Source organism: Pseudomonas sp. Fl4BN1 (genome assembly GCF_009908285.1).
Lineage (GTDB): Bacteria > Pseudomonadota > Gammaproteobacteria > Pseudomonadales > Pseudomonadaceae > Aquipseudomonas.
This window is the reverse complement of sequence record NZ_JAAARM010000015.1, coordinates 115,344-160,640: the sequence shown is the minus strand read 5'-3', so window position 1 is coordinate 160,640 and position 45,297 is coordinate 115,344. Positions and strand designations below refer to the sequence as shown.

The 45,297-nt window shown below is 62.2% G+C and carries 42 protein-coding genes and 2 pseudogenes (1 of these 44 cut by a window edge); 27 read left to right on the top strand and 17 right to left on the bottom strand.

The genetic code is table 11. From position 1 onward, the window contains the following. Positions 1-1,211 (bottom strand): annotated as a pseudogene (locus GV818_RS18480) (acetyl-CoA C-acetyltransferase); the annotation flags it as partial. A gap of 132 nt (positions 1,212-1,343) precedes the next feature. Between GV818_RS18480 and GV818_RS18475 the strand changes: the two are divergent. Beyond that, on the top strand, positions 1,344-2,696 hold the full coding sequence (locus GV818_RS18475; RefSeq protein ID WP_161777166.1) for a 3-oxoacyl-ACP reductase: 1,353 nt from the start codon (positions 1,344-1,346) through the stop codon (positions 2,694-2,696). A 2-nt stretch (positions 2,697-2,698) separates the two neighbouring features. Beyond that, positions 2,699-3,553, top strand: coding sequence for a MaoC family dehydratase (locus GV818_RS18470; RefSeq protein WP_161777165.1), 855 nt, complete (start codon positions 2,699-2,701; stop codon positions 3,551-3,553). Positions 3,554-3,560: 7 nt separating this feature from the next. Here GV818_RS18470 and GV818_RS18465 read toward each other — a convergent pair whose 3' ends face one another. Further along, on the bottom strand, positions 3,561-4,010 hold the full coding sequence (locus GV818_RS18465; protein WP_161758688.1) for a DMT family transporter: 450 nt from the start codon (positions 4,008-4,010) through the stop codon (positions 3,561-3,563). A gap of 645 nt (positions 4,011-4,655) precedes the next feature. On the opposite strand from GV818_RS18465, the gene GV818_RS18460 reads away from it, so the two are divergent. Both GV818_RS18460 and GV818_RS18455 read left to right on the top strand, forming a co-directional pair. Beyond that, on the top strand, positions 4,656-5,891 hold the full coding sequence (locus tag GV818_RS18460; protein WP_368668937.1) for a collagen-like triple helix repeat-containing protein: 1,236 nt from the start codon (positions 4,656-4,658) through the stop codon (positions 5,889-5,891). A gap of 191 nt (positions 5,892-6,082) precedes the next feature. Beyond that, positions 6,083-7,759 carry a ShlB/FhaC/HecB family hemolysin secretion/activation protein gene (locus GV818_RS18455; RefSeq protein ID WP_161758690.1) on the top strand — a complete coding sequence of 559 codons (1,677 nt, stop codon included), beginning with the start codon at positions 6,083-6,085 and terminating at the stop codon, positions 7,757-7,759. Between the two features lie 145 nt (positions 7,760-7,904). On the opposite strand, the gene GV818_RS18450 is transcribed toward GV818_RS18455, so the two are convergent. Genes GV818_RS18450 through GV818_RS18440 form a run of 3 tightly spaced genes read right to left on the bottom strand, consistent with a single transcriptional unit; the run spans position 7,905 to position 8,843 of the window. Further along, positions 7,905-8,318 (bottom strand): response regulator, encoded by a 414-nt coding sequence (locus GV818_RS18450; protein WP_161758691.1) that lies wholly within the window; start codon positions 8,316-8,318, stop codon positions 7,905-7,907. A gap of 56 nt (positions 8,319-8,374) precedes the next feature. Further along, positions 8,375-8,581: a Flp family type IVb pilin gene (locus GV818_RS18445; RefSeq protein ID WP_161758692.1), complete on the bottom strand. Its 207-nt coding sequence runs from the start codon at positions 8,579-8,581 to the stop codon at positions 8,375-8,377. A 55-nt stretch (positions 8,582-8,636) separates the two neighbouring features. Next, positions 8,637-8,843 (bottom strand): Flp family type IVb pilin, encoded by a 207-nt coding sequence (locus GV818_RS18440; RefSeq protein ID WP_161758693.1) that lies wholly within the window; start codon positions 8,841-8,843, stop codon positions 8,637-8,639. Between the two features lie 329 nt (positions 8,844-9,172). Here GV818_RS18440 and cpaB point away from each other — a divergent pair, with 329 nt between their 5' ends. From cpaB to GV818_RS18400, 8 genes are read left to right on the top strand one after another with little or no spacing between them, the layout of a single operon-like run. Next, positions 9,173-10,108, top strand: a complete 936-nt coding sequence (cpaB, locus tag GV818_RS18435; RefSeq protein ID WP_161777164.1) for a Flp pilus assembly protein CpaB — start codon at positions 9,173-9,175, stop codon at positions 10,106-10,108. A gap of 19 nt (positions 10,109-10,127) precedes the next feature. Continuing rightward, positions 10,128-11,381 (top strand): type II and III secretion system protein family protein, encoded by a 1,254-nt coding sequence (locus GV818_RS18430; RefSeq protein WP_161758695.1) that lies wholly within the window; start codon positions 10,128-10,130, stop codon positions 11,379-11,381. Continuing rightward, entirely contained in the window at positions 11,378-12,565 is a 1,188-nt protein-coding gene (locus tag GV818_RS18425; RefSeq protein WP_161758696.1) for an AAA family ATPase, read from the top strand. The genes GV818_RS18430 and GV818_RS18425 overlap by 4 nt, the downstream gene beginning before the upstream one ends. After that, entirely contained in the window at positions 12,562-13,836 is a 1,275-nt protein-coding gene (locus GV818_RS18420; RefSeq protein WP_161758697.1) for a CpaF family protein, read from the top strand. Before GV818_RS18425 ends, GV818_RS18420 begins: the two co-directional genes overlap by 4 nt. A 16-nt stretch (positions 13,837-13,852) precedes the next feature. Then, positions 13,853-14,734 carry a type II secretion system F family protein gene (locus GV818_RS18415; RefSeq protein ID WP_161777163.1) on the top strand — a complete coding sequence of 294 codons (882 nt, stop codon included), beginning with the start codon at positions 13,853-13,855 and terminating at the stop codon, positions 14,732-14,734. A 2-nt stretch (positions 14,735-14,736) separates the two neighbouring features. Further along, positions 14,737-15,621 (top strand): type II secretion system F family protein, encoded by an 885-nt coding sequence (locus tag GV818_RS18410; RefSeq protein WP_161777162.1) that lies wholly within the window; start codon positions 14,737-14,739, stop codon positions 15,619-15,621. A gap of 10 nt (positions 15,622-15,631) precedes the next feature. Then, positions 15,632-16,366, top strand: a complete 735-nt coding sequence (locus GV818_RS18405) for a tetratricopeptide repeat protein (RefSeq protein WP_161758700.1) — start codon at positions 15,632-15,634, stop codon at positions 16,364-16,366. After that, a complete protein-coding gene (locus GV818_RS18400) occupies positions 16,366-16,635 on the top strand; it encodes a DUF3613 domain-containing protein (RefSeq protein WP_161758701.1) in 270 nt (89 codons plus the stop codon). Before GV818_RS18405 ends, GV818_RS18400 begins: the two co-directional genes overlap by 1 nt. Positions 16,636-16,687: 52 nt before the next feature. Here GV818_RS18400 and GV818_RS18395 read toward each other — a convergent pair whose 3' ends face one another. Both GV818_RS18395 and GV818_RS18390 read right to left on the bottom strand, forming a co-directional pair. Beyond that, positions 16,688-17,479: a response regulator gene (locus GV818_RS18395; protein ID WP_161758702.1), complete on the bottom strand. Its 792-nt coding sequence runs from the start codon at positions 17,477-17,479 to the stop codon at positions 16,688-16,690. 126 nt (positions 17,480-17,605) lie between these two features. Continuing rightward, positions 17,606-18,076 (bottom strand): prepilin peptidase, encoded by a 471-nt coding sequence (locus GV818_RS18390; RefSeq protein ID WP_161777161.1) that lies wholly within the window; start codon positions 18,074-18,076, stop codon positions 17,606-17,608. A gap of 74 nt (positions 18,077-18,150) precedes the next feature. Between GV818_RS18390 and GV818_RS18385 the strand changes: the two genes are divergently transcribed. Then, the gene (locus tag GV818_RS18385; protein ID WP_161758704.1) at positions 18,151-18,588 is read left to right on the top strand and encodes a TadE/TadG family type IV pilus assembly protein; all 438 of its coding nucleotides are present in this window, start codon (positions 18,151-18,153) and stop codon (positions 18,586-18,588) included. Next, on the top strand, positions 18,585-21,359 hold the full coding sequence (locus GV818_RS18380; RefSeq protein ID WP_161777160.1) for a PAS domain-containing sensor histidine kinase: 2,775 nt from the start codon (positions 18,585-18,587) through the stop codon (positions 21,357-21,359). Before GV818_RS18385 ends, GV818_RS18380 begins: the two co-directional genes overlap by 4 nt. Here GV818_RS18380 and GV818_RS18375 read toward each other — a convergent pair. The 5 genes from GV818_RS18375 to GV818_RS18355 all read right to left on the bottom strand — a co-directional run bounded on the left by GV818_RS18375 (position 21,344) and on the right by GV818_RS18355 (position 25,793). Further along, a complete protein-coding gene (locus GV818_RS18375) occupies positions 21,344-23,341 on the bottom strand; it encodes a pilus assembly protein TadG-related protein (RefSeq protein WP_161777159.1) in 1,998 nt (665 codons plus the stop codon). The genes GV818_RS18380 and GV818_RS18375 overlap by 16 nt on opposite strands. A gap of 177 nt (positions 23,342-23,518) precedes the next feature. Continuing rightward, a complete protein-coding gene (locus tag GV818_RS18370) occupies positions 23,519-24,076 on the bottom strand; it encodes a DUF4136 domain-containing protein (RefSeq protein WP_161758707.1) in 558 nt (185 codons plus the stop codon). Positions 24,077-24,121: 45 nt separating this feature from the next. Then, on the bottom strand, positions 24,122-24,730 hold the full coding sequence (locus GV818_RS18365) for a DUF4136 domain-containing protein (RefSeq protein ID WP_161758708.1): 609 nt from the start codon (positions 24,728-24,730) through the stop codon (positions 24,122-24,124). An 11-nt stretch (positions 24,731-24,741) separates the two neighbouring features. After that, the gene (locus tag GV818_RS18360) at positions 24,742-25,491 is read right to left on the bottom strand and encodes a methyltransferase domain-containing protein (RefSeq protein WP_161758709.1); all 750 of its coding nucleotides are present in this window, start codon (positions 25,489-25,491) and stop codon (positions 24,742-24,744) included. Next, complete coding sequence (locus GV818_RS18355) at positions 25,488-25,793, bottom strand: MazG-like family protein (protein WP_161758710.1); 306 nt, start codon at positions 25,791-25,793, stop codon at positions 25,488-25,490. Before GV818_RS18355 ends, GV818_RS18360 begins: the two co-directional genes overlap by 4 nt. A gap of 190 nt (positions 25,794-25,983) precedes the next feature. Between GV818_RS18355 and GV818_RS18350 the strand changes: the two genes are divergently transcribed. The 3 genes from GV818_RS18350 to GV818_RS18340 all read left to right on the top strand — a co-directional run bounded on the left by GV818_RS18350 (position 25,984) and on the right by GV818_RS18340 (position 28,763). After that, on the top strand, positions 25,984-26,277 hold the full coding sequence (locus GV818_RS18350) for a hypothetical protein (RefSeq protein WP_161758711.1): 294 nt from the start codon (positions 25,984-25,986) through the stop codon (positions 26,275-26,277). An 86-nt stretch (positions 26,278-26,363) separates the two neighbouring features. Continuing rightward, positions 26,364-27,710, top strand: a complete 1,347-nt coding sequence (locus GV818_RS18345; RefSeq protein WP_161777158.1) for an MATE family efflux transporter — start codon at positions 26,364-26,366, stop codon at positions 27,708-27,710. A 243-nt stretch (positions 27,711-27,953) separates the two neighbouring features. Continuing rightward, positions 27,954-28,763, top strand: coding sequence for a DUF7822 domain-containing protein (locus tag GV818_RS18340; RefSeq protein WP_161777157.1), 810 nt, complete (start codon positions 27,954-27,956; stop codon positions 28,761-28,763). 48 nt (positions 28,764-28,811) lie between these two features. Here GV818_RS18340 and GV818_RS18335 read toward each other — a convergent pair whose 3' ends face one another. The 5 genes from GV818_RS18335 to GV818_RS18315 all read right to left on the bottom strand — a co-directional run bounded on the left by GV818_RS18335 (position 28,812) and on the right by GV818_RS18315 (position 34,177). Next, positions 28,812-29,687: an alpha/beta hydrolase gene (locus GV818_RS18335; RefSeq protein ID WP_161777156.1), complete on the bottom strand. Its 876-nt coding sequence runs from the start codon at positions 29,685-29,687 to the stop codon at positions 28,812-28,814. Positions 29,688-29,861: 174 nt separating this feature from the next. Further along, positions 29,862-31,775 carry an arginine decarboxylase gene (gene speA / locus GV818_RS18330; protein ID WP_161758715.1) on the bottom strand — a complete coding sequence of 638 codons (1,914 nt, stop codon included), beginning with the start codon at positions 31,773-31,775 and terminating at the stop codon, positions 29,862-29,864. A 223-nt stretch (positions 31,776-31,998) separates the two neighbouring features. After that, positions 31,999-32,370, bottom strand: a complete 372-nt coding sequence (locus tag GV818_RS18325) for a translation initiation factor Sui1 (protein WP_161758716.1) — start codon at positions 32,368-32,370, stop codon at positions 31,999-32,001. A 199-nt stretch (positions 32,371-32,569) separates the two neighbouring features. Beyond that, complete coding sequence (locus tag GV818_RS18320) at positions 32,570-33,106, bottom strand: NUDIX hydrolase (protein WP_161758717.1); 537 nt, start codon at positions 33,104-33,106, stop codon at positions 32,570-32,572. 3 nt (positions 33,107-33,109) lie between these two features. Then, complete coding sequence (locus GV818_RS18315; protein WP_161758718.1) at positions 33,110-34,177, bottom strand: DUF2333 family protein; 1,068 nt, start codon at positions 34,175-34,177, stop codon at positions 33,110-33,112. 288 nt (positions 34,178-34,465) lie between these two features. Between GV818_RS18315 and GV818_RS18310 the strand changes: the two genes are divergently transcribed. The 10 genes and pseudogenes from GV818_RS18310 to purH form a co-directional block, all read left to right on the top strand. Next, positions 34,466-36,136, top strand: coding sequence for a response regulator (locus GV818_RS18310; protein WP_161777155.1), 1,671 nt, complete (start codon positions 34,466-34,468; stop codon positions 36,134-36,136). Between the two features lie 1,498 nt (positions 36,137-37,634). After that, positions 37,635-38,150: pseudogene (locus GV818_RS35050) on the top strand (methyl-accepting chemotaxis protein); the annotation flags it as partial. 237 nt (positions 38,151-38,387) lie between these two features. Then, positions 38,388-38,843 (top strand): type II 3-dehydroquinate dehydratase, encoded by a 456-nt coding sequence (gene aroQ / locus GV818_RS18300; RefSeq protein WP_161777153.1) that lies wholly within the window; start codon positions 38,388-38,390, stop codon positions 38,841-38,843. Between the two features lie 24 nt (positions 38,844-38,867). Continuing rightward, complete coding sequence (gene accB, locus GV818_RS18295) at positions 38,868-39,323, top strand: acetyl-CoA carboxylase biotin carboxyl carrier protein (RefSeq protein ID WP_161758721.1); 456 nt, start codon at positions 38,868-38,870, stop codon at positions 39,321-39,323. 17 nt (positions 39,324-39,340) lie between these two features. Further along, on the top strand, positions 39,341-40,696 hold the full coding sequence (accC, locus tag GV818_RS18290; RefSeq protein WP_161758722.1) for an acetyl-CoA carboxylase biotin carboxylase subunit: 1,356 nt from the start codon (positions 39,341-39,343) through the stop codon (positions 40,694-40,696). Between the two features lie 246 nt (positions 40,697-40,942). Beyond that, entirely contained in the window at positions 40,943-41,821 is an 879-nt protein-coding gene (prmA, locus tag GV818_RS18285) for a 50S ribosomal protein L11 methyltransferase (RefSeq protein WP_161758723.1), read from the top strand. A gap of 30 nt (positions 41,822-41,851) precedes the next feature. Beyond that, on the top strand, positions 41,852-43,171 hold the full coding sequence (locus tag GV818_RS18280; protein ID WP_161777152.1) for a DUF3426 domain-containing protein: 1,320 nt from the start codon (positions 41,852-41,854) through the stop codon (positions 43,169-43,171). 196 nt (positions 43,172-43,367) lie between these two features. After that, complete coding sequence (gene dusB / locus GV818_RS18275) at positions 43,368-44,381, top strand: tRNA dihydrouridine synthase DusB (protein WP_161758725.1); 1,014 nt, start codon at positions 43,368-43,370, stop codon at positions 44,379-44,381. After that, positions 44,378-44,698 carry a DNA-binding transcriptional regulator Fis gene (fis, locus tag GV818_RS18270; protein WP_003186237.1) on the top strand — a complete coding sequence of 107 codons (321 nt, stop codon included), beginning with the start codon at positions 44,378-44,380 and terminating at the stop codon, positions 44,696-44,698. The genes dusB and fis overlap by 4 nt, the downstream gene beginning before the upstream one ends. A gap of 82 nt (positions 44,699-44,780) precedes the next feature. After that, positions 44,781-45,297, top strand: the start of a protein-coding gene (gene purH / locus GV818_RS18265; RefSeq protein ID WP_161758726.1) for a bifunctional phosphoribosylaminoimidazolecarboxamide formyltransferase/IMP cyclohydrolase. The gene runs 1,091 nt beyond the window's last position; only the first 517 of its 1,608 coding nucleotides appear in the window; its start codon is at positions 44,781-44,783; its stop codon lies beyond the right edge, outside the window.

Below are 45,297 nucleotides of genomic sequence, written 5' to 3'. Positions count from 1 at the left end.
CTGCCCCGCCACACTCAGCAACTTCGCCAGGTTGGCAACAATCCGTCCGCCCGTGGCGGCAAAGGGATGGCCCGCCGCCAGGGAGCTGCCTTTGACGTTGAGCCGTGCACGATCGATGCTGCCCAAGGGGGCGTCGAGGCCTAGCCGGCTCTTGCAGTATTGCGGGTCCTCCCACGCCTTGAGGGTACACAGCACCTGGGCGGCAAAGGCTTCGTGGATCTCGTAATAGTCGAAGTCCTGCAGGCTCAGCCCATTACGTGCGAGCAATCGTGGTACCGCGTATACCGGGGCCATCAGCAGTCCCTCGGCAGCGTTGACGAAGTCCACCGCAGCGGCCTCGCCATCGCGCAAATAGGCAAGGATCGGCAGACCGCGTTCCTTGGCCCATTGCTCACTGCCCAACAATACCAATGAGGCACCATCGGTCAGCGGCGTCGAGTTGCCGGCGGTGAGGCTACCCTGGGCACTGCGATCGAATGCCGGCTTGAGGCTGGCGAGCTTCTCCAGGGTCAGGTCCGGGCGCAGGTTGTTGTCTCGGGTCAAGCCAAGGAAGGGCGTGAGCAGATCGTCGTGCCAGCCTTCGGCATAGGCAGCAGCCATTTTCTGGTGGCTTTCCAGGGCTAGCTGATCCTGTTCGGCACGTGGAATGTCCCAGGTCTTGGCCATCTGCTCGCAGTGCTCGCCCATGGACAAGCCGGTGCGCGGTTCGCTGTTGCGCGGCAATTGCGGCTTGACGTGATGGGGCCGCAGTTGCAGCAGGATCTTGAGCTTGTCGGCGGTGCTCTTGGCCCGGTTGGCCTGCAACAGGATCTTGCGCAACCCTTCGTTGACCCCGATCGGTGCATCCGAGGTGGTATCGACACCACCGGCAATACCGCAGTCGATCTGCCCCAGGGCAATCTTGTTAGCCACCAGCAATGCCGCTTCCAAGCCAGTGCCGCAGGCTTGCTGGATGTCGTAGGCCGGGGTAGTGGGCGACAGGCGCGAACCCAGCACGCATTCCCGGGCCAGGTTGAAATCCCGGGAATGCTTGAGCACCGCCCCGCCGCCACCTCCCCCATACGCAGGCCATGCAGGTTGTAGCGCTCGATCAGGCCTTCGAGCGCCGCGGTGAGCATCGCCTGGTTGCTGGCGGTGGCGTAAGGACCATTGGAGCGGGCAAAGGGGATACGGTTACCGCCGATAATCGCTACGCGACGCAGCTGTGTCATGGAAAGCTCCCTGTTCTGTGAATGCGACTTCGGTAAGTACCTCCCCACTAGCTTAGGAGGCTTCTCACTGATCGAACGACTGCATGCCATTCATGGTCCACACTTTGAACCCCAGCCTGCGGAGTGCGTTCCATGTCCGACCGTTATATCGACTTCGCCAATTCGTCCATCGGCCAGCGTCTGGTCGGGGCCCTTGGCCTGCCGTCGCCGGTACGTCTGGAGCGCTGGCAGGCAGGCCGCCTGCGGCCCATCGAGGGCGCGCTGCTGATTGGCGGCGGCGCCCTGGCGCAGCAGGTCAGCGCCCTGGCACCGCGCCTGACCGATGCAATCTACAGCTACGGCACCGATCCGGGCCTGGCCACCCCCTGGATTCCCGGCCACGGACCCAGGCTCAAGGCTGTGGTGTTCGATGCCAGCGAGCTGCTGCAGACCGATCAACTCAAGCAATTGCGCGAGTTCTTCCAGCCATTGCTGCGAAGCCTTGAACCCAGCGCCCACCTGGTGCTCCTCGGACGTGCCCCGGAAACCCTCGAAGACCCCTTCGCCGCCAGCGCCCAGCGTGCCCTGGAAGGCTTCAGCCGTTCCCTGGCCAAGGAACTGCGCAACGGTGCCACCCTGCAATTGCTGTACGTGGGGGCCGGTGCGGAAGAGCAACTGGAAGGTGCGCTGCGCTTCTTTCTCTCACCCAAGAGTGCCTTTGTCTCCGGGCAAGTGATCCGCTTGCAGCCCTGCGCCACCCAGGTCCAGGACTGGAGCCGCCCGCTGGTCGGACGCAAGGCCCTGATCACCGGCGCAGCGCGGGGCATTGGCGCGGCTATTGCCGAAACCCTTGCCCGAGATGGCGCCCAAGTGCTGCTACTGGATGTGCCCCAGGCCAAGGCCGAGCTGGAAGCCTTGGCCGCCCGACTCGGCGCACGCGCCATCAGCCTGGATATCTGCGCCGAGGACGCGCCGGCACAGTTGATCGAGCAACTGCCGGACGGCATCGACATCCTGGTGCATAACGCCGGCATCACCCGGGACAAGACCTTGGCCAACATGACCGCGGAATTCTGGGATGCGGTGCTGGCGGTGAACCTCAACGCGCCACAGGTACTGACCCAGGCCCTGCTGGACCACGGTCGCCTGCACGACCATGGGCGGGTGATCCTGCTGGCGTCCATCAGTGGCATCGCCGGCAACCGTGGCCAGACCAACTACGCCGCAAGCAAGGCCGGGCTGATTGGCCTGGCCCAGGCCTGGGCACCGTTGCTGCACGCACAGGGCATCAGCATCAACGCCGTCGCGCCTGGTTTCATCGAGACTCAAATGACCGCCAAGGTGCCTTTCGCACTGCGCGAAGCCGGGCGCCGCATGAGCTCCCTGGGCCAGGGCGGCCTGCCCCAGGATGTCGCCGAAGCGGTGGCCTGGCTTGGCCAGCCGGGCAGCGGCGCGGTCAGCGGACAGGCCTTGCGGGTCTGCGGTCAAAGTGTCCTGGGAGCTTGAAAATGACGGCGCACTGGCACGAACTGAACATCCCCTCGTCCTTGCCTGCGCTGTTCCTCAAGGCTGCGCTGCGCCGGCGAATCAACGGCACGCAGTTGCCCGAGCAGGGCCTGCGTTGCTGGGTCAGCCTGCAACCCAAACAGCTGGAGGCCTATCGCAAGGTCTGCGGCTTTGTCGATAACGGCCTGCTCCCTGCCACCTATCCCCATGTATTGGCGTTCCCCTTGCAGATGCAACTGCTGACAGCCCGGGATTTTCCTTTTCCACTGCTGGGGCTGATTCACCTGGCCAACCGGATTCGTGTATGGCGGCCCATGGGTAACGTCAGCAGCGTGCGGGTCGGGGTCCAGGTACGCAACCTGCAACCCCATGCCAAGGGCGCGGTGTTCGATCTGGTGACCACACTGGACGATCTGCTGGGACCGCTTTGGGAAGCCGAAAGCCGGATGCTCTGCCGCGGCGTCAAACTGCTGGGAGAACCTGCGGGGCAGATCCAGCCCTCTGGCGAGTGCCTGAATGAAGTCAATCGCTGGCAGGCCGAGAGTGATATCGGCCGGCGCTATGCCAGGGTTTCCGGCGACTACAACCCTATCCACCTGAGTGCCTGGAGTGCCCGCCTATTCGGGTTTCCCCAGGCCATTGCCCACGGCCTGTGGAACAAGGCACGGACCCTGGCGGCGCTGAACGAGCACTTGCCGGCGGCGAACCTGGAAGTCACGGTGCAATTCATAAAACCCGTGCTGCTGCCTGCAGAGGTCAGGCTGTTGGCCAGTGCGGCCGGTCCAAGCGGTGAATTGCAGTTGTTGGGCAACGGCGATCTGCAACACATGCAGGGTGGCTGGCAGCCGATCGCCTGAACGGCCTTCAACCGCGACGGATCAACACGACACCAGCGACGATCAGCAACAACCCGGCAATCTTGCCAAGGCTGACCGGTGCCTCGCGAAACCCCACCCAGCCAAAGTGATCCAGAGCCAGGGCCATGCTCAATTGACCGGCCAGCACCAGCGCCATGAACAGCAAGGCACCGATCCGCGGCCCGGCGAAGGCGGCAGTGGTGATGAAAAACACCCCCAGCAGGCCACCGCACAAATGCCACCAGGTCAGTCCCTTGAGGGCCCCCAGCGAAGGCATCTCGCGCTGCATCAGCACCAGGATCAGCAACGCCGCGGTGCCGACAAAAAATGAGACCAATGCCGCAGCCAGCACACTGCCAAGCTGCTTGGCCAACTGGCCGTTGATCCCGGCTTGCAGGGCGAGAAAGGCACCCGCAAAAAACGGCAGGCACAACAACCACCAGACTGGGGACACCATCACAAGCTCCTGAAAAGTTTCGGTCGCGCAGTATAGGCTGGAGCCTGGTTCAAGACCCTCCCCCAAACTAATGACGGCAAGGGCAATTGCAGACCCTGCTCAAGCCAGGACCAGAGCTTATTAATTGTGTGTATATAACTTTAGTTTAACGCGAACTGAGCTCAGCTCATTACATTTTATATGTCGTTGTTTTAAATGAGATTTTTATAAAAATACTTTCAAAACGATACTTTAATACTAGTTACTTTTGAGTAAATAAATCCTATGAAAATAAATCATTAATACCAAGATCATAATTGTTCAAAGTCCCCTGCAAGCCTTTTATGTAGACAACGGACGAAGGCATCTCCAGCACCAGAACTGGAGGGCTATCGAAAATAACGAACGTTGTTACAGGTGCAAGGGATAACTCTAATGAACACTCAATTTGGATGGAAAGCGTGTACGGCACTGGCCATGATCCTGACCCTCAGCCTGACAGGCTGCAGCGGCGGCGGCGGTCATAAGAGCGGCGGTAGCGACTCATCTACTAACAGCGCCAGCGGTGGCACCACCGGAGGAACTGGCGGCACAGGTGGTGGTACAGGAGGTGGTACAGGCGGTGGCACAGGTGGTGGTACTGGTGGTGGTACTGGTGGCGGTACAGTGACCACCAGCAGCCTGGTGTCCGATCTTGGCACCACCGTCAGCGGTCTCGGCACTGGCGTCAGCGGTCTGGGTGATTCCCTCGCCGCAGTTCCGGTGGTCGGCGGTGTCGTGCAGAGCGCTGTCAACACCACGGGCAATGTCGTAGACACCGTGGGCGAAGGCTTGACCAATGGCCTGGGCCAACTGGGTACCAATCCCAAGGCTCTGAGCACAACCACAGCAACCGTTGGCAATGTGGCCAGCGATGTGGGCACCGGAGTCACCGACCTCAGCGGCAAGCTGGCCGCCACGACCCAGAGCGTTCCGGTGGTCGGTGGTGTAGTCACACAAGTGGCGCCTGTGCTCGGCGGTGTCGGCACCCAGGTGACCATGCTCGGCAATACCCTGAGTACCGTCACCAGCAGCGGCCCCGTAGGCACACTGAGCGATGGCGTGGGCGACAAGGTACTGGTCCCCGTGGTGAGCCTGGCGGAAGGCGTGACCGGCAAGGTCGGCAGCGCTACCGGCCTTGGCGCGCCGGTCAATGGGCTGCTCAATGGCGTGGCCGACGCGGTCGATAACACCGGCAACAAGGTCAGCGATACCGGCAACGGCACCCCTGGAACCGATCTGCTGGGCAATGCCCTGAGTAATACAAGTAGCGCCGTAGGCACTGCGGGCGGTTACCTGGGCGGTTCTGGCAGCGGCACCGGTAGCGGCGGCACTGGTGGTAACAACGGCCTGCTGGAAACCGTCGGCGGCGCCGTGGCGAACCTGAGTAACGGCCTCAACACTGGCAGTAGCAATGGCACCGTCAGCGCCGGCGGTGTCACCGGTGGCGCGGTAGGCGGCCTGATCGCCTCGGTAGGCGGCGCCCTCGGCGGCAGCGGCACCCCCAATCTGCTGGTCACCGCGCCTCTGGCCAGCGTCGGCGTGAACCTGGGCTCGGCATTGAACCCTGTCACCAGTTCGGTCTCCGGCCTGACCCAGCAAGTGGGCGCAAACAGCGGCCTTGGCGGCCCCGTCAGTGGTCTGCTGGGCCAGGTGGGCGGCGCGGTCAGCAACACTGGTAGCAACGGCGCCGGAGGCACCGGCGGTAATCCGGTCGGTAGCGCCCTGGGCGGCACCCTCGGTGCAGCGGGCGGTACTGTGGCCTCGGTAGGAGGGTTGGTCGGCGGCAGTACAGCCCCTAGTGGCGGCCTGGGTGGTGTGCTGGGTGGTTTGACCGGCGCCCTGGGTGGTACCAAAAAATAATTTGCACCTGGCCGATTCGACGGCCTCCCCTACAGCGCCTACGCTTGGTTGAGGGCGAGAGATTCAGCTGGATCTCTCGCCTTTTGTTTATCCAGAGCATCATATCCCGGCACCAGATCAAGGCCCTGACCCTGAACGACGCTTGGCATGAGGATTTTTAGCACCGCCGCAGTTTGACCATGGAGTGTCCTATGCGCACATTGGCCAGTTTGTTGTTACTTGGATGCTGCACTTCCGCTTACGCCGACTCCCTTCCCCGCTTTCTCAACAGCAACGACAGCATCAACAACCTGCCGATACCCAACCTGCCGGTAGATGCCTACCGCCCGGTGACTCCAAAACCGCAGTTACCCGAACAGCCCGTTCCCCCTCAAGGGCAGCAGCCGTTGATGATGGGCACCAAGGTCACGGTGCGCCAGGTTCAAATCGAAGGCGGTACCATCTACCCCCTGCAAGAGCTGGCAGCGATCTACCAGCCCCTGATCGGTCATGAGGCCAGCTTTGGCCAACTGATCGAAGCCACACGTAGCATCACCCGGCGCTACCAGGACGACGGCTACCTGCTGTCCTATGCCTTCATGCCACAACAGAAACTCGACCAGGGCACCCTGCGGGTGGTGCTGGTGGAAGGCTATATCAGGGACTACCAGCTGCAGGGCGACATCGGCCCGGTGTCCGCCTACCTGGACAAACTGGTGAGCAAACTCAAGGCTGAGCGCCCACTGACCCGCAAGACCTTCGAGCGCTACACCACATTGATGAGCCGAGTGCCCGGAGTGACACTACAAGCCGTAGTGCCACCACCGGGAACCACCGATGGCGCAACCAGATTGGTCGCCGTAGCCAGTCGCAAATCCATCACCACCAGCCTCAACAGCACCGACGACAACCGCAACGGCCTGCAGGCTCTGGTAGGCGTCAGCAGCAACTCACAAACCGCCTGGGGCGAGCAGCTCAGCCTCAGCGGGCTGTTCCCACCGGGCAAGGACAAGGAGCACTACTACCGCCTGGACTACAGTCAGCTGCTGGGGTCGGAAGGAACGCAACTGAACCTGTATGGCGCACGTTATCGCAGCGATCCGCGTACCAATGTACAACTGGATAACGGACTTGAGCTGGAGCCCCATCGCGAAAACGACCGCTTCTCCATCGGCGTCAGCCACCCGTTTATCGCCTCGCCCAATGAAATGCTCACCGCAGGCACACGCCTGTACGCGGTGAACGACAAGACCCGCTACCAGGTCACCAACAACCCGCTGACCCTGGAAGAGAAAACAGACATCCGCGCCCTGGCGCTGGAAGGCGACTGGAGCAAATCCGACCCGCGCCAGTTGCGGATCCTCAGTGCCGGCCTGTATCGCGGGCTAGACAGTATGGGGGCCAACACCAACAACAGCCTCTACGACCTGGACTTCTTCCGTCTGCGCCTGGCTGGGGTGCAAAGCAACCGCTTCTTCGATAACTGGCAGGGCGTGCTGTCCGGCGCCCTGTACTGGAGCCAGGACAACCTTCCCGACAGCGAACGGGCGAGTTTCGGCGGCCAGAACTTCGCTCGCGGCTACCCCGATGACCAGGCCACCGGCGACAAAGGCTGGGGCGTGGCCTATGAGGTGAACTACAGTTTCAACCGCGAAGGACCCTGGGTCCGGGTGTTGCAACCCTATGTGGTGCTGGACCGCTCGAAAACCTGGTTCAACCAGTTGCCGGTCAAGGGCAGCAGCCTGTCATCGGCCGCCGTTGGCCTGCGCTTCGGAGACTCCAAGCACTACAACATTGCCCTGGAAGCCGCCAAGCCGATGTCCGACGAAGCCCTGGACACCTACAATCGCCAGCCGCGCTACACCCTGAGTTTCAGCTATCAACTCTGATCCATTAGGTGACTAGACCCGCCCATCGGCGGGTCTTTTTTACCCGCGGGCCAAAGGCTCGGTTGGTGTGAGGAGCTACCGCTGAATCGAAGAAAGGCAGGTACCTCGGCCAGTGCCGGGACGGGGCCCGGACCGGAGCTGGAAATCAGGGACCAACTATATGCAGGCGAGGTTGGGGAAACAGATTGTTGAGGGTTTCCAGCAGGCGCACGTGATAGATCGGCTTGCGGAACAGATCCAGTACCTGCAGGCGCAGCAGGTCGCTGACGTCGTCCATATCGGCGTGGCCCGACATGACAATGACCGGTAGATGCTGACGCGAGGTGTGTTCGCGCAGGCGCTTGATCAACGACAGGCCACTCTCCTCTGGCATGCGCAGATCAGTGATGACCAGGGCAATGTCGGGATGGCGGGTGAGGTGCTGCAAAGCCAGCTTCACCGAGGTCGCGGTAAAGCAACAGAAGCCCTCACCTTCCAGCAACTCGGCGAGTTCCATCAGCGCGTCCTCTTCATCATCCACAAGAAGAAGTTGCTGGCGTGGGGTGGAGGGTGTGTTCATCAACATTACCTTGAGCGGACTGTCCGGCGACCTTTACTGCAAGTGCGATAGCAGCCTCAAGGTAGGGATCGCGTTACCGTCGCACCTCCCAGATCCGTGAGGATATTGTTGAAGATCGCCAGGACCCGGTCACCCATTGGCGTGACGAACGCCACCACGATCACGGCCACCATGGCGATCACAATCGCGTATTCAATGGCCGAGGCGCCATCCGTCTCCTTCAACAGCAGGCGAGCACGAAGCAACAGGCATTCAAACAGCATGACGCACCTCCTTGGGGAGTCCCTGCAGCGTGCAGCCATTCACTCGCTCACTGGCTCATGGAGTAGGACGGGTAACCGTGGCACCTCCCAAGGCGACCAGTACGTTGTTGAAAATGGCCAGTACCCTGGCGCCCATTGGGGTCACGAACGCCACCACGATGACGGCCACCATGGCGACCACGATTGCATACTCGATCGCTGAAGCGCCTTCGGTACGGTCAAAAAACAGGCGCGCCCTGAGATACAAATATTGAAGAATCATCCTAGCTCTCCTTTGCGCCACTTGGCGCTGATGGAAGCGCACGGGAACAAAATCCCTTGATGCCACCAGAGCATTGTCAACAAAGTCCGGACCAGCAACTGTAAGAACTGATTAATCAATAAGTATTAGTTGGAAGGTTGGCGCCAAAAATCCAATCCCAATTGAGATTGCCCTACTTTTGTTAGCTATTTTTGGCTAGTTAATGGCATTTCGTCCTAGCTCTACTACCTTCACATAGCGAAATAGTTGCATGTTCATAGCTGCCTGATTGCGAAATTAACTCGTTTGGAAGCACGGGCCGGTAGTGCAGCAGGAAAGGGAGAGCCCTCATGAACAGTCGCGTCACCATGGGCCTGGCCGGACTTCTTCTGGTGGGTGCGGTGTTTTTCGGCTACTGGGGACTGGTGCTCAGCCGGCAACCCGTGCCACCACCGCCAGCTCAACCGACGGCCCCCAGCGTCGTCGAACAAACCACCAGCAGTGCCGAGGACCAGACTCGCCAACCGGTGGTGGTCCTGGTTCGCGACGTGCCGCCTTTCATGCCCCTTACCGCCGCCGATCTGGCGCTGGAAAAATTGCGCACTGCACCGGCTGGCAGCCTCAGCGCCATCAGTCAGGCAGTGGGCCGCACGCCCTGGCGGCAATTGAACGCCGGGACCTGGCTCAACCAACAGAGCTTCGACAGCGGTGGTGCCCTGGCGCGGATGATCCACAGCGATGAGCGGGCCCTGGCAGTCGCCGTCGACGAAGTCATCGGCGCGGCGGGGCAACTGAGCCCGGGCGACTATGTCGACGTGCTGCTGTTCCTGCGCCAGGACACCAGCAACCCGCAGCAATCGGCACAGATCGCGGTGCCTGCCATGCGCGTGCTGGCTGTGGGCGAACAACTGGGACTGACCAACGACGGACAACCCGCCTCACCCACCCTGAGCAGCGATGACAAACTCAAGCAGGACCAGCGCCGGGTTGCTGCCCGCACGGTGGTCCTGGCCGTTCCCGAACAACTTTTGAGCCGGCTGATGCTGGCCACCCAGGTCGGCGTGTTGCGCCTGGCCGTACGCAGCAGCGAGGAACAGCGCCTGGCTCATTATTGGGCCGGCAATGCAGACGCCAGTGACCACCTCGATGTGGCCAACGGCAACCTGTTCCAATTCACTCAACTGGCCCTCGGCAGCGCCCCCCGCAGTCCGGTCGCCCACGGTGGCGCACCACGATCGGCGGTGGAGGTGATCCGAGGTAACCAGGTCACTCAACAAACTCCCTGATTGAGCAAGGATGCACTACATGCGCAGTCGTTCCATGCCGCTGTTCACTTGCCTGCTGACCCTGAGCCTGGGGCCATTGCTCTGGACCCAGGCCCTGGCCGCTCCGGCGGCAAGCTGCTCGAACCTGGCGCCATTGCCCGCAGTGCTGGAGGTTGGCGAAGGCTTGCAACAGGAACTGCAATCCCCAGTAGCGATCACCCGGCTGGCGGTGGGCGATCCGAAAATTGCCGATGTCCACGTCAACGGCAGCCAGGCCTTTCTCCTCACCGGCATGGCCCCAGGTGCCACCAGCCTGATGGTCTGGACCTCCTGCTCCAGCACCCCACGGCAAAGCATGGTGTTTGTCCAGGGCCGCGCCACCGCCGACATGACCAGCACCCGCCTGCCGGCCACCGACGATCCGCTGCTGCCCAGCCAGGTGCAGACCGACATCCGCTTCGTCGAAGTCAGCCGGACCAAACTCAAGGAAGCCAGTGCCTCGATCTTTGGACGCGGGCACAACTTCCTGTTCGGCTCCCCCGGCACCGCCCCAGTCACCAGTGGCACCGCCGGGGGCGCCACGCCGGTCTTTGGTGGTCGCCGGAGCAACATTCCCCTGGATAACGGCACCTTCAATATCGGCTTCGGCAACGGCCGGGTGCTGGCCTTGATCAATGCGCTGGAAGGCAGTGGCTTCGCCTACACCCTGGCGCGTCCGTCCCTGGTGGCCCTCAGCGGACAGAGCGCGAGCTTCCTCGCCGGCGGCGAGATCCCGATCCCGGTGCCCAGCGCCGGTAGCAACAGCGCGACCATCGAATACAAGGAGTTCGGCATTCGCCTGACCCTGACCCCGACCATCGTCGACCGCGGTCGTATCTCGCTGAAGGTTGCACCAGAGGTCAGCGAACTGGACTACAGCAACGCCGTGACGATCGCAGGGGCCCAAGTTCCCGCCCTGACCATTCGCCGTACCGATACCAGTATTTCCCTGGCCGACGGCGAGAGCTTCGTCATCAGTGGCTTGATCAGCACCAGCAACAGCTCCCAGGTGAACAAGTTTCCGGGACTGGGGGACATTCCGGTACTCGGCGCCTTCTTCCGCGACACCTCGATCAAACGCGAGGAGCGCGAGCTGCTGATGGTGGTCACGCCCCATCTGGTCCAACCCTTGGCCGCCGACGCAAAACTGCCGGCCTTGCCCGGCGAACGCCTGCGCAACTACGACCCGAATTTCTATCGCATGTTCTTCCTCGAAAACGGCAACTTCGACAAGCGCAGTGGGCTATCGCAATGAGCCAGAACCTGAGCCAGACGTTCCTCGCCATCACTCGCAACAACACCGACCTTGAGTGGCTGCAAGGCGCCCTGGCGCCCCTGGGCCAAGTGGTAGGGGCCGATGGCAGCCTCGATGAGTTACTGGCACTGGTGGACGTCACCTTCGCCAACCTGGTGTTCGTCGGCCTTGACCGCGAGCATGTGGTAGCCCAGGCCGCACTGATCGAAGGTGCCCTGGAAGCCAAGCCGATGCTGGCGATCGTCGCCCTCGGCGACGGCATGGACAACCAACTGGTACTCAATGCCATGCGCGCCGGCGCGCGGGATTTTGTCGCCTACGGTTCGCGCTCCAGTGAAGTTGCCGGCCTGGTCAGGCGCTTGAGCAAGCGCCTGCCAGCAGTGACACCCAACACTCAGCTGGGAGGCTTGACCGTGCTCTACGGTACCCAGAGTGACGGCGATGGTGCACTACTGGCCGGACACCTGGCACTGGTGGTGCAAAAGAGCGGCCAGCAAACCCTGCTGCTGGACCTCGGCCTGCCCAGGGGCGACAGCCTCGCGTTGCTGGGGCTGGAGAGTTCGTTCCACTTCGGCGATGCCCTGCGGCACCTGCGACGCCTGGATACCACCCTGATCGACAGCGCCTTCACCAGCGCCGAAGCCGGTTTGCGGATCCTCGCCTACGCCAGTCACGACGAGCCCCTGGAGCACACCAGCGCGGCGGAGCTGTACATGCTGCTCAGCGCCCTGCGCCAGCACTTCCAGCACATCGTAGTGAACCTTGCCGGGCAACCGGACAGCGAAGCCCTGCGCACCTTTGTCAGCCATTGCGACAAGCTGCTCTGGCGCACCGATCAGAGCGTGCTCGACTGCCGGCGCAACCTCGCGGTGCTCAATCACTGGCGCGAAAAAGGCATGAAACTCGAACACGCGCGCCTGCTGGTGGACCGCTACCTGCGCGCCGTCGCACCGGACTCCGAGACCCTGGGCAAGACCTTCGGCCTGGAGGTGATCGCGGTACTGGCCTACAGCCCGGAGGTGCGCCTGAACGCCAAGAACCAGGGCGTCACCTTGTTTGAAATGGCCCCCCGTGAAGCCCTGACGCAAAGTATTCGCGTCCTGGGCGAACGCCTGGCCAAACGCTCGGAAGGCCTGCCCCAGCCCAAGGCCGGCTGGCTCAACCGAATCATGGGGGCCCGATGAGCGGCGAAAAACTCTTTGGCGGCCCACCCCGCACAGCGCCGGGCAACAGCGACCACGAAGGCCTCAAGCTGGTGTTGCATCGCTACATCATTGATGCCATCGAAGAGTCGGGAAAAAACCTCCTGGAAAGCTCCCGGCAAAACCTCTCGCAATTCGTAACCGACAAGGTCGCGGAGTACATCGCGCGCATGCACCTGGCGATCTCCCGTTACGAAATGGAGCGGCTGGCGGAAGAGATCGTCGACGAGCTGACGGGCTTCGGTCCCCTGGAAGTACTGCTACGCGATCCTGCGGTAACCGAGATCCTGGTCAACGGTCCGCACCGCGTGTTCGTCGAACGCGAAGGCGTGCTGCACCAGAGCGACCTGCGTTTCATCGACGCCCACCATGTGGAGCGGGTGATGCAACGAATTCTCGCGCCCCTGGGCCGGCGTCTCGATGAGTCCTCGCCAATGGTCGATGCGCGCCTGCCCGACGGCAGCCGGGTCAACGCAATCATTCCACCCATTGCCCTGGACGGCCCCTGCCTGTCGATTCGAAAGTTCCGCAAGGACATGCTCAATAGCAGCGACCTGATCGCCATGCAGACCATCGACCTGGCGATCTTCGAGTTTCTCCAGGACGCGGTGGGCAAGCGCTGCAACATTCTCATCAGCGGCGGCACCGGCACCGGCAAGACCACCCTGCTGAACATTCTCAGCCAATTGATCAACCCGTATGAACGCCTGGTGACTATCGAAGACGTGGCCGAACTGCAACTGGTGCACCCCCACGTTGTTCGCCTGGAAACTCGCCCGCCAAATGCCGAGGGACATGGCGAGGTCAAGGCCAGCGACCTGATCCGCAACGCCCTGCGGATGCGCCCGGACCGGATCATCCTCGGCGAGATCCGTGGTGTGGAAGTGCTGGATGTACTGACCGCGATGAACACGGGCCACGATGGTTCCATGAGCACTGTGCACGCCAACAATGCGCAGGACGCCCTGCTGCGCCTGGAAACCCTGGTCGGCCTCACCGGGCGCCAAGTCGCCGAGCGCACCCTGCGGCAGATGATCTGCGCGGCCCTGGATGTGGTGATCCAATTGACCCGCCTGCCCGATGGCCGACGCTGCGTCAGCGAAGTGGTGGAAGTGGTGGGCCTTCGCGAGGACATCTATGTCACCAACACCCTGTTCCGCCTGGACCGCCGCAGCGGCTTCGGCTTCCAGCGCGAGGCGCTGAATCCGGCCGGTGACAAACTGCGTCGCGAGAACGGACTGGGCGTCAATTGAACCGGCGAGGTAGCCCATGATCGGTCTGCTGCTCACATTGATCTGCCTGCTGCTACTAGGACTTTCCGGCTGGCTGTTCTACCACGGCGTACGCAAGACCGAACGCGAGCGAGTGCTCAATCGACTGGCCGCTGGGCAACCCGACCAGCCCCCACCACGCAACTCATGGAGCGGCCTAGAGCGCGCCTTTGCCCGTGCCGGCCTGGGCCAGCCCAGTGAGCGCCTGGGCCTGTGGCTGGCGGTCTGGGTGGTCCTCATGCTGCTGGGCTACTTGCTGGAGGACTGGTTCGGCCTGCTGAGCTGCCTCCTCATCCCACCGTTGCTCCTGCGGATGTACATCGCATGGCTGTTTCAGCGCCGGCTCAAGCGCATGATCGAGCAACTGCCGCCCCTGCTGGACCACAGCGTGCGCAGCCTCAAGTCCGGACGCACCCTGGCGGACGCGGTGCTGGGCGCCATCGAGGCCAGCAACGATCCGCTGAAAAAAGCCATGGGCAGGGTCCAGCGCAACGTGCAACTGGGGGTCAACCTGCCGGACGCGGTCAGTGACTTTGCCGAATTCTACGAACAGGACGAATTACGCATGTTCGCCCTCGGCCTGAAGGTCAATCACCGCTACGGCGGCAACGCCAGCGAATTGCTGGAAAACCTGATCAAGCTGATTCGCGAGCGCGAGCAAGGGGCTCGGCAATTGAGCGCGATGACTGGGGAAACCCGCATGACCGCTTGGGTCCTGGGACTCTTGCCGCTGATTCTGGTGAGTTACTTCATGCTCACCAACCCAGGCTACATGCTCGGTATGTGGCAAGACCCCGCCGGGCAGAAGATGCTGATCACCGCAGTGTGCCTTCAGGTCTTTGGTTGCATCGCCCTTTGGCGCATGTTGAGGAGTATTTGAATATGCTTCTACTGGCCGCCGCACTGCTGTTTCTCGGGGCCTTGCTGCTGCTCGGCAACGGCATGCTGGAGCAGCGCCGACGCGAGCGCCAGATTGCCCAGCGGCTGCAAGGCAACATGGCCCACGACAACCGCCTGGGCAGCTGGCTGCGCCAACTCGGCGACAGCCGTTTCGGCCAGCGGGCGGTCAGCATGGACAGCGAGACCAAGGTCCTCCTCAACCGCCTTGGCTGGCGCCGTGCCAACCAACGCTCGCTGTTCGCTGCCTTGCAGATCGCCACTCCGCTGATGGTGATCTGCCTGACGATCTTCATCCTGGAAGTGATCTATCCCCACGCTGAGAACAAATGGCTGTTCCCGATGCTCTCGACCGGGGTCGGCTACCTTTTGCCCAAGCGGGTCCTGGCCTACGCAGCTCAACGCCGGCAGAAGCATATCGCCCTGGAGATCTCCACCTTCATTCCCTTGCTGCGTATTCTGTTCGAGTCGGGGATGGCCGTGGAACAGGCCTTGCGCGTTCTTGGCAACGAAGCCCAGAAGCTTATGCCAGAGCTGACCCACGAGCTGCGCCTGATCCTGGCACGGGTCGACTCGGGCCTGGAGCTGGGTCAGGAGCTCAACCAGACCGCCACCCTGCTAGCGGTAGACGAGTTCACCGACACCTGCGTGATTCTCCAGCAACTGATCCTGCAGGGCGGCGGTGCGATGAAGTCGCTGCAGGCCCTCAAGCAATTGCTCGACGACCGGCGCCTGACCCGCCTGCAGGAATACATTTCGAAAATGTCGGCAAAAATGTCGGTGGTGATGATGCTGTTTCTCTTCCCCGCCTTGTTGATTGTCCTCGCCGGGCCGGGCTTCACCGCCATCGCCCGGGCCTTTGCTTCCTAGAGGGAACCTGATGAAAGTACTGATTGCCGCAGCAAGCCTGTTGCTGCTCGCTGGATGCACCAGCAACGGCCAGGTGCAGTGGGCGGCCCTGACCAATTCCACCAGCTGCGCCAAACTCAGCTCCGAGCAGGAACTGGCGGTGAACCTCGCCGATGAAATGGCCAGCGACGGCAAGCTGCACGCCAGCCTGGCCAATCTGCAGAACTTGCCGGACAACCTCGCCGAGGTGCGGGTGCGCAAGGCCCGGGTCTACCGGCTACTGGGGCGCAGTGAGGCTGAACCGCTGTACCGCAGCCTGCTGGGTTCATGCCTCGCGGCCGAGGGCGAACACGGCCTTGGCCAACTGGCGGCGGCCCAGGGTGACAACGGTCAGGCCCAGGCCCACCTGCAACGGGCAGCACGCCTGGCACCGACCAATGAAAAAATCCGCAATGACCTGGGGGTCGTCTACCTCAACCAGTTGCGCATCGAAGATGCCCGCTTCGAGTTCCTCACAGCCATCGAGCTCAAGCAATCCGAACCCCTGGCCGCCATCAACCTGGTGACCCTGCTGCTCTACCAGGACAACTGGAAGCAGGCGGCGGCAGTGGTCAGCCAGGCCAACCTGAGCCCACAGCAATTCGCTCAGGCGCAGGCTCGTGCCGAGGAACTCAAGACACCGTCGAAAACCGCTGCCCGGGTGACTCAGGTGGCCACCGGGTCCGCCACCGTGCAGCCTGCTGTCGCACCCGCCAAGGAGCGCTGATGATGAAACTGCCCATGTTCTGTTGCACTGCCCTGCTGGCGATGCCCCTGGCCGCAATGGCTATCGACGCCGGACCGTCTTCGCCCCAGCAGCAGGAAACCGAAGGTTGGCTGCTGTTGCAGAACCGCAACCTGGCAGCCTCGCCACAACCGCAGACGGTAACGCCCACCGAGCGCGAGTTGGCGTTGCAACGCTGGTTGAAAAAGTACAAATACGAGATTCCGGATCTGTACGACCCGAACGCCGGAGGCAAAGTGGAAACCAAATAATCGATAGCTGCAGCCGGCGGTCACCATCACCGCCGGTGCCTGTAGGTCAGTATCAGTGGGCCGTGACCCGCTGGCGCAACCCCGAATTGCTCGGAGACAGGGCCAAGGCAAGCTGTGTGCGGTTGTGCATGTGAGTCAACCGCAGTACCTGGGACACGTAGAGCTTGACGGTGTTTTCGGTGATCCCCAACTCGCAGGCGATCTGGTAGTTGGTCTGGCCCTTGCCCACCAGCCGCGCCACATCCAACTGCCGTGGTGAAAGCTGATTGAAGATGGCCGGTATCTCAATGCTGTCCGCGTCGCTGGCATTTTCGCCCCCGGCGCCTTCACCGTGGCTAGTGGACGGTGTACGCCGGACCTTGTCCAGGTCCTGATACAGGTCGTCGATGGACTCCGAGAGAAACTGCAGCTTCTGGTTCAGGTGTCCCAGGTGCAGGTTCTTCTGGCGCTCCTGCAAGACCACTTCCTGGCGTTGCAAGCCTTCAAGAAGCTCGTCCAGGTCGATGGGTTTTTGATAGTAGTCGGCGATTCCGGCGCGCAGTGCCTTGATCACATCCTGCTTGTCGGCCTGCCCGGTGAGCATGATGGCTTCGAACACTCGCTGTTTGCCGGCAATGCGTTGCAGTTCCTGCACCAGTTGGATGCCGTCCAGACCGGGCATGTGCAGGTCGCAGAGCACCAGGGAGATTTCCGGGTCCTTGTTGAAGCACTCCACAGCCTCGCGGCTGGATTCACAAGGAACACAACGGTAGCCACTGCTTTCAAGAAATTCGCAAAGTTCTTCGACAATCAGTGGCTGATCATCGACCACGAGCACTTTCATCTGTGAGGTGAGCTTGTTCACGTGCGACTCCGTGCGGGCCAATCGCTGACTGACCACTCCTGTCCTGCCAGGCATGATCCGGGCAGCCACACCTTAAAACCTAGACCTACTTTCCGACTATGTACATAGCATTAATCGGCCTGGCGACTAGTGGATCAAGGTCACAGTTAAGACCATTCCAGCCAGGACGAAGGGGGCAAATGGGTATTTTTTTGACAGCCGTGCCACAGGTTCTGCTTCGGGAGATTGAAGTCCTTGTTCCTGCTGCGGCCACCCCCTGGGAGCAATCAGCAAGCACAGGAAACTGCAGAGTCCGGCGCCGATAAAAGCCCCCAGCAAGTACTGGGTATCGGAGGCCAGCCCCAGGGCCGCCATCAGCTTCACATCCCCTGCCCCCATCCTTCCCGTGGCATATCCAGGCAGAGTCAGCAGCAAGGCCAGCAGCAGCGCCCAGCCACCTTGCGCGGCACTGGCCCCCAGCCAAGTGTTGCCGGTCCACAACAGGTACAGGGTCGCCAATAGCGCGGCGCCCAGGGTCAAAGCATTGGCGATGTGCCGCTGACGCAGATCCTGCAGCGCGCAAATTGCCAACCAGATCCACAAAACCAAGAATTGCATCGGCTAAAACGGTCCTTTCTGCCGGAATGATCCTATGCTCAATGGACATAGTGGTTGTCAGGGTAGACGCACTGATGAAACCGGGCCTCCCTAGAAAGCAGAAAGGCGCTGCGGCAATCGAGTTTGCTGCGGTCTTCGTGATTTTTTTCGCGGTGTTCTATGGCTTGGTCAGCTATAGCGTACCGCTGCTGATGATGCAGTCCTTTCATCAAGCCACCGCCGAAGCGATTCGCCGTGCGGTGATGGTTGACCCCAACACGGCCAACTACGCCAGTGCCGTGCAGAACCTCGCCAACAGCGTGGTTCAGAGCCAGACCCAGTGGATTCCCCCGGCCTTCAACTTCGCAGCCACCGACTACACCTCGGTGTACAGCGCTGGCGTGTTGACGGTCTCGGTGAACTACCCCACCAGCAAGCTGACTCAAGTGCTGCCGCTGGTAGTACTGCCGGTGATCGGTGCAGTGCCCAACCTTCCCACCACTCTTTCCGTCAGTTCGAGCCTGCAATTTTGACCTCTGGTGACAAGCTCTTCGGGCGTTTCCTGGGCCGTCAGCCACTGGCCATCGACGAGCCCCAAGCCGCTGTACCACCCCAGGCCATCGGCCTGCTGCTGGTGCTGGTGCTGGATCAACAGGGTCGAGTCCTGAGCATGAGCGGGCCGCTGCGACATGCCCTGGCCCAATTGCCTCCCGGCATCGAAGGCGCCCACCTGAACGACTATATCGTTCCCGGCAGCACTCAAGCCCTTGAAGGCCGACCTGCCGACTGGAGCGGGCAAGTACTGGACCTGGAGTTTCGCGGGCTCGGCCGCAAGACCTTGCACCTGCGGGGCTGGGTCCAGCGCTGGAGTCAGGAATGGCACCTGCAACTGTTGGACATCGGCGACCTGATCCAGCAACGCCAACAGGCCCTGAGCCGTGAACAGTGCCAAGTCTTCGCCGCGCAGATCAGCGAGCAACTGCGTCTGTGCAACCTGACGCGCCTGGCGGATGTCCTGCACGAACAACTGGCCGACCTGGCCCGCTACTGGCACATCCCCTGCCTGGGCCTGGCGCTGCTGGACGAGCAGGAACAGGGCTGGGTCATTCACAGTTGCTACACCGCCCACGACGCCCCACGGCTTTGGCAGGACGGCCAGGTACTGGGTACCGGCCTTGATAGCCTGAATGGCAATACACCGCTGCGCCTGAACCAGGTCCAGGGCCTGAACGAACACCCGCGCCTGCAAGGCATCTTCGCTCACCGCGAAGGTTTCCTGGTGCCCTATCGGGATGATCACGGCGTCGCCGCCTGGCTCCTGTGCGGTGGTTATACCGTGCAGCAGCACGCACCGAACCTGCTGGATCGCGACTGGCTGATGCTCACTGCAGCCCTGGCCGGACCGCTGCTCAGCCGCCTGCGCGAGCATCGTCACCACCTGCACCTGGAACGCCTGGAGGCCCTGCAAGGACTGCTCGGCGCCGGTTGGTGGGAACTTTGCCCGGGCACCAGCGAAGTCCTGTTGGCCAGCCAGCTGGCTACCAGCCTGCAGCTGCCCGAGAACAGCATGCGGCTACCTGTCCAGGCGTGGCTGGAGCTGATTCACCCCGCCGATCGGGATGAGCTCGGCAGCCGCCTGCAGGCGTTGCAACTGGGCAAGCCGCTGCTGCTCTGCGTACGCCTGCACACCCCAGACCCAACAATGCCCGCGCGCTGGTACCGCTTGCAGGGGCAAGCCCTGGGCCAGGGTGAAAACCAACGACTGGTGGGCTTCATGCTGGACATCAGCGATATCAAGAACCAGCAGCAACAGGCGGCAGCGGCCCACGCCCGCCTGGACAACCTGATCGCCAGTTCACCGGCGGTGATCTACGTCCAGCGCTACCTCGAAGGCGCCTTGCAGCCGAGCTTTTTCAGCGCCAGCCTGCAACCTTTACTGGGCTGGAACCTGGAGGACTGTACAGACGGCAGGCTGGTGGACTGGGTCCATCCCGAGGATCGAGACCTGTACTTCCAGCGTTGCCGCCAGCTGCTGCGCGAAGGCAGTGTCCACAGCCGCTATCGACTGCGGGATCGTGATGGTGATTACCACTGGGTTCTGGACGAAGCCAAGCTGCTGCGCGATGACCTGGGCCTGCCGGTGGAAGCCGTCGGCCTGTGGCTGGATGTCACTGAAGCCACCCTGGCCACCGAGCAGGTGCGCCAAAGCGAAGAGCGCTACCGAATCCTGGTGGAGGATTCTCCGGCCATGATCTGCCGCTACCGCCCAGACCTGACCCTGACCTTCGGCAACCGGCCCTTGGCCGCGTACCTGGAATGCTCCGCCGAGGATCTGCCAGGGAGCAACCTCGGGAACTGGCTGTCCGCCGAACAGCGCGAAGGCTTCGAGCGGCGAATCAGCCTGCTGAGCCCGGAGTTTCCGGTCAGCACCGCTGAAATAAACCTGCAACTACCGGGACGTGAACATGCCTGGTGGGTCTGGTCGGATCGCGGGGTGTTCGATGACCAGGGGCGACTCCAGGAGATCCAGGCCGTTGGCCGTGACAACACTGAAGTCCGGCGCTCCCAACAGCAGCTCACACAAAGCGCGAAGATGGCCACTCTCGGCGAAATGGCCACCGGTCTCGCCCATGAAATCAACCAGCCACTGAACGTGATGCGCATGGCCATCGTCAACGTACTCAAGCGCCTGGACAACGGCGACATCCAGATCGACTACCTCACTGACAAGCTCAAGCGCATCGATACCCAGGTCCAAAGGGCCGCCCGAGTGGTGGATCACATGCGGGTATTCGGCCGGCGTTCGGAGGTGGAACAACAGCCGTTCAATCCGGCTCAGGCCATCGATGGCACCCTCTCGCTGCTGGCCGAGGGCATGCGAGGCAAGGGGCTTGAGCTACGCATCAGCGAAATGGGCTTCGAAGTCCAGGTCATGGGGTTTGTCGACCAGCTGGAGCAAGTGCTGATCAACCTGCTGGTGAATGCCCGGGACGCCCTGCTGGCCCAACGGGAAAAACACAGTGATTTCAAACCCTGGATTTCCGTCTACGGCCAACGCGACGAACACAGTGTGCGCCTGTGGGTCGAGGACAATGGCGGCGGCATCGATCCACGACTGCTGGAGCGGATCTTCGAACCTTTCTTCACCACCAAACCGGTGGGTGTCGGTACCGGGCTGGGCCTGTCAGTGAGCTACGGTATCGTCGAGAACATGGGTGGGCGCCTGAGTGTCAGCAACGGTCAGGACGGCGCACGCTTCTGCATCGAGCTACCGATTGCCCCGGCAGATCAGATCACCAGGTAAGCCTTGCCAGTCTGTCCACAGGTCAAGTTGGCACCCACCTCCACATCCATCAGGTTGATCCCAAGGCCGGACAGCAGGTTATTCAGCAACGGATCCAGCACCGGACTCAGGAGGCCGGTGATCACCGGTGTGAGCAGGCTGCTGACCCCGCTAATGGCCGAGGCTAGCCCAGTGACAATCGCCCCGAGCGGGTTGTTGCTGACCGGTTTGTAGACGATCAGGTTGATCCCCGCCAGGGTGCTCGCCAGGCTGGAGACAATGTTGCTGGTGGGCGCCGCCGTCTGATAGCTCGGGGGCTGGTTGACGTTGGGCGGCACCGGGTACGGTGAGACCGTGCTGGAGAACACCAGATCCTGGGTATTCTGCGCCACGCTGGTGTTGACCATCACCGCAATTCCTCCTCCCGCGTAGTGCACCACTGGATCACAGTGACCCGGCAGGATCAGGAACTGATAACAAGTACGGATGCCCAGGTCCACCAGAGGCAGAGGGTTTACCGTGGGCTCGGCGGATGAGGAGAAGGCATTGGTGGGGTCGATCTGGCCCACCTTCAAATCGGCTATAGAGGTGATGGTGTGAGCGGTGAGACTCTTGGTCCCGCTATTGTTCACCGGGCAGCTGTAGTCGGTGACATAAGCGATCGCCCCACCAGCATCCAGGCTCAGGTCGATTTCCGAGGACGATGCGAGTGCCGGATACAGTTGCTCACACCCGGCGCCCAGCAGGCACAATGCCGACCCCAGGGTCGCTACCAGGTTCAAGCTCAGCAGGCTGTTCAATACCGGGGTTAGCGGCGCCACCAGATTGCTGACCGCCGTCGACAGCCCCGACACCGCCGCCAGGACCGGCAAATTGATCCGTACCAGGGTGCGCACCTGCGCAGTGCGCACATAAATGCGGTTAGCTCCGGTGGGATTGGCCTTGGCCAGGGCGGGGTCGCCAATGGCCGACAACTGTGGCGGCTCGATGACTTTGGTCTGCACCGTGATATTGGCCAGCCCCAGCACGGTGATCGGCAAGGTCGCCGCCACCGCACTGTTGCTGTTGGACAACTGGATCATTGCCTGCAGCAGTTGGAACAGTTGCAGGTTGGCATTCAAGGCAGAGCTCGGCAGGCCAGTCTGCAGTTGCAGGATATCCCCCAGTCTCAGCGGCGCCGCATTGATCGCGGCGATCTGCAGGTTACCCAGGGCAGTCAACACATCGGCGGTGGCGCCATTGGCCTGGACCACGGTGATCGCCGCCTGGATCAGTTGCGTCACGCTGGTGGTGGTATTGAGCAGTTGGGTGTAGTTACCGGCCGCCACGCCAAGGTTGATTGCCAGCTGATTGAGGTAGCTCAGCAGGTTGATATTGGTGTTGAGCAAGCCGTTCCAACCCACAGCGCTCAGGTTCAGGCTGCCTCCCAGCAGCCCGCCCACCAGCGGGTTGAGAATGCTCGACTGCGCGGTGCTGACCGTGAGCAGAGTGCTTTGAATACTCAATTGCGCCACTGTCGGGGTCGGTGCTGCGGCAACGGCCGTGGCGCTCAGCGGGGTGGTGAGATTGATCGGCCCCGGAGAAAACAGCCCGGCAATTCCTGAGGCCACACTGATGGGCACGGTATTGGAGACAATCACCCGCACGGCAGCGGATTGCGTGGCGTCGACATTGAAAGTGCGCAAGCCGTTGGCCCCGGTGGTCAGGGAACCGCAATCGGTGGTCAGGCTGCTGCCGGTAGCCACAGCAAAGCCATTGCGCGTCGCATTCTGCCCGGCATAAGTGGCGGCAGTCAGGCCGCTCTGGCAATTGCCACCACGACTGACCGCTTCCAGCGCGGCGTTGTCCGCCACCCGCTGCAGCCTGCGCTGCTCCATGTAGAGGCGACCGCTGTCCACCACCAGCAACATGAACAACAACGCCAGGCCCAAGGTCATCGCCGCCATCAGGCCGATGGCTCCGCGCTGGTGGGCCGGGCCGGAAAACCGCTTCATGGGAGACATCGAGGCACTCCTTTACCGGCTCGCAGCCGAGCGCTATCTCCAAGGATGAAAGCAGTGTAGTCAAAGCCCGGAAGGCACGCTGGCAGGCTGCCAGCTCCATTGACTGGTGGCAGGTAAAGTCACCGCCAGCACCTCATGGCACTCCCGGGAATCGATGCAGCGAAACGGCGAGTGAACTCAGCGGGGCGGATAGTTCTGCAGGATGCGCATCACCGTGGTCCGCACCGCCGCGCTGCGATCGGCGGGATTGGGCGAGCTGCTGAGCATTTGTTCGTCACTGCCGCGCCATACCAGCTTGCCGTCCTTGCCATCCAGCAAGTCGATCTGGATGGTCGCCACCTTGTAACTGATGTTACGGGTTTCGTTGTACACCGGTCCGCCCCAGTAACCATTCCATGGGCCACCCCAGCCGCCGCCATAATTGGTGGTGACTTGCTGCTGACGGTCCTCGACGATCAGGTATGCCTGCACATTCAAGTCGGCCCGGGCAGCGCCCTGGGCCGGACGCAGGCCGCGCTGGTCCAGTTGCTCGGCCACCGCCTGGCGGATGCGCTGCTCGGTCAGGTCGCTCTTGATCCGGGGATCGTCAGGGCGATATTGCAGGGCCGGTTCTTTCCAGCCCCAACTGTGGTAGGCGCCAAAGTCCCGGCTGGCGTCGAAGTCATGGTTGACCTGGTCGGCGGCGCAAGCACTGAGCAAGGCGGCACACACCAGTAACGCGATTCGATGGAACATGCTGTTTCTCCGCGTGAAGACAAAAACCGGGGAGCCGGCGACCGACTAACTGGGAGGATAGGCCGCCATGGCCTTTTGCACCGCTTCGCGTAGCGAATCGGCTCGTTCACTCAGGCTGCCCCGACTGCTGGTTTCGGCGCTCGCACTCCATACGGGCTGGCCGTTGGCGCCGTCATATAGATTGACCCGGACCACCACCACTTCTACCTCATAGGTGCGCACCACCGGTGTGCTGCCGTACATGCCGTAGCCCGGCCCGTAGCGGTTATAGCCGCCGTAGCCGCCATAACCGTAGTCGTCCTGGACCTGGCGCAAGCGCTTCTCCAGGTGCAGGTCGGCGCTGACCCACAAATCCGCCGGCCGATTGTCATGCAAGGGCCGTAAGCCACGTTGATCCAGCGCGCCGCTGACCGCTTCGGCAATCTGTGCCGAGTCGGCCCAGGCCGAACCGTTGGGCAAGCGACCGTTGAGCCAGGCCCAGCTGCGGTAGCGCCCATAGTCACGCTGTGGCGCCGGGTAGGCGCTGCGGTCAAAGGTATTCGCTGCTTGCGGCGGAGCCGGCGGCAACGGGTTGGAACTGGCGACATAGGGGTTGCTGCCCTGACAGGCGGCAAGCCCGGAACACAAAAGGATCAGACCCAGGCGGCGTTTCATTGCGCACTCCGTTAGACCGGCCGGCACAGCCAATGCAGATAACGCCCAAGCCCGGCAAAACTTGGGTGTCGACGGTGAGCCAATTCCATCTCCAGCAGATCCGTCAGCTCGGCACGAGCCTGGAACTCCACCGGCATGTAATCGTGAAAAACCCGCACCCCGCTCTGGGTTTCGACTCGCCACAAGCCCTCAAGTTGCGCCGCCAGTTCACGAGGATCAAGCGGTTGTTGCGGAGTCAGGCTCTGCTTTTCGCCGGCCATGTCGTTCTTGCGCATCTTGCGGAAATGGCCCTTGAGCAGGTTGCGATAAATCAGCGCATCGCGGTTGTAGAACGCCAGGGACAGCCAGCCATCGGCGGCGGTCAACTGGTGCAACACCGGTAGGATCGCATGAGGCTCGGCCAGCCATTCCAGCACCGCGTGGCAGAGCACCAGGTCATAAGGCTGGGTCAGTTGCCCCAGCAGTTCTTGCCAGGGTGCCTGGATGAAGGTTGCCTGCTGCCCGGCCTCGACAAAGCGCTGGCGGGCGCCTTCGAGCATCGGCTGCGCCGGCTCGGCCAGCGTCACCTGATGCCCGTGCTGTGCCAGCCACAAGGACATGTGCCCAAGGCCAGCGCCAATGTCCAGCACCCGCAGCGGCCGCTCGGGCAGGCTTTCCTTGAGATCGGCCTGCAGCACCGCCAGACGGATCGCGCCCTTGGCCCCGCCATAGATTTTCTCGGCGAAACGGGTCGCCAACTGGTCGAAATGCCGATCGCTCATGAGCAGAACCGCCGTTCACTGTCCGCCAGTTTGCTGCTCACCACCTGGTCCAGGTCCAACCCCAGCTCGCTGCACAGCAACAGCAAGTAGAGGACAATGTCGCCCACTTCTTGCCCGGCGTGGGCCAGCTTGTCCGCCGGCAATTGCCGGGACTGGTCCTCGGTCAGCCACTGGAAGATTTCCACCAGCTCCGCCATCTCGACGCTGGCGGCCATGGCCAGGTTCTTCGGGCTGTGAAATTGCCGCCAGTCGTTGCGATCGCGAATGGCGTGCAGGCGTTGGGTCAGTTGGTCTAGGTTCATCGGGGTCTCCTGAAGGCGTATAGCTTCCGGGGGATGGGCGTGGGACGCAAGAGCACTTTCACCAGCAAGCCGGCTCCTACAAGATATGCAGCCCCTGCCAGCTTCTATGCTTAACAGGGAACTCACCCCAGGCCTCCATGGCCCAAGGTTGAGCTCAGGCACCAAGCCCTTCTTTCATCAGGACGCACACATGCAGGTAGAAAGCTTCTTCGAATGGCTTGGCCAGGCCATAGGTTCGGTCATCCGGTTTATCGTCGACCTGCTCAGCGGGTTGTTCAATACCCTGACCCACGCCGGTGGCAACTTTGTCGACGGACTGTCCCGCGCCCTGGGCATGGACACCTCGATCATCAGCATCCTCACCTTGATCATCGGCCTGATGTGCCTCTACTCGGCGATCCGCGCCTTCATGCGCGCCTCGATCATCATCGGAATCATCTGGCTGGTGCTCGGCCTCTGGCTCCTGAGCTGGATCATCCACTAAGTTCATGCGGTTGCTGCGCCGGCCGCTTTAAACCTCGGCGCGTCCCGGCGCCGAGGCTACAATGCCGGCTCTCGCAAGGAGCCCGCATGTCCCCCCTGATCACCGATTGGCGTCATCGCCCCACCCATCGTCGCGTCTGGGCCCTGGCCGCGCCGATGATCCTGTCGAATATTTCCGTGCCCCTGGTGGCCCTGGTGGACAGCACGGTGATCGGTCACCTGCCCCATGCCCATCAGTTGGGCGCGGTGGCGGTCGGCGCCAGTCTCTACACCTTTCTGGCCTGGGCCATGGGTTTCTTGCGCATGGGCTCCACCGGGTTTGCTGCCCAGGCCGCCGGCCGTGGTGACGGCGCGGCCTTGCGGCAGATTCTGCTTCAAGGCCTGCTGCTGGCGCTGGGCCTGGCGCTGTTGCTGGGAGCCATAGGCGTGCCGCTGAGCGGCGCGGCCTTGCAGCTGATGCAACCCTCGGCGGAGCTGGATCAGATGACCCGGGCGTTTTTCCACACCCGCCTGCTGGGCCTGCCTGCTGCCCTGGCCAGTTTTGCCCTGGTGGGCTGGTTCCTCGGTACCCAGAACGCCCGGGCGCCGCTGACCATCCTGCTCAGCACCAACCTGATGAACATCGCTCTGAACCTGTGGTTTGTCCTCGGGCTGGACTGGGGCGTGGTGGGTTCGGCCCGGGCCTCAGTGATCGCCGAATGGACCGGCGCGCTGATCGGCCTGGCCATGACCCGCCCGGCCCTGCGGGCCTACCCGGGGCAGATCGTCTGGGCGACGCTGCGCCGCTGGCAGAGCTGGCGCCCGCTACTGGCGGTGAACCGGGACATTTTCATCCGCAGCCTGGCCCTGCAATCGGTGTTTTTCCTGATCACTGTGCAAGGCGCACGACTCGGCGATGCCACGGTGGCGGCCAACGCCCTGCTGCTCAATGGCCTGCTGCTCACCGCCCACGCTCTGGACGGGCTGGCCCACGCGGTAGAGGCCCTGTGTGGCCACGCCATCGGCGCCCATGATCGCCCCGCCCTGCGCCGTTCGCTGGTGGTGGCCGGCGGCTGGTCGCTGCTGGCCAGCCTGGGGTTTGCCGCGCTGTTCCTGCTCGGTGGCCACCTGTTCATCGAAATGCAGACCAACATTCCCGAGGTCCGCCAGACCGCCTTCACCTACCTGCCCTACCTCGCCGTGCTGCCCTTGATCGCGGTCTGGAGCTACCTGCTGGACGGGTTGTTCATCGGCGCCACCCGAGCCCGGGAAATGCGCAACGGCATGCTCCTCACCGTGCTCCTGCTGCTGCCCTTCGCCTGGGCACTGCAAGGCTTCGGCAACCACGGCCTGTGGCTGACCTTTCTGCTGTTCATGCTCCTGCGCAGCCTGACCCTGGCAGCCTTCGCCTGGCACCTGGAGCGACGCGACGGCTGGTTTGCCGGGACTCACTGAAGCCCCCCATAAGCCAATGAATCCTGGCCGAGCGACATGACAGGCCAGTCGAAATCTGTTCGCCGCCCCACTGCAGCGAAATCGACGAGGTTGCCTGTCACTGGCCTGGGTGTTGTACTCGCCCGCGCTTTGGCGGGAACCTGCCAATGGTTCTTTCGCAGAGCAGAACAACCGGTCAAACAGCTGTCGCCGCACTCAACTTCATACTGAAATCTCGCAGCTGCCTTCGAGGTAATCCTGACTATGGCCAACCGCTCCTATCTCTACAGCCTGAGCAATCGACCCACGACCTATGAGGACCGTCCCGAGAGCATTTGCGGACTGTCTGAATGGCCGTACTACGTCCCCTTCATCTACCGTCTGCTGTTGTCTGGCGACCCGCAGCTGTGTGCCTCGCTGATAGCGGACGGATTCGAGGAAGACGAGCCTGAACACAAGACCAGAGTCTATGCGATCAGCAGCCCCTTCGATCCCGGCTTTGAACGAGTGCGGCGCTTCGCGGACATTATCCGGACGGCTGTATCCCTGCCCCCCTCAATCGAAGCCCAGGCTAGTGCCGTGCAACCCAAGGGCACCGTCCTGGGACGCCTCAAACAGCTCTTCTCAGCAAAGCAGGAGACAGCCCCAGCGGCGTCGCCGGCACAGACTGCGACAGTAGCCGAACTTCTCGCCGCCCTGGACGAAAGCATCGTCTTCCTCGAAGCACATCGTGACCGTTATCTGCTGCTGGAAACGATCGAACTCGACTCCATGCTCGTCTCCGGGGAAGCGGCACTGAAAGACTCCGTGGAACAGGAAATCGCCAGATGCCGCTACATCGGCAGGACCGTCGATGCCCTGCCCAGCGACCTCGTGCAAGCAGGGCAAGCGCTCAGAAGAGCGGCCACGCAAAAATCGGCGCCGCCCTTGGACGCCCTCTTCGGACTCCACCTGGACGACGACTACGACAGCACCTACAACGACGCGACCCAATACCCGCTGGGCCTGGAATGGAGCGAAGACCTGTACTTCGAGCTGTTGAACCTGAGCGAATTCCAGGCACAGGATGCCTAGGCGTGGTAACCGACAGCCGCAACGCGGTGCACACGGGTGTTCCCCGGCTCACTGACTCGGCGTCGACTCGACAAAGCCGCTGACCCGATCCAGTACCGGAGCCAGGCCGCGCAAGGGCCGGGACAAGGCCGCCACCAGAGTGGCGTGGCCAGTGCGGGAGAAGTAGAACTCCTGCACCGGCACTCCCGCCGCTCGCAGCTTACAGGCCAGACCGCCGGTATTGCGCTGCGGGTTGACCAGGGAGTCTTCGCTGGACGCGATCAACAGTGCCGGTGGCGCGCCCCGGCTGACATGGTTGATGGGCTGCGAGTCCGGCGGCGAGTCGGGGTAGAAAAACACCGGGCGCACCTCGGGGTTGCGGATCGGCAGAAAGTCATAGGGCCCGGCCAGGCCGATCCAGCCCTTGATGATCTGCGGCGTCAGCCCGACTTGCCCCAGCAAGCGCGAGTCCAGGGCGAGCATGGCCACGTTGTAGGCGCCGGAACTGTGCCCCATCAGATACAGCCGCCGCGGGTCGGCGCCAAATTCGCCGATATGCTCATGGGTCCAGCCCACGGCGCGGGCCGCGTCTTCGAGAAAGGCCGGGTAGCGCACCTGTGGATACAGCCGGTAGTCCGCCAGGACCGCCACCATGCCCCGAGAGGCCAGGGCCTCGCCGACAAAGTCGTAGTCGCTGCGCGAGCCGCTGTTCCAACTGCCGCCATAAAAGAACACCACCACCGGCGCACCGGGAACCGCCTGCCGGGGCTGATAGACATCCAGCTTCTGCCGTGGATCGCTGCCGTAGGCAATGTCCCGAGTCTTGATAAAGGTACTGCCGGGTGTCAGGGAATTGAGCACCTTGAGCGGCGAACAGGCCGCCAGCAGGCTGAGTACCAGGGTGCTGAACAACAGACGCCAGGCGCCCTTGGATGTATTGAGCATCAGCAAGCCTCGTTGCGCCCACCATGGACGCCTCTTCGCAGGCTAGCTGCAAATGGGACGGAGCCCCATCTTCTGTGGCAAACCTGGAAGCCGCGCAAAAAAAACCGCGCCCTCCATCGGAGGGCGCGGCTTTGTGCGGGGGCGGGACGGGCATCACCGGGGATGCCCGGGCCCTCAGGACGACAGGTAGGACGAGCGGGTCAGGCCCAGACGCAAGGCGTCGAGGAACTGGGTACGCTCGGCGGTAGTGATCTTGGCACTGGCCACCTTGTCGCGGTAATGAGTCATCAACTCCTCCGGCGACAAGTGCACGTAGCGCAGCATGTCTTCGATGGTGTCGTGGGTCTCGATCCCGGCGTGGTACACGCTGCCGTTGGCCCGCTGGTAGATGTTCACCGAATCGGTGTCACCAAACAGGTTGTGCATATCACCGAGGATTTCCTGGTAGGCGCCCACCAGGAAGATCCCCAGCAGGTAGTCCTCGCCTTCGTTGAGGCCATGTACTGGCAGGCTGGTCTCGATGCTCTGCTCGTCGACGTACTGCTTGATCTTGCCATCGGAGTCGCAGGTCAGGTCTTGCAGCACGGCGCGGCGCAGCGGCTCTTCGTCGAGGCGGTGCAACGGCAGGATCGGCAGAACCTGGCCGATGGCCCAAGTATCCGGCAGGCTCTGGAACACCGAGAAGTTACAGATGTACTTGTCCGCCAGCTTGTCATTGAGTTCGTCCAGCACCTGGCGGTGGGAACGCTGACGGGCCTTCAGCGAGTTGTGCAGGCGGCGGCAGACTGCGAAGTAGCATTGCTCGGCCAGGGCTTTCTCGGCCAGGGTCAGCTTGCCATCGGCGTATTGCGAGGCCACGTCGCTCATGTAGTGAGTGGCGCGCCAGTAGGTTTCGGTGACCATCTCGATGTCGGTCGGACCCAGCAGGTCCACCAGCCATTGCACGGTTTCCGGCAATTCGGTCTTGTTCTCGATCTGTGGCACGTCGTCGTTGTGCTTCTCGACGTCGGTCACCTGGACCACCAGCATGGCGTGGTGGGCGGTCAGGGAGCGGCCGCTCTCGGAGAAGATATGCGGGTGCGGCAGGCTCTGCGCGTCGCAGAACTCCTTGAGCATGCCCACCACCACACCGGCGTAGTCATCCATGTCGTAGTTGATCGAGCTGGCGTTGCGCGAGTGGGTACCGTCGTAGTCCACGCCAAGGCCGCCACCGACGTCGATGTGATCCACCGGCAGGCCAAGGTTGCGCAGCTCGCCGTAGTAACGGATTGCTTCCTTGAAGCCATGCTGGTAATCCGCCAGGTTGGCGATCTGCGAACCCATGTGGAAGTGCAGCAGGCGGATGCCCTGGTCCAGGCCGGCAGCGCGGAAGCGCTCCACCACCGACAGCAACTGCGCCGCCGACAAGCCGAACTTGGATTTTTCACCACCCGTATCGGCCCACTTGCTTGAGGCCAGGGACGACAGGCGCACCCGCAGGCCGACCTGTGGCTTGACCTTGAGCGCCGCGGCCTCTTCGATCACCAGGCCCACCTCGGACTCTTTCTCGATGACGATGAACACGTTGTGGCCGAGCTTCTGGCCCATCAGCGCCAGACGAATGAACTCGCGATCCTTGTAGCCGTTGCAGACGATGGTGCCGCCCTTGGGCGCCAGGGCCAGGACCGCCAGCAGTTCCGGCTTGGAGCCGGCTTCCAGGCCGATGGAAACGTTCTGGGTGGCAATGATGTTCTCGATCACCGCTTCCTGCTGGTTGACCTTGATCGGGTACAGCGCGGTGTACTTGCTCTGGTATTCCAGGCGCTCGATGTTGGCGTCGAAGGCGCCGGTCAGCTGGCGCACGCGGTCCTGGAGAATGTCCGGGAAACGCACCAGCAATGGCAGGGACAAGCCGCTCTTGCGCAGCTCCTCGACTTGTTCGAACAGATCGATGGGCAAGCTGCTCGGGCCGTTCGGACGAACTTCGACGCGACCGGCGTCATTGATCGCGAAATACCCGGCCCCCCAATGGCGAATCCCGTAAACACTGCGGCTGTCCGCAACTGTCCATTGGCTGCCATCGTCTTTACGTGTGCGTCGTACGGACATCGAAGTCCCCTATAAAGAAGTCATAGAGCGCCGCCCCCAATCCAGGGCTGGCGCAGTCTAAAGAATGAAAATGACGATTAGCCTGCAAGCGCAATAGACCGCGCTCGCAGGGCTGAGTTTAGAAACCGTTCATGAACAGGCTCTGTGAAAACCATGCAGACGACACTGGAGTCCTGAGTTCATCAAGACCGCATCCAGTCAGAGGTGGTTTTCACAGAGGCTGCTAGCCGCCGGACTTCTTCGCCTTGAAACCGTGCTTGATCAGTTCCGCCAAGAGTAGCTCGACGTGGTCGCCCTGGATTTCAATGACGCCGTCCTTCAAGGCGCCACCAGTGCCACAACGTTTTTTCAACGTCGTGGCCAAGTCCTTGAGAGCGTCTTCGGCCAGGGGCACGCCGGTGACGGTGGTCACCGTCTTGCCGCCACGGCCCTTGCTTTCGCGACGCACGCGAGCAATGCCGTCGCCGGCTGGAATCACGGTTTGTTTGCAGATGCAGGCGGTCACCGGCTGGCTACAGTCCGGGCAATGTCGACCTGCGTCGGTGGAAAACACCAGGCCACCAAGGGCGGCGAAGGATGCGGCTTTTTTGGCCACCGGCAATCCTCTTGGGAGGACAAAGACTGGTCGAAGCATATGGCGCTGCCATCGACCGCGAAGCCCCACTCAGGCAGGGGCAGCGCTACTGAACCGGCGGTGCTTATAAAAAGCAGCGCCAGCTCAGCTTGAAAAGTCGCGCAGTGTAACGGCAAAAAGCCGACTTGCTAAGAGCCAATCGGCGTCAATTTATGCAACTTTAACGACGTCGAGCCAGATAGCGTTGCAAGGCGGCCAGGGAGTCCGGGCAATAGGGCTTTTCGTGGATTTCCCGCAGCACCTGATCCAGCGGAATAAAGTGCGCTTCAAGGACCTCTTCCGGCTGCAGGCGCAGCGGACCGTCCCACACGGCAGAGAACGCCGAGCACCAGAGGCGGTTGCCGGTGTCCTCGAAGAAGAAGTGATCATGGGCGGTTAATTCGACCCCGCTCACTCCCAGCTCTTCTTCCAGTTCCCGAGCGGCCGACTCAGCGTAGCTCTCGGTGGCCTGGACCATGCCGCCAGCGGCAACATCCCAGTAGCCCGGGTAGATGGCCTTGCTCAGCGTACGCCGGTGCACGCAGAGCTCACCGGCGGAATTGAACAACATGATGTAGGTGCCACGGCCAATCAGGCCGCGCTCGCGCAGCTCCGAGCGGACCATGGCACCCAGCAACTGGTCTTCGCCATCGACCCAGGCAATCTGTTCAGCGTCGGAGGCGGCGCGATGAGCCGCCTCATTGGTGGTTGCGACCATGGATCAGCCTTGATTGAGCAGTTGACGCAAGTCGATGACCGCCGCGTTGGCCCGGGAGATGTAGTTGGCCATGACCAGCGAGTGGTTGGCCAGGATGCCGAAACCGCTGCCATTGAGGATCATCGGGCTCCAGACCGGCTCCTGGGACGCCTCCAGCTCACGGATGATCTGCCGCACGCTGACCGTGGCGTTTTTCTTCGCCAGTACGTCGGCGAAGTCCACTTCAATCGCTCGCAGCAGATGCGACAGCGCCCAGGCCTGGCCACGGGCTTCGTAGAACACGTTATCGATCTGCAACCACGGGGTTTCCTCGAGTTCCTCATCCATCTGCGGGGCCTGCCCCGGGGCGAGCACTTCGGTTTTCAGCGCCGTATTGAGCTTGACCCGGCCGACACTGGCCGATAGGCGCTGGGACAGCGAGCCCAGGCGCGTGCCCACATCACCCAGCCAGTTATTGAGGTTGTCGGCACGGGCATAGAACTGCGCGGTCTTCTGATTAGGATCGGACAGGCGTGCCTGATAGCGGCTCAGGGAGTTGATGCCTTCCTGATACTCCGACTCACTGGACGGCAGTATCCAGCTCTTGTTGTCGAAGTTGAAACGCGGCTCGGCCTTGGCCAGATCGGCGTCTTCGGCGGACTGCGATTGGGACCGTGCGAAGTCCTTGCGCAGGGCGCGGGTCAAGTCGCGGACCTGGACCAGCACGCCGTATTCCCAGCTTGGCATGTTGTCCAGCCACAGGCCCGGCGGGAAGCGGTCGTTGGAGATATAGCCCCCCGGCTTATCGAGCAGGGTACTGGCCACAGTCTTGAGGGTTTCCACGGTGGTGTAGCCCACCACCATCTGCCGCCCTTCTTTCTCGGCGGCAATCTGCGCGTTTTGCTGGACCGGGAACAGCGCCGGCTCTTGACTCCAGTACCAACCCAAGGCGCCGGTAACCAATAGGTACAGGCCCAACAAGGTGAGCAGGGCGCGACTGAACAGCAGGCCACCGAAATAGCTGCGTGTCGCCGACTTGGGTTCGGCAGCACGCTCCGGCGCGCTGCCTGCGCGATTCTTCCAATCCAGCATGGCTATGTCCTTTCAATCACTTGGGTTCATCGGTTCGACCACAACCCTACTCCATCGTGCATTGCCTTGACGGGATAAATCTCCCGGCAAATGCGCACCGCGCAATGATTGCGAATCAGGTCGACACTATAGATGAAGCACAGTCCAGAGCCTATGCGACCAGAGGGTCAGAAACTGAATTACGGCGCTTTGCACATTATTGACGTACGACACTCATGGGACGCGAAAGTGGTGCTAGCATAGAGCCACCAGTCGATCTCAGCATGCACCCTCACTAGTAGTCAGGATATGACCGAGCCAGAAGACCCCAGCCGTGAGCGCCTCAAGCACCACTTTGCCCAGCGGGTAATTCATCAGGCACGTCAGATTCTTGAGATATGGCAGCGTCTGCAGCGCAGCGAATGGTCGACCACCGACATGTCGGAACTGTGCGAAGCCAATCTACGCCTGCTGCGTTTCGCCGAACGTTTCGAACAACCTGAACACACTCAGCTGGCCCATAGCATCAGCCAATCGCTGGAAGCGGTAGACGCCAATCGCGGTCGCCTGAGCAGCACCCTGATCACCGATCTCAATCGCCTGATGCAGCGCCTGTCGCGCACCGGCCTGCGCCATGGCGACCAGCTGGAACAAACCTTCCTGCCGCCGCTGCGCAAGCCGATCTACATCATGCTGCAGGATCACGAGCGGGCCGAGCGCCTGGCCAAGCAACTGGAATTCTTCGGCCTCAGCGCCCAGTCCCTGGACAGCATCGCAGCCTTCCGCTCATCCATGGTCGAACGGTTGCCGGCGGCGATTGTCATCGACGTCGATTTCTCCGGCCCCGGCATGGGCCTGACCCTGGCGGACGAAGCCCAGGTTGGCCTCGAGCAAAAGTTGCCGCTGTTGTTTTTCAGCCTGCATGAAACCGATACCCCGACCCGCCTGGCCGCAGTGCGCGCCGGCGGCCAGGAGTTCCTGACCGGCACCCTGGAAGCTTCCAGCCTGTTGGAAAAAATCGAGGTGCTGACCTGCGTCGCCCAGTACGAACCCTATAAAGTGTTGATCATCGACGACTCCCGCGCCCAGGCCCTGCACACCGAGCGCCTGCTCAACAGTGCCGGGATCGTCACTCGCACCCTGATCGAGCCGATCCAGGCCATGGCCGAGCTGGCGGACTTCCAGCCGGACTTGATCATCCTCGACATGTACATGCCGGCCTGCACCGGCACCGAGCTGGCCAAGGTGATCCGCCACAATGACCGCTATGTCAGCGTGCCAATCATCTATCTGTCCGCCGAGGACGACCTGGACAAGCAGCTGGATGCCATGAGCGAAGGCGGCGACGATTTCCTCACCAAGCCGATCAAGCCTCGACACCTGATCACCACCGTGCGCAACCGCGCAGCCCGGGCGCGCAACCTCAAGGCGCGAATGGTCCGCGACAGCCTCACGGGCCTGTACAACCACACCCATATCCTGCAACTGCTGGAAGACTGCAGCTTCCGCTCGCGCCGCGAAGACAAGCCGCTGAGCTTTGCCATGCTCGATATCGACCACTTCAAGCGGGTCAATGACAGCCATGGCCATCCCATGGGCGACCGGGTGATCAAGAGCCTCGCGCTGTTTCTCAAGCAGCGCCTGCGCAAGACCGACTTCATTGGCCGCTACGGCGGTGAAGAATTTGCCATCGTCATGCCCGACACTGACCAGGACGCCGCGTGCAAGGTCCTGGACGAGATCCGCCAGCGCTTTGCCGAGATCCACTACCCGGCCCAACCCCACGACCTGTGGTGCACCTTCAGCGCCGGGGTAGTCGAGATGGAGCAAGACTCCGACAGCTTGATGATGGCCAGCCAGGCGGACGAGGCGCTGTACCGCGCCAAGCATGGCGGACGCAACCGGGTGCAGGCCGCGCGACAATCAAGTCAAAGTGCCACTTTTTCATCGGACTCCACTGATTCGGTCATAACCCTGTAATACAAACGCAATAAATTCAGGCGCTTACCATTTTTCCGTTGGTAGAGCCCCGATGCGCCTGAAGCTGCTGACCAATCTCAATACCCTGCTGTTAGTTGCCGTTTGCCTGGCCCTGGGGGCGACGCTCTGGTGGTCGCAACGGGCCCTGGAGCGCCCCTATCTGCTGATGGAGCGCTACCTGGGGCTGTCCCAGCAGTTTCAGAACCAAGTGGCGCGCAATATCGAGGACTACCTGGCCAGCGGCGACGCCCTGCGCCTGAGCAGTGCCGCACAGGCCATCGAAACCCTGCAAGGCGAACTCAGCGAACTGCCGCCGCATCTGGCGCAAAGCCTACGCCCGAGCCTGGCCAGCCTCGACGACTTCAGCAAGACCGACCTGCTGGCAGCAGGCAAACTGGCGGGCGACCCCCAGGCCCTGCTATTGCAGGCCGAACGTGAACTGGGCGCCAACCTCGAACAGCTCAGCCAATATGCCAATGGAGCCAAGACTGCTGGCGCCGCGGCCTACCTGCCGCTGCTGCTGAACGCTGCGCAACACCTGGGCAAACTGTCCCTGGCCCGAGACAAGCTGGTGAGCAGCGGTCGCAGCGAGCTGGCTGCCGACGTCGAGCGCGAGGTGAACAACATTCGCGGCCAGGCCGAGCTGATCGAAGCCCTGCCTTTATTAGGCGTGGCCACCAGCAGCGAGTCCGGCACCGACGACTTCGCGGCCTTGATGGGTCTGGAAAACACCCAGAAGGCGGCGACTGAAGACGCTGGTGTCGGCCTCAAGCGTGAACTCCACGGCCTGCTCAACCGCTACCCCACGGAACTCGAGCGTACCCGTGAGCAGATCCAGAAACGTGCCGACCTGAGCGCCGCGACGCTGCTGAAGATCACTGCCGTGCGCCAGGCGATCGCCGAACTGGAACCCGCGGTGCGCGCCCAGCACGGGCAGATCCAGGGCGAAGTGCGGCTGATGCAGGGGCTGATGATCGGCCTGATCCTGCTGATCGCCCTGGTCATCGACACCTTGCAGCGCAAGCTGGCCCGGGTCCTGAGCAACCTCGCCCCGGCACTCTCGACCTGGGCCGAAGGCGACTTCAGCCGCCCGATCCAACTGGGCAAGACCAACCACGAACTGCACGCTATCGAAGAGTCGCTGAACCGCCTGCGGGCCTACCTGGTGGACCTGGTGGGCACCATTCGCCAGAACGCCGAGCAAGTGGCCGGCAGCAGCCGTGCCCTGGCCGACCTCAGCAGCAGCCTGCACAGCGGTGCCGAGCGCCAGGCCGGTGACACCGCCCAGATCCGCGATGCCCTGGGGGAGCTGGAGGCCACCATCCAGCAGGTTGCCGGTGATGCCAGCCAGGCTGCCGATGCCAGCCGCAGCGCCGGGCTGGCCGTGCAACAGGGACAGAAAGTCATCGGCCTGAGCCTCACCGGCCTGCACGCCCTGGTGGGTGAAGTGCAGGGCAATGCGCAGATGATCGAACACCTGGCACAAGAGTCCGCCACCATTGGCGGGGTGCTGACGGTGATTCGCTCCATCGCCGACCAGACCAACCTGCTGGCTCTCAATGCCGCCATCGAAGCCGCACGCGCCGGGGAGATGGGCCGCGGCTTCGCGGTGGTCGCCGAAGAGGTGCGCTCCCTGGCCCAGCGCACTGCCGGCGCCACGGCACAGATCCAGACCCTGATCGCCGGCCTGCAAAGCGCCGCGCAGCAATCGGTGGAAGGCATGCGCGCCCAGGTCGAACACGCCGAAGCCACTGCCAGCCAGGCCCAGGCTGCCGACGGTGCCCTGGACGAAATCGTCGGGGCGATCCAGACCATTGCCGACACTGCGGTACGAATTGCTGATGTCACCGCCCAGCAGAGCGGCGCAGTCAGCGAGATCCGTGATCACAGCGAACGCATTCATCAACTGGGTGGCGACAACCTGCTGCGCATCGGCGAAGGCCGAAGCCAGGGCGAGAACCTGCTGGACCTGGGGGGCCAGTTGCACACGGCGGTTCAGGCCTTCCGCGTCTGAATCAGGCCCCTCGCCAGCCTTGAGCACTCTCCTAGAGCGGATCATCGGTGAAACGGGCGCCAGGGATCCCCTCCAGGCCACCCTGCTGGCAAATGACCGGATTTAATCGCTTGGTCACATATTTTGCGCAAACATCGGTCATCGTGCTGGCTATTGCCGAGAACTGGACAGTCATAAAGTCTTTCCGGCATAGTCGCCGGGTTCTGACAACAGCACCTCGATAACAAGGAACAACCGATGGCCACCCTACTGGTTCTTCACGGCCCCAACCTGAACCTGCTTGGCACCCGTGAACCGGGGGTCTACGGCGCAACCAACCTGGCCCAGATAAACCAGGACCTGGAGCAGCGGGCCCGTGATGCCGGGCACCATCTGCAGTACCTGCAGAGCAATGCCGAGTACGAATTGATCGAACGCATTCATGCCGCACGGGATGAAGGCGTGGACTTCATTTTGATCAATCCAGCAGCTTTTACGCATACAAGCATCGCTTTACGTGACGCGTTGCTGGCGGTGAGCATCCCATTCATCGAAGTGCATTTGTCTAACGTGTACAAACGCGAACCTTTCCGCCATCACTCCTACTTCTCCGACGTTGCGGTGGGAGTGATCTGCGGCCTTGGCGCCAGCGGTTACCGACTGGCCCTGGAGGCCGCCCTAGAGCAGCTTGAACAACAGGCTAAACGCCCCTGACCGACCCTTGGGAGTTGATGATTCATGGATATCCGTAAAGTTAAGAAACTGATCGAACTGCTGGAAGAGTCCGGCATCGATGAGCTGGAGATCAAGGAAGGCGAAGAGTCCGTACGCATCAGCCGTCACAGCAAGACTCCAGCCCAGCAGTACTACGCTCCTGCGCCAATGGCCGCACCTGTCGCGGCACCTGCTGCTGCCGCTCCGGCCGCTGCTCCTGCTGCCCCGGCGGCACCCGTGCTGAACGGCACCGTTGCTCGCTCGCCGATGGTCGGCACCTTCTACCGCAAATCTTCGCCTAGCTCGCCAGCCTTCGTTGAAGTCGGCCAAAGCGTGAAGAAGGGCGACACCCTGTGCATCGTCGAAGCGATGAAGATGATGAACCACATCGAAGCTGAAACCAGCGGTGTGATCGAGTCCATCCTTGTCGAAGACGGCCAGCCGGTTGAGTACGACCAACCGCTGTTCACCATCGTTTGAACCGCGGAGAGCCAACGATGTCTGCGAAGTTGGAAAAAGTTCTGATCGCCAACCGCGGTGAAATCGCCCTGCGGATCCTGCGCGCCTGCAAAGAAATGGGCATCAAGACCGTCGCCGTCTACTCCAAGGCCGACAAGGAACTGATGCACCTGGGCCTGGCAGACGAATCCGTCTGCATCGGACCTGCGCAAGCCGCACAGTCCTACCTGCACATCCCGGCCATCATCGCGGCAGCAGAGGTCACCGGCGCCACGGCAATTCACCCTGGCTACGGCTTCCTCGCGGAAAACGCTGACTTCGCCGAACAGGTGGAAAACTCCGGCTTTGCCTTCATCGGCCCGAAAGCTGACACCATCCGCCTGATGGGCGACAAGGTTTCGGCCAAGCACGCCATGATCGCTGCCGGCGTACCCACGGTTCCAGGTTCTGACGGCCCGCTGCCGGAAGACGAAGAAACCGCGTTGCGCATCGGCCGTGAAGTCGGCTACCCAGTGATCATCAAGGCTGCTGGCGGCGGCGGTGGTCGCGGCATGCGCGTAGTGCATAAAGAAGAAGACCTGATCGCCTCGGCCAAACTGACCCGCTCAGAAGCTGGCGCGGCGTTCGGCAACCCGATGGTCTACCTGGAGAAGTTCCTGACCAACCCACGCCACGTGGAAGTTCAGGTGCTGTCCGACGGCCAGGGCAATGCCATCCACCTGGGCGACCGCGACTGCTCGCTGCAGCGTCGTCACCAGAAGGTCCTCGAAGAAGCACCGGCACCGGGCATCGACGAAACCGCACGCCAGGAAGTCTTCGCCCGCTGCGTCAAGGCGTGCATCGACATCGGCTACCGTGGCGCCGGCACCTTCGAGTTCCTCTACGAGAACGGCAGCTTCTACTTCATCGAGATGAACACTCGTGTCCAGGTAGAGCACCCGGTTTCGGAGATGGTCACCGGTATCGACATCGTCAAGGAGATGCTCAGCATCGCCGCCGGCAACAAGCTGTCGTTCACCCAGGATGACGTGGTCATCCGCGGTCACGCGCTGGAATGCCGGATCAACGCCGAAGACCCGAAAACCTTCATGCCAAGCCCAGGCACGGTCAAGCACTTCCATGCCCCGGGCGGCAACGGCGTGCGCGTCGACTCGCACCTGTACAGCGGTTACGCGGTTCCACCGAACTACGATTCGTTGATCGGCAAGCTGATCACCTACGGGGCAACCCGTGACGAAGCCATGGCGCGCATGCGCAATGCGCTGGACGAAATCGTCGTCGACGGGATCAAGACCAACATCCCGCTGCACCGCGACCTGACCCGTGACGAAGGCTTCTGCAAAGGGGGAGTGAACATTCACTACCTCGAGCACAAGCTGGCCGAGCAACACTGATCGGCACTCGCCACACCGCCAAGGCCGCTTCCGAGCGGCCTTGGCGTATCTGCTTATCTCCCAGCGCCCTGTAGGAGCGAGCTTGCTCGCGAACCGCGCAGCGGCCATTGCGTACACTCCCTGATCAGCCGCTATCGCAAGCAAGAACCAGGCATCCCCCTCGCTCCCACGGGTCGTCTCGCGTAAACTTGCGCGCTTCTCGCGGCCCGCTAGGCTGCACATCACATATTTTCAAAGGTGCCCGCCATGCCTTGGCTGCAAGTCCGTCTCGCCATCAGCCCAGAACAAGCCGAAACCTACGAAGACGCTTTTCTTGAAGTCGGTGCCGTCTCGGTGACCTTCATGGACGCCGAGGATCAGCCGATCTTCGAACCCGAGCTCAATACCACGCCGCTGTGGTCCCACACCCACCTGCTGGCGCTGTTCGAAGGCGGCACCGAAGCCGCCAGCGTGCTCGCCCATCTGGAACTGCTGACCGGCAGCCCGCTGCCCGAGCATCACAGCGAAGTCATCGAAGACCAGGATTGGGAACGTAGCTGGATGGACAACTTCCAGCCGATGCGTTTTGGCCAGCGCCTGTGGATTGTCCCAAGCTGGCACGCCGCCCCAGAGCCAGACGCGGTCAACCTGCTGTTGGACCCGGGCCTGGCCTTCGGCACCGGCACCCATCCGACCACCGCCCTGTGCCTGCAATGGCTGGACGGCCAGGACCTGAAAGGTTGCGACGTACTGGACTTCGGTTGCGGCTCCGGCATCCTCGCCATCGCCGCCCTGTTGCTGGGCGCCAAGCAAGCCGTGGGCACCGACATTGATGTACAAGCCCTGGAAGCCTCCCGGGACAACGCCGGGCGCAACAACATCGCCGAGGCCTTGTTCCCGCTGTACCTGCCCGAACAACTGCCGCAAGTACAAGCCGATGTGCTGGTGGCCAACATCCTCGCCGGCCCCCTGGTCTCCCTGGCTCCGCAACTGTCGAGCCTGGTGAAGCCCGGTGGACGCCTGGCGCTCTCGGGGATCCTCGCCGAACAAGGCGAAGAGGTCGCCGCCGCCTATGCCCAGGACTTCGATCTGGACCCGATCGCCAACCTCGATGGCTGGGTGCGCATCACCGGCCGTCGGCGCTAGAATGGCCGCCTGCATAATCCGGATGGCCGCATGACCGACAGTTTCGTCACCCAGTGCCCGCATTGCCAAACCAGGTTCCGTGTCAGCCATGCTCAATTGAGCGTGGCCCGCGGAGTGGTTCGCTGTGGCTCCTGCCTGCAGGTGTTCAACGCTGCTCGGCAGTTGCTTGAGCAACGCGCAGCCAAGGAAGGCGTAACGTCCAGGCCTGCCGCCAAACCGACCGCCGCGCCGGCAGCCACTGCACCGCCGACACCGGCCCCGGAACCGGAACTGCAGCCCCCTCCGGCACCGACTCCAGCTGCGCCCCCCGCCCAACGCGCCATCAGTCAGAAGCAATGGTCGGCCGCCGAGATGGATCTGGACCACCTGGACCTCGACGAGGAACTGGCCAAGCTCGAACAGCGGGAAATCCAGCCAGCCAAGGCCTTCGGCCAGGAGCGCGAACACCAGGAAGAGAGCCTCAGCGCCCGCCGTGATCCATTGGACAGCGACGAAGCCCACTGGCCCGACGGCCTGTTCGGCAGTGCCGCCAAGAACGATAAACCCGAGCCTCTCGCCACCAAGACACCAGCATCCCAGGACGAAGCCAGCCAAGAGCCTGCCAGGTCCGGTCGCACCGAACCGTCGCTGTCTTTCAACCTGGCGGACCTGGATGACGAGCCGCAGGCACCGCGGTTGCGCCCGGATGATGACCTCGGTTCCCTGGACGCCCACTCTCCTGCAGAGGCCATCGAGCACGACGACAAACCAGAGGCCGCCGCCCCGGGCAAGAAACGCCGCGAGCGCAGTGAGCCCGGGGTTCAGGAAGACGTGCTGCTGGACCTGGTGGACGATCCAATCCATCTCGACTGGCAGAAACGTCGTTCACCCTGGGGACGACGCCTGCTCTGGATGCTGCTGATCCTGCTGGCTGCTGGCGGCCTGGTGAGTCAATACGTCGCCTACCACTTCGACGAACTGGCGCGCCAGGACCAGTACCGCCCGTGGTTCCAGGAGCTGTGCCCGGAGTTCGGCTGTACGGTACCGTCGCGCGTGGACATCGCCCGGATCAAGAGCAGCAATCTGGTGGTGCGCAGCCACCCGGAGTTCAGCGGGGCGCTGGTAGTGGATGCCATCATCTACAACCGTGCGCCCTTCTCCCAACCGTTCCCGTTGCTGGAACTGCGCTTCGCCGATCTCAATGGCCATCTGATTGCCAGCCGCAGCTTCAAACCCGGGGAATACCTGGGTGGCGACCTACAAGATGTCGCGGAAATGCCGCCGCAGACACCGATCCACATTGCCCTCGACATTCTCGACCCCGGACCGAAAGCCGTGAACTACAGTCTGAGTTTCCACTCGCCTGAGTAAATCGGCTAGACGAGTTGATGGAAAACGCTGGATTGACGACAGTTTTATGACTGCGTCGCTCAGATTAATCCTGAGTCGATAACGGAAGAACTGTTCAGATTTTATCCAATTCAGCCTTTATCCGGTCATCGAGAGCGGGTATCATGCCAACCCTTTTTCGAACTCTCATGATCCGGCCCCACAACAGGGAAGTCCTATGTCGGCGGTACGCATCGGCCCATATACAGTGCACAACGGCTTGATTCTCGCCCCAATGGCGGGTGTCACCGACCAGCCCTTTCGTCAGCTTTGCAAGCAATTGGGCGCGGGCCTTGTAGTCTCGGAAATGGTCACCAGCGACATGAGCTTGTGGAACAGCCGTAAATCGCGGCTGCGCATGATCCACGAAGGCGATCCCGAGCCACGCTCGGTACAGATTGCCGGTGGTGATGCACAGATGCTGGCAGACGCCGCCCGCGCCAACGTCGAGTTGGGCGCACAAATAATTGATATCAACATGGGTTGCCCGGCGAAGAAGGTCTGCAACAAGGCCGCCGGCTCCGCTTTGCTGAAAGACGAAGCCCTGGTCAACGAGATTCTCCAGGCGGTGGTGGCCGCGGTGGATGTACCGGTCACCCTGAAGATCCGTACCGGCTGGGACCGGCAGAACAAGAATGGCCTGACGGTGGCGAAGATCGCCGAGCAGGCGGGCATCACGGCACTGGCGGTCCATGGTAGGACCCGGGCCGATCTGTACACCGGCGAGGCCGAGTACGACACCATCGCCGCGATCAAGCAGGCGGTGTCGATTCCGGTCTTTGCCAACGGCGACATCGACTCACCCGAAAAGGCCCGGCAGGTGTTGCACGCCACCGGTGTCGACGGGCTGTTGATCGGCCGGGCCGCCCAAGGGCGGCCATGGATTTTTCGTGAGATCGAACACTTCCTGCAGACCGGTGAAACCCTCCCGGCGCTGGAGCTGTTCGAAGTGGAACGTATTCTGCTAGAGCACCTGGCCGCGCTGCATGTCTTCTATGGGGATGTCATGGGCGTACGCATTGCGCGCAAGCATGTGGGCTGGTATCTCGCAACCCTGCCGGGCGCCAGGGAGTTTCGCGCCCACTTCAATCGTTTGGAAGATACGGAAGCACAATGCGCCAACGTTCGGGAGTTCTTTGCCGGGCGTTACAAGAGCCTGGAAGCAGGGGACGGAGAGGGGGTGGCCGCATGACGATGATGACCGAGACTTTAGTGAGTGGAACAACACCCGTGAGCGACAACGTGAATTTGAAACAGCACCTCAATACACCCAGCGAAGAAGGCCAGACCCTTCGCGGGAGTGTCGAGAAGGCGCTGCACAATTATTTCGCCCACCTTGAGGGCGCGGCCGTCACGGATGTGTACAACCTGGTGCTCTCCGAAGTCGAGGCTCCCTTGCTCGAAAGTGTGATGAACTACGTCAAGGGCAATCAGACCAAGGCCAGCGAACTCCTGGGTCTGAACCGAGGTACCCTGCGCAAGAAACTCAAGCAGTACGATTTGTTGTAAGCATTCAATCAAACCAGAAAGGCGCCCGCGTAAAAAACGGTCGCCTTTTTTGCTGACTCCTTTGCTTTTGATGGAAATTGAGATGACCGACCAGACTACCCGCCTGCCGATCCGCCGCGCCTTGATCAGTGTTTCCGACAAGACCGGGATCCTTGAATTCGCCAAGGAGCTGGAAGCCCTTGGTGTGGAGATCCTCTCCACCGGCGGGACCTTCAAACTGCTGCAGGACAACGGCGTGTCCGCAGTGGAAGTCGCGGATTACACCGGTTTCGCGGAAATGATGGATGGCCGGGTGAAGACCCTGCACCCGAAAATCCACGGCGGTATCCTTGGTCGTCGCGGTATCGACGACGCCATCATGAACGAACACGGGATCAAGCCGATCGACCTGGTCGCCGTCAACCTCTACCCGTTCGAAGCCACCATCTCCAAGCCGGGTTGCGACCTGCCGACCGCCATCGAGAACATCGACATTGGCGGCCCGACCATGGTCCGCTCGGCAGCCAAGAACCACAAAGACGTGGCCATCGTGGTCAACGCCAGCGACTACGCCAGCGTCCTGGAAAGCCTCAAGGCCGGTGGCCTGACCTACGCCCAGC

Coding starts and splice junctions, on each gene's coding strand:
- GV818_RS18320 (WP_161758717.1), bottom strand. CDS start 33,106: ATGGTCGCAACCACCAATGAGGCGGCTCATCGCGCCGCCTCCGACGCT.
- GV818_RS18475 (WP_161777166.1), top strand. CDS start 1,344: ATGTCCGACCGTTATATCGACTTCGCCAATTCGTCCATCGGCCAGCGT.
- GV818_RS18440 (WP_161758693.1), bottom strand. CDS start 8,843: ATGATTCTTCAATATTTGTATCTCAGGGCGCGCCTGTTTTTTGACCGT.
- aroQ (WP_161777153.1), top strand. CDS start 38,388: ATGGCCACCCTACTGGTTCTTCACGGCCCCAACCTGAACCTGCTTGGC.
- GV818_RS18430 (WP_161758695.1), top strand. CDS start 10,128: ATGCGCAGTCGTTCCATGCCGCTGTTCACTTGCCTGCTGACCCTGAGC.
- GV818_RS18360 (WP_161758709.1), bottom strand. CDS start 25,491: ATGAGCGATCGGCATTTCGACCAGTTGGCGACCCGTTTCGCCGAGAAA.
- GV818_RS18345 (WP_161777158.1), top strand. CDS start 26,364: ATGTCCCCCCTGATCACCGATTGGCGTCATCGCCCCACCCATCGTCGC.
- GV818_RS18390 (WP_161777161.1), bottom strand. CDS start 18,076: ATGCAATTCTTGGTTTTGTGGATCTGGTTGGCAATTTGCGCGCTGCAG.
- accB (WP_161758721.1), top strand. CDS start 38,868: ATGGATATCCGTAAAGTTAAGAAACTGATCGAACTGCTGGAAGAGTCC.
- GV818_RS18470 (WP_161777165.1), top strand. CDS start 2,699: ATGACGGCGCACTGGCACGAACTGAACATCCCCTCGTCCTTGCCTGCG.
- speA (WP_161758715.1), bottom strand. CDS start 31,775: ATGTCCGTACGACGCACACGTAAAGACGATGGCAGCCAATGGACAGTT.
- GV818_RS18425 (WP_161758696.1), top strand. CDS start 11,378: ATGAGCCAGAACCTGAGCCAGACGTTCCTCGCCATCACTCGCAACAAC.
- cpaB (WP_161777164.1), top strand. CDS start 9,173: ATGAACAGTCGCGTCACCATGGGCCTGGCCGGACTTCTTCTGGTGGGT.
- GV818_RS18355 (WP_161758710.1), bottom strand. CDS start 25,793: ATGAACCTAGACCAACTGACCCAACGCCTGCACGCCATTCGCGATCGC.
- GV818_RS18340 (WP_161777157.1), top strand. CDS start 27,954: ATGGCCAACCGCTCCTATCTCTACAGCCTGAGCAATCGACCCACGACC.
- GV818_RS18455 (WP_161758690.1), top strand. CDS start 6,083: ATGCGCACATTGGCCAGTTTGTTGTTACTTGGATGCTGCACTTCCGCT.
- prmA (WP_161758723.1), top strand. CDS start 40,943: ATGCCTTGGCTGCAAGTCCGTCTCGCCATCAGCCCAGAACAAGCCGAA.
- GV818_RS18400 (WP_161758701.1), top strand. CDS start 16,366: ATGATGAAACTGCCCATGTTCTGTTGCACTGCCCTGCTGGCGATGCCC.
- GV818_RS18410 (WP_161777162.1), top strand. CDS start 14,737: ATGCTTCTACTGGCCGCCGCACTGCTGTTTCTCGGGGCCTTGCTGCTG.
- GV818_RS18310 (WP_161777155.1), top strand. CDS start 34,466: ATGACCGAGCCAGAAGACCCCAGCCGTGAGCGCCTCAAGCACCACTTT.
- GV818_RS18465 (WP_161758688.1), bottom strand. CDS start 4,010: ATGGTGTCCCCAGTCTGGTGGTTGTTGTGCCTGCCGTTTTTTGCGGGT.
- GV818_RS18420 (WP_161758697.1), top strand. CDS start 12,562: ATGAGCGGCGAAAAACTCTTTGGCGGCCCACCCCGCACAGCGCCGGGC.
- GV818_RS18385 (WP_161758704.1), top strand. CDS start 18,151: ATGAAACCGGGCCTCCCTAGAAAGCAGAAAGGCGCTGCGGCAATCGAG.
- GV818_RS18280 (WP_161777152.1), top strand. CDS start 41,852: ATGACCGACAGTTTCGTCACCCAGTGCCCGCATTGCCAAACCAGGTTC.
- GV818_RS18335 (WP_161777156.1), bottom strand. CDS start 29,687: ATGCTCAATACATCCAAGGGCGCCTGGCGTCTGTTGTTCAGCACCCTG.
- GV818_RS18405 (WP_161758700.1), top strand. CDS start 15,632: ATGAAAGTACTGATTGCCGCAGCAAGCCTGTTGCTGCTCGCTGGATGC.
- accC (WP_161758722.1), top strand. CDS start 39,341: ATGTCTGCGAAGTTGGAAAAAGTTCTGATCGCCAACCGCGGTGAAATC.
- GV818_RS18445 (WP_161758692.1), bottom strand. CDS start 8,581: ATGCTGTTTGAATGCCTGTTGCTTCGTGCTCGCCTGCTGTTGAAGGAG.
- GV818_RS18315 (WP_161758718.1), bottom strand. CDS start 34,177: ATGCTGGATTGGAAGAATCGCGCAGGCAGCGCGCCGGAGCGTGCTGCC.
- GV818_RS18375 (WP_161777159.1), bottom strand. CDS start 23,341: ATGTCTCCCATGAAGCGGTTTTCCGGCCCGGCCCACCAGCGCGGAGCC.
- fis (WP_003186237.1), top strand. CDS start 44,378: ATGACGATGATGACCGAGACTTTAGTGAGTGGAACAACACCCGTGAGC.
- GV818_RS18415 (WP_161777163.1), top strand. CDS start 13,853: ATGATCGGTCTGCTGCTCACATTGATCTGCCTGCTGCTACTAGGACTT.
- GV818_RS18350 (WP_161758711.1), top strand. CDS start 25,984: ATGCAGGTAGAAAGCTTCTTCGAATGGCTTGGCCAGGCCATAGGTTCG.
- GV818_RS18365 (WP_161758708.1), bottom strand. CDS start 24,730: ATGAAACGCCGCCTGGGTCTGATCCTTTTGTGTTCCGGGCTTGCCGCC.
- GV818_RS18370 (WP_161758707.1), bottom strand. CDS start 24,076: ATGTTCCATCGAATCGCGTTACTGGTGTGTGCCGCCTTGCTCAGTGCT.
- GV818_RS18450 (WP_161758691.1), bottom strand. CDS start 8,318: ATGAACACACCCTCCACCCCACGCCAGCAACTTCTTCTTGTGGATGAT.
- dusB (WP_161758725.1), top strand. CDS start 43,368: ATGTCGGCGGTACGCATCGGCCCATATACAGTGCACAACGGCTTGATT.